Origin of the sequence: Streptomyces sp. WZ-12, from assembly GCF_028898845.1 — a bacterium.
Classification (GTDB): Bacteria; Actinomycetota; Actinomycetes; order Streptomycetales; family Streptomycetaceae; genus Streptomyces.
The window spans coordinates 4,458,331-4,512,665 of sequence record NZ_CP118574.1 but is presented as its reverse complement, the minus strand read 5'-3'; the positions used below and the strand labels follow the sequence as shown (position 1 = coordinate 4,512,665).

Annotated in this window: 58 protein-coding genes, 2 tRNA genes and 1 pseudogene (2 of these 61 only partly in view); 38 read left to right on the top strand and 23 right to left on the bottom strand. The window is 72.0% G+C overall.

Annotated features, from left to right (window positions below; genetic code table 11):
* From efeB to PV796_RS19370, 6 genes are all read right to left on the bottom strand, one after another.
* Positions 1-1,014, bottom strand: partial view of an iron uptake transporter deferrochelatase/peroxidase subunit gene (efeB, locus tag PV796_RS19395; RefSeq protein WP_274914557.1) — the 5' portion only. Its footprint begins 306 nt before the window's first position; only the first 1,014 of its 1,320 coding nucleotides appear in the window; its start codon is at positions 1,012-1,014; its stop codon lies off the left edge, out of view.
* The gene (locus PV796_RS19390; protein ID WP_274919130.1) at positions 1,014-3,014 is read right to left on the bottom strand and encodes a copper resistance CopC/CopD family protein; all 2,001 of its coding nucleotides are present in this window, start codon (positions 3,012-3,014) and stop codon (positions 1,014-1,016) included. Before PV796_RS19390 ends, efeB begins: the two co-directional genes overlap by 1 nt.
* A 100-nt stretch (positions 3,015-3,114) precedes the next feature.
* Positions 3,115-3,546, bottom strand: coding sequence for a copper chaperone PCu(A)C (locus PV796_RS19385; RefSeq protein WP_274919129.1), 432 nt, complete (start codon positions 3,544-3,546; stop codon positions 3,115-3,117).
* 44 nt (positions 3,547-3,590) lie between these two features.
* Positions 3,591-4,244 carry an SCO family protein gene (locus PV796_RS19380; protein WP_274914556.1) on the bottom strand — a complete coding sequence of 218 codons (654 nt, stop codon included), beginning with the start codon at positions 4,242-4,244 and terminating at the stop codon, positions 3,591-3,593.
* A gap of 134 nt (positions 4,245-4,378) precedes the next feature.
* Positions 4,379-5,152, bottom strand: coding sequence for a YcnI family copper-binding membrane protein (locus tag PV796_RS19375; protein ID WP_446750692.1), 774 nt, complete (start codon positions 5,150-5,152; stop codon positions 4,379-4,381).
* Between the two features lie 144 nt (positions 5,153-5,296).
* Positions 5,297-6,127 (bottom strand): hypothetical protein, encoded by an 831-nt coding sequence (locus tag PV796_RS19370; protein ID WP_274914555.1) that lies wholly within the window; start codon positions 6,125-6,127, stop codon positions 5,297-5,299.
* A 269-nt stretch (positions 6,128-6,396) separates the two neighbouring features.
* Here PV796_RS19370 and PV796_RS19365 point away from each other — a divergent pair, with 269 nt between their 5' ends.
* Complete coding sequence (locus tag PV796_RS19365; RefSeq protein ID WP_274914554.1) at positions 6,397-6,885, top strand: ATP-binding protein; 489 nt, start codon at positions 6,397-6,399, stop codon at positions 6,883-6,885.
* Between the two features lie 22 nt (positions 6,886-6,907).
* On the opposite strand, the gene PV796_RS19360 is transcribed toward PV796_RS19365, so the two are convergent.
* Together PV796_RS19360 and PV796_RS19355 are read right to left on the bottom strand one after the other, a co-directional pair.
* Complete coding sequence (locus PV796_RS19360; protein ID WP_274914553.1) at positions 6,908-8,218, bottom strand: hypothetical protein; 1,311 nt, start codon at positions 8,216-8,218, stop codon at positions 6,908-6,910.
* Positions 8,219-8,241: 23 nt separating this feature from the next.
* Positions 8,242-9,378, bottom strand: coding sequence for an SPFH domain-containing protein (locus PV796_RS19355; protein WP_274914552.1), 1,137 nt, complete (start codon positions 9,376-9,378; stop codon positions 8,242-8,244).
* Positions 9,379-9,656: 278 nt separating this feature from the next.
* On the opposite strand from PV796_RS19355, the gene PV796_RS19350 reads away from it, so the two are divergent.
* From PV796_RS19350 to PV796_RS19340, 3 genes are all read left to right on the top strand, one after another.
* Positions 9,657-11,318 (top strand): FAD-binding dehydrogenase, encoded by a 1,662-nt coding sequence (locus PV796_RS19350; protein ID WP_274914551.1) that lies wholly within the window; start codon positions 9,657-9,659, stop codon positions 11,316-11,318.
* Positions 11,315-12,136, top strand: a complete 822-nt coding sequence (locus PV796_RS19345; protein ID WP_274914550.1) for an SDR family oxidoreductase — start codon at positions 11,315-11,317, stop codon at positions 12,134-12,136. Before PV796_RS19350 ends, PV796_RS19345 begins: the two co-directional genes overlap by 4 nt.
* Positions 12,137-12,433: 297 nt before the next feature.
* Entirely contained in the window at positions 12,434-13,117 is a 684-nt protein-coding gene (locus PV796_RS19340) for a TetR/AcrR family transcriptional regulator (RefSeq protein ID WP_274914549.1), read from the top strand.
* 40 nt (positions 13,118-13,157) lie between these two features.
* Here PV796_RS19340 and PV796_RS19335 read toward each other — a convergent pair whose 3' ends face one another.
* Together PV796_RS19335 and PV796_RS19330 are read right to left on the bottom strand one after the other, a co-directional pair.
* A complete protein-coding gene (locus PV796_RS19335) occupies positions 13,158-14,627 on the bottom strand; it encodes an aminopeptidase P family protein (RefSeq protein ID WP_274919126.1) in 1,470 nt (489 codons plus the stop codon).
* A 155-nt stretch (positions 14,628-14,782) separates the two neighbouring features.
* Entirely contained in the window at positions 14,783-16,342 is a 1,560-nt protein-coding gene (locus PV796_RS19330) for a PP2C family protein-serine/threonine phosphatase (protein ID WP_446750607.1), read from the bottom strand.
* 734 nt (positions 16,343-17,076) lie between these two features.
* Between PV796_RS19330 and PV796_RS19325 the strand changes: the two genes are divergently transcribed.
* Positions 17,077-17,787, top strand: coding sequence for a bifunctional DNA primase/polymerase (locus PV796_RS19325; protein ID WP_274914547.1), 711 nt, complete (start codon positions 17,077-17,079; stop codon positions 17,785-17,787).
* A gap of 224 nt (positions 17,788-18,011) precedes the next feature.
* Positions 18,012-18,551, top strand: a complete 540-nt coding sequence (locus PV796_RS19320; RefSeq protein WP_274914546.1) for a hypothetical protein — start codon at positions 18,012-18,014, stop codon at positions 18,549-18,551.
* Positions 18,552-18,787: 236 nt separating this feature from the next.
* On the opposite strand, the gene PV796_RS19315 is transcribed toward PV796_RS19320, so the two are convergent.
* Entirely contained in the window at positions 18,788-19,756 is a 969-nt protein-coding gene (locus tag PV796_RS19315; protein WP_274914545.1) for a DUF5926 family protein, read from the bottom strand.
* Between the two features lie 153 nt (positions 19,757-19,909).
* Positions 19,910-20,602 (bottom strand): ATP-binding protein, encoded by a 693-nt coding sequence (locus PV796_RS19310; RefSeq protein ID WP_274914544.1) that lies wholly within the window; start codon positions 20,600-20,602, stop codon positions 19,910-19,912.
* Here PV796_RS19310 and PV796_RS19305 point away from each other — a divergent pair.
* Positions 20,559-20,684: a hypothetical protein gene (locus PV796_RS19305; protein WP_274919408.1), complete on the top strand. Its 126-nt coding sequence runs from the start codon at positions 20,559-20,561 to the stop codon at positions 20,682-20,684. The genes PV796_RS19310 and PV796_RS19305 overlap by 44 nt on opposite strands.
* A gap of 58 nt (positions 20,685-20,742) precedes the next feature.
* On the opposite strand, the gene PV796_RS19300 is transcribed toward PV796_RS19305, so the two are convergent.
* Positions 20,743-21,636, bottom strand: coding sequence for a glycerophosphodiester phosphodiesterase family protein (locus tag PV796_RS19300; protein ID WP_274914543.1), 894 nt, complete (start codon positions 21,634-21,636; stop codon positions 20,743-20,745).
* A 369-nt stretch (positions 21,637-22,005) separates the two neighbouring features.
* Between PV796_RS19300 and PV796_RS19295 the strand changes: the two genes are divergently transcribed.
* Together PV796_RS19295 and PV796_RS19290 are read left to right on the top strand one after the other, a co-directional pair.
* The gene (locus PV796_RS19295; protein ID WP_274914542.1) at positions 22,006-23,487 is read left to right on the top strand and encodes a S1C family serine protease; all 1,482 of its coding nucleotides are present in this window, start codon (positions 22,006-22,008) and stop codon (positions 23,485-23,487) included.
* 43 nt (positions 23,488-23,530) lie between these two features.
* Positions 23,531-23,617 (top strand) — tRNA-Ser (locus tag PV796_RS19290).
* Between the two features lie 1,047 nt (positions 23,618-24,664).
* Here PV796_RS19290 and PV796_RS19285 read toward each other — a convergent pair.
* On the bottom strand, positions 24,665-25,423 hold the full coding sequence (locus PV796_RS19285) for a GntR family transcriptional regulator (RefSeq protein ID WP_274914541.1): 759 nt from the start codon (positions 25,421-25,423) through the stop codon (positions 24,665-24,667).
* 187 nt (positions 25,424-25,610) lie between these two features.
* Between PV796_RS19285 and PV796_RS19280 the strand changes: the two genes are divergently transcribed.
* The 16 genes from PV796_RS19280 to PV796_RS19205 all read left to right on the top strand — a co-directional run bounded on the left by PV796_RS19280 (position 25,611) and on the right by PV796_RS19205 (position 33,541).
* On the top strand, positions 25,611-25,940 hold the full coding sequence (locus PV796_RS19280; protein WP_274914540.1) for an SCO3933 family regulatory protein: 330 nt from the start codon (positions 25,611-25,613) through the stop codon (positions 25,938-25,940).
* 1 nt (position 25,941) lies between these two features.
* The gene (locus PV796_RS19275; protein ID WP_274914539.1) at positions 25,942-27,285 is read left to right on the top strand and encodes an FtsK/SpoIIIE domain-containing protein; all 1,344 of its coding nucleotides are present in this window, start codon (positions 25,942-25,944) and stop codon (positions 27,283-27,285) included.
* A gap of 91 nt (positions 27,286-27,376) precedes the next feature.
* Complete coding sequence (locus PV796_RS19270) at positions 27,377-27,553, top strand: hypothetical protein (RefSeq protein ID WP_274914538.1); 177 nt, start codon at positions 27,377-27,379, stop codon at positions 27,551-27,553.
* Positions 27,554-27,624: 71 nt separating this feature from the next.
* On the top strand, positions 27,625-28,374 hold the full coding sequence (locus PV796_RS19265; RefSeq protein ID WP_274914537.1) for a DUF2637 domain-containing protein: 750 nt from the start codon (positions 27,625-27,627) through the stop codon (positions 28,372-28,374).
* 12 nt (positions 28,375-28,386) lie between these two features.
* Complete coding sequence (locus PV796_RS19260) at positions 28,387-28,566, top strand: hypothetical protein (RefSeq protein ID WP_274914536.1); 180 nt, start codon at positions 28,387-28,389, stop codon at positions 28,564-28,566.
* A gap of 2 nt (positions 28,567-28,568) precedes the next feature.
* A complete protein-coding gene (locus PV796_RS19255) occupies positions 28,569-28,748 on the top strand; it encodes a hypothetical protein (protein WP_274914535.1) in 180 nt (59 codons plus the stop codon).
* A 4-nt stretch (positions 28,749-28,752) separates the two neighbouring features.
* Positions 28,753-28,941, top strand: a complete 189-nt coding sequence (locus PV796_RS19250; protein ID WP_274914534.1) for a mobile element transfer protein — start codon at positions 28,753-28,755, stop codon at positions 28,939-28,941.
* An 18-nt stretch (positions 28,942-28,959) separates the two neighbouring features.
* On the top strand, positions 28,960-29,283 hold the full coding sequence (locus PV796_RS19245) for a SpdD protein (protein WP_274914533.1): 324 nt from the start codon (positions 28,960-28,962) through the stop codon (positions 29,281-29,283).
* Between the two features lie 13 nt (positions 29,284-29,296).
* Complete coding sequence (locus tag PV796_RS19240) at positions 29,297-29,533, top strand: hypothetical protein (protein ID WP_274914532.1); 237 nt, start codon at positions 29,297-29,299, stop codon at positions 29,531-29,533.
* 93 nt (positions 29,534-29,626) lie between these two features.
* Positions 29,627-29,824, top strand: a complete 198-nt coding sequence (locus tag PV796_RS19235) for a hypothetical protein (protein ID WP_274914531.1) — start codon at positions 29,627-29,629, stop codon at positions 29,822-29,824.
* A gap of 5 nt (positions 29,825-29,829) precedes the next feature.
* Positions 29,830-30,027, top strand: coding sequence for a hypothetical protein (locus PV796_RS19230; protein WP_274914530.1), 198 nt, complete (start codon positions 29,830-29,832; stop codon positions 30,025-30,027).
* Between the two features lie 62 nt (positions 30,028-30,089).
* A complete protein-coding gene (locus tag PV796_RS19225) occupies positions 30,090-30,662 on the top strand; it encodes a DNA cytosine methyltransferase (protein WP_446750691.1) in 573 nt (190 codons plus the stop codon).
* The gene (gene repSA / locus PV796_RS19220; RefSeq protein WP_274914528.1) at positions 30,659-32,056 is read left to right on the top strand and encodes a replication initiator protein RepSA; all 1,398 of its coding nucleotides are present in this window, start codon (positions 30,659-30,661) and stop codon (positions 32,054-32,056) included. The genes PV796_RS19225 and repSA overlap by 4 nt, the downstream gene beginning before the upstream one ends.
* Before the next feature lie 2 nt (positions 32,057-32,058).
* Positions 32,059-32,268 (top strand): excisionase family DNA-binding protein, encoded by a 210-nt coding sequence (locus tag PV796_RS19215; RefSeq protein WP_342456922.1) that lies wholly within the window; start codon positions 32,059-32,061, stop codon positions 32,266-32,268.
* Positions 32,268-33,446, top strand: a complete 1,179-nt coding sequence (locus tag PV796_RS19210) for a tyrosine-type recombinase/integrase (protein WP_274919125.1) — start codon at positions 32,268-32,270, stop codon at positions 33,444-33,446. The genes PV796_RS19215 and PV796_RS19210 overlap by 1 nt, the downstream gene beginning before the upstream one ends.
* Before the next feature lie 6 nt (positions 33,447-33,452).
* A tRNA-Ser gene (locus PV796_RS19205) sits at positions 33,453-33,541 on the top strand.
* Positions 33,542-33,611: 70 nt separating this feature from the next.
* Here the strand turns inward: PV796_RS19205 and PV796_RS19200 are convergent.
* Together PV796_RS19200 and PV796_RS19195 are read right to left on the bottom strand one after the other, a co-directional pair.
* Complete coding sequence (locus tag PV796_RS19200) at positions 33,612-34,469, bottom strand: class I SAM-dependent methyltransferase (protein ID WP_274914526.1); 858 nt, start codon at positions 34,467-34,469, stop codon at positions 33,612-33,614.
* A 66-nt stretch (positions 34,470-34,535) separates the two neighbouring features.
* On the bottom strand, positions 34,536-34,910 hold the full coding sequence (locus PV796_RS19195) for a hypothetical protein (protein ID WP_274914525.1): 375 nt from the start codon (positions 34,908-34,910) through the stop codon (positions 34,536-34,538).
* A gap of 296 nt (positions 34,911-35,206) precedes the next feature.
* Here PV796_RS19195 and PV796_RS19190 point away from each other — a divergent pair, with 296 nt between their 5' ends.
* Entirely contained in the window at positions 35,207-35,971 is a 765-nt protein-coding gene (locus tag PV796_RS19190) for a class I SAM-dependent methyltransferase (RefSeq protein ID WP_274914524.1), read from the top strand.
* A 15-nt stretch (positions 35,972-35,986) separates the two neighbouring features.
* Here the strand turns inward: PV796_RS19190 and PV796_RS19185 are convergent, their stop codons facing one another.
* On the bottom strand, positions 35,987-37,030 hold the full coding sequence (locus PV796_RS19185) for a bifunctional DNA primase/polymerase (protein ID WP_274914523.1): 1,044 nt from the start codon (positions 37,028-37,030) through the stop codon (positions 35,987-35,989).
* Positions 37,031-37,509: 479 nt separating this feature from the next.
* Between PV796_RS19185 and PV796_RS19180 the strand changes: the two genes are divergently transcribed.
* The 6 genes from PV796_RS19180 to PV796_RS19155 all read left to right on the top strand — a co-directional run bounded on the left by PV796_RS19180 (position 37,510) and on the right by PV796_RS19155 (position 42,861).
* The gene (locus PV796_RS19180) at positions 37,510-37,815 is read left to right on the top strand and encodes a hypothetical protein (protein ID WP_274914522.1); all 306 of its coding nucleotides are present in this window, start codon (positions 37,510-37,512) and stop codon (positions 37,813-37,815) included.
* A gap of 191 nt (positions 37,816-38,006) precedes the next feature.
* Positions 38,007-39,188 (top strand): acyl-CoA dehydrogenase family protein, encoded by a 1,182-nt coding sequence (locus tag PV796_RS19175; RefSeq protein ID WP_274914521.1) that lies wholly within the window; start codon positions 38,007-38,009, stop codon positions 39,186-39,188.
* Positions 39,185-40,195: a bifunctional MaoC family dehydratase N-terminal/OB-fold nucleic acid binding domain-containing protein gene (locus tag PV796_RS19170; RefSeq protein WP_274914520.1), complete on the top strand. Its 1,011-nt coding sequence runs from the start codon at positions 39,185-39,187 to the stop codon at positions 40,193-40,195. The genes PV796_RS19175 and PV796_RS19170 overlap by 4 nt, the downstream gene beginning before the upstream one ends.
* Before the next feature lies 1 nt (position 40,196).
* Positions 40,197-41,267, top strand: a complete 1,071-nt coding sequence (locus PV796_RS19165) for an acyl-CoA dehydrogenase family protein (RefSeq protein ID WP_274914519.1) — start codon at positions 40,197-40,199, stop codon at positions 41,265-41,267.
* Positions 41,264-41,698, top strand: coding sequence for a MaoC/PaaZ C-terminal domain-containing protein (locus PV796_RS19160; protein WP_274914518.1), 435 nt, complete (start codon positions 41,264-41,266; stop codon positions 41,696-41,698). Before PV796_RS19165 ends, PV796_RS19160 begins: the two co-directional genes overlap by 4 nt.
* Entirely contained in the window at positions 41,695-42,861 is a 1,167-nt protein-coding gene (locus PV796_RS19155) for a lipid-transfer protein (protein ID WP_274914517.1), read from the top strand. The genes PV796_RS19160 and PV796_RS19155 overlap by 4 nt, the downstream gene beginning before the upstream one ends.
* A 149-nt stretch (positions 42,862-43,010) precedes the next feature.
* Here PV796_RS19155 and PV796_RS19150 read toward each other — a convergent pair whose 3' ends face one another.
* Complete coding sequence (locus PV796_RS19150; RefSeq protein WP_274914516.1) at positions 43,011-43,976, bottom strand: GlxA family transcriptional regulator; 966 nt, start codon at positions 43,974-43,976, stop codon at positions 43,011-43,013.
* 71 nt (positions 43,977-44,047) lie between these two features.
* Here PV796_RS19150 and PV796_RS19145 point away from each other — a divergent pair, with 71 nt between their 5' ends.
* Entirely contained in the window at positions 44,048-44,722 is a 675-nt protein-coding gene (locus tag PV796_RS19145; protein WP_274914515.1) for an HD domain-containing protein, read from the top strand.
* A gap of 47 nt (positions 44,723-44,769) precedes the next feature.
* Entirely contained in the window at positions 44,770-45,192 is a 423-nt protein-coding gene (locus PV796_RS19140; RefSeq protein ID WP_274914514.1) for a Rid family hydrolase, read from the top strand.
* 58 nt (positions 45,193-45,250) lie between these two features.
* Here PV796_RS19140 and PV796_RS19135 read toward each other — a convergent pair.
* Positions 45,251-45,352, bottom strand: a pseudogene (locus PV796_RS19135) (IS5/IS1182 family transposase); the annotation flags it as partial.
* A 171-nt stretch (positions 45,353-45,523) separates the two neighbouring features.
* Between PV796_RS19135 and PV796_RS19130 the strand changes: the two are divergent.
* The gene (locus tag PV796_RS19130) at positions 45,524-46,075 is read left to right on the top strand and encodes a SigE family RNA polymerase sigma factor (protein WP_274914513.1); all 552 of its coding nucleotides are present in this window, start codon (positions 45,524-45,526) and stop codon (positions 46,073-46,075) included.
* 10 nt (positions 46,076-46,085) lie between these two features.
* Here the strand turns inward: PV796_RS19130 and PV796_RS19125 are convergent, their stop codons facing one another.
* Together PV796_RS19125 and PV796_RS19120 are read right to left on the bottom strand one after the other, a co-directional pair.
* Positions 46,086-46,349, bottom strand: a complete 264-nt coding sequence (locus tag PV796_RS19125; protein WP_274914512.1) for a DUF397 domain-containing protein — start codon at positions 46,347-46,349, stop codon at positions 46,086-46,088.
* A complete protein-coding gene (locus PV796_RS19120) occupies positions 46,346-47,194 on the bottom strand; it encodes a helix-turn-helix domain-containing protein (RefSeq protein WP_274914511.1) in 849 nt (282 codons plus the stop codon). The genes PV796_RS19125 and PV796_RS19120 overlap by 4 nt, the downstream gene beginning before the upstream one ends.
* A 109-nt stretch (positions 47,195-47,303) precedes the next feature.
* Here PV796_RS19120 and PV796_RS19115 point away from each other — a divergent pair, with 109 nt between their 5' ends.
* Complete coding sequence (locus PV796_RS19115; RefSeq protein ID WP_274914510.1) at positions 47,304-47,714, top strand: ATP-binding protein; 411 nt, start codon at positions 47,304-47,306, stop codon at positions 47,712-47,714.
* 355 nt (positions 47,715-48,069) lie between these two features.
* On the top strand, positions 48,070-48,900 hold the full coding sequence (locus PV796_RS19110; protein ID WP_342456921.1) for a helix-turn-helix domain-containing protein: 831 nt from the start codon (positions 48,070-48,072) through the stop codon (positions 48,898-48,900).
* A gap of 67 nt (positions 48,901-48,967) precedes the next feature.
* Here the strand turns inward: PV796_RS19110 and PV796_RS19105 are convergent, their stop codons facing one another.
* Together PV796_RS19105 and PV796_RS19100 are read right to left on the bottom strand one after the other, a co-directional pair.
* Positions 48,968-49,594, bottom strand: coding sequence for a response regulator (locus PV796_RS19105; RefSeq protein ID WP_274914508.1), 627 nt, complete (start codon positions 49,592-49,594; stop codon positions 48,968-48,970).
* Positions 49,591-53,760 carry a HAMP domain-containing protein gene (locus tag PV796_RS19100; RefSeq protein ID WP_274914507.1) on the bottom strand — a complete coding sequence of 1,390 codons (4,170 nt, stop codon included), beginning with the start codon at positions 53,758-53,760 and terminating at the stop codon, positions 49,591-49,593. Before PV796_RS19100 ends, PV796_RS19105 begins: the two co-directional genes overlap by 4 nt.
* Before the next feature lie 214 nt (positions 53,761-53,974).
* Between PV796_RS19100 and PV796_RS19095 the strand changes: the two genes are divergently transcribed.
* Positions 53,975-54,335, top strand: partial view of a SpoIIE family protein phosphatase gene (locus PV796_RS19095; RefSeq protein ID WP_274914506.1) — the start only. 1,484 nt of this gene lie beyond the right edge of the window; 361 of the gene's 1,845 nt are visible here — the first part of the coding sequence; it begins with the start codon at positions 53,975-53,977; its stop codon lies off the right edge, out of view.

Here is a 54,335-nt window from a genome sequence, read left to right as displayed (position 1 = left end):
CCCGTCGGAGCCGGTGGCGTCCAGCTTCATCGGGGTGGTCTCGGTGCCGCCGGTCAGCGGGGCGCCGTTGTCCTTGCGCCGGCCTATGACCCGCTCCTGCTCGGTGCGGGAGCGCTTCTCCCAGTCGTCCAGCAGCATCCGGATGCGGCGCACCACCGCGTACGAACCGCCACGCATCCACTCCTGTTGGGTCTCCGCGCCGACGAAGATCCGCCGGTCGAAGTCCGGTTGGGACGGCTTGGGGTTGTTGGTGCCGTCGATCTGGCCCATGAGGTTGCGGGCGGTCATCGGGTGCGCGGTGGCGCCCGGGGTGCGGTTGAAGCCGTTCATCTGCCACCGGAGCCGGGCGGTGTCCGCCGCCTCCTTCTGGAGCGCGCGCAGCGCGTGGAAGGCGACCAGCGCGTCGTCGGCGCCGATCTGGACCCACAGGTCGCCGTCGCTGCGCTTGGGGTCGAGGGCGTCGGCGGAGAAGTTCGGCAGCGGGTCGAGTTGGACCGGGCGGCGCCCGGTCAGGCCGGTCCGGTCGAAGAAACTGTGGCCCAGGCCGAAGGTGACGGTCAGCGAGGACGGGCCGGCGTCCAGCGCCACATCGGTGTCGGCGGCCGGGGTGCGCCCGGCCATCAACTCCTGCGCGGTGCGCGTCCAGCGGCGCAGCAGCGCGGCGGCCTCCTTGCGGCCGGCGCCGGGCGCCAGGTCGAAGGCGACGAGATGGCCGCGGGCCTGGAGCGGAGTGGTGATGCCCGCCTGCTGCCTGGCGCCCGAGGCCCGGAACGGCACCGCGGTCGCCCCGATCGTGGTCAGCGCCTGCGGGGCATCGCCCGCGGCCCGCGCGGCCGAGACGCCGAGGGCGCCGCCGGCCCCGCCGAGGACCAGCCCGGTCGCGCCGGCCGCGCCGACGGTCCCCAGGAGGCGGCGGCGGGACAGCTCCACGGTGGCGCCGTCCGCGGAGGATGGCCCGTCAGGGGTGCGGGCGTCGTCCTGCGGGGTGTCCTTGACGTCCTGCTGCTTGCTCATCAGTTGATTGTCACGTTTCTGGTCTCGGTCACCTGGTCGATGTCGGAGGTCCGGACGAGCAGCGAGAGCTCCCACCGCCCGGGGACCGGGAGTTGGACGCCGCTGGCGGTCCAGTGGCCGGTCCCGCTGTGCCGGAGCGCGACCGGGAGCGGCCCCAGCTTCTTGGCGGCGAGCGTGAAGGAGACCTTCACCTCGGGCACGTCCCGGACCTTCCCCGACGGGTCGGCGATCCGCAGCCGCAGCTCGTTGCCGCCGCCGCTGTGCCCGGGGTCGAGGTCGAGGCGGGCGGTGCCCTTGCCGCCCGGGCCGCCGGTGTCGAACGGGACGGTCAGCACCCGCGGTTGGTTGGCGTCGGGGGACTGCCCGGCCCGGGCGGCCTGCACGGCCTCCTCGGTGCGGGCCGGCTCGGTGGTGGTCAGGGCGGTGGTCACCCCGAGCAGTAGCACCGCGATGGTGGCCTCGGCCAGGACGGAGCGGCGCAGCCCGTGCCGCACCGGGTCGGCGTCCCGGACCCGCTTCTTGCGGGCGGTGGCCAACGCGTCCCGTTGGCGGGCCAGTTGGGCGGCGCGCACCGGGTCGAGGGCGGCGCCGTCGGAGTCTCCGGAAGCGGCGCCGCCGGCGGGGACGGTGGCGGGCTCGGGCGCCGGTTCCGCGGAGTCCGCCGCCTGCGCCGGGTCGGTCTGCCCGGCCGTGTCCGCCAGGCGCCCCGTCCACCGTCGGGACAGCCCCGCGACGGCCACCATGACCACCACCAACCCCACCTTGACCAGTAGCAACTGCCCGTAGGAGGTGTCGACCAGCGCGCGCCAGGTGCCGACCTGCCGCCAGGACTGGTAGATGCCGGTGGCGACCAGCGCCAGGACGGAGCCGAAGGCGAGCCGGGAGAACCGGCGGACGGCGGCCCGCTCGATCGCCGGGCCCCAGTAGAGGGACACCAGCAGGGCCGCCAGCCCGCCGAGCCAGGCGGCGACCGCGAGCAGGTGCAGCACGTCGACGGGCATCGCCACGAAGGGCTGGAGCCCGGTCGAGGCGTGCTCGGCGATCGCCCAGGTGGTGGCGAGGCCGACGGCGACCACCGCCCCGCCGATGCCGAGCCCCAAGGTCAGGTCCGCGCGCCGCTCGGCGCCGTCCTCGGCGCCGCCGGAGTCATCGGAACCGGCGGGCCCGTCGGAGCCGTTGGGCCGCTCCGGCCCGTCGGCGGCCGGCGCGTGCGCCTTGGCGTACGCGCCGAAGAGCACCGCCACGAACAGCGCCGCCGCGGCGAGCAGCAGCAGCCGGCAGAGCAGCGCCGCGCCCGGCTTGGTCAGCAGCGCCCCCTGGAGGCCGCCGAGATCGAGGACGTCGGCCAGCTTCCCGGACCCGGTGTACGGGGCGCGCAGCAACAGCAGCGCCAGCGTGGCGCCGGTCAGCAGCGCCCACCCCCAGGCGACCAGCCGCTGCACCGACCGCACCCGGGAGGCGGCCGGCCGGCAGGCCAGCACGAACGCCGAGCCGCCGACCAGCAGCACGAAACCGGCGTAGGAGAGGTAGCGGCCGACCTGGTAGAGCGCGCCCACCAGGCCGCCGCCGACCTGCTCTTGGGGAACGGCGGCGGCGGTCTTGGACGGCGCCCCGATGGAGAAGGTGAAGGCGCCGGAGACCGGGTGGCTGTCCGCCGAGATCGCCTGCCAGGCGACGGTGTACGTCCCGTTGGGCAGCCCCGGCGGCAGCCCGGCCCCGTACTTGACGGTGCTGCCGCTGCACAGGTCGCGCAGCTTGCCGCGGTCCACCCGCTTGCCCTGCGGATTCAGCACGCGCAGCGAGTCGTTGCCCATCGCCACGCCCTCGGAGAAGGTGAGCGCGACCTGCTCGGGGGCGTGTGCCACCACCGCTCCCGGCGCGGGGTCGCTGCCGGTCAGCGCGGCGTGCGCGCTGGCCGGGGCGACGCCCGCGACCAGTGCGCAGAACAGCGTCGCCACGACGACCAGCAGCCGCCGCGGTCGGAAGCCGGTGAGGGCCATGGTGCGCGCTCCCCTTCCCGTTGGCATGAGTGTCCGTCTCCTTCACTGGGGCCGCCGTCCGGCCCGCTGCGTCACGGCGTCCGCGGCGGTGCCGCGGCCGTCACTTCCCCGGTCGGTAGTCGGCCGGCTTCACCGGCACCTCGACCTTCACCGGGGAGGCGGTGGCGAAGTGCAGTTCGATGGTGACCTTCTGACCGGCGGTGGGCTTGTGCGTCAGGCCCATGAACATCACGTGGTTGCCGCCGGAGCTGAGCTTGAGCTCCCCGTTGGCCGGCACCGGCAGGGAGTTGACGTGCTCCATCTTGTTGCCGTCGGTCGTGTGGAGGCTGATGTCCTTGGACAGGTCGCTGGTGACCGAGGTCAGTTTGTCGGCGGTGCCGCCGTCGTTCTTGACCACGAAGTAGGCGCCGGCCATCTGGTCGGTGACCGGCTGCGGCATGTACGCGCCGCTGACCGAGAGCCTCGGGGCGCTGTCCTTGCCGCCGCAGCCCGCGAGGGCGAGGCCGGTGGTGAGGACGAGCGCGGAGGCCATGGCTATCCGGCGGCTGACGGGGGCGAGGGGGGTGGTGCGGCGGGTCACGGGTTCTGTCCCTTAATGATCTGAGGAAGTGCGGTGGTGTAGTTGTCGGCGGTGGCTTCCTGCATGCCCATCCAGTGGATCTTGTCGTCCTTGGGCGAGCTGAGCAGGACCTGGGCGCCGTGGGTGGAGACCACGTCGCCGTTCTTCTTCTTGACCGGCGCCTCGATGCCGATGTTCACGCTGCGGGCGGCCTGTTGGATCTTGTTGAACGGGCCGGTGAGCCCGATGAAGTCCTTGTTGATGCCGCCGAGCCACTTCTTGAGCTGGGCCGGGGTGTCCCGCTCGGGGTCGGAGGTCACGAAGACCACCCGCAGGTCGTTCCGCTCGGCCTGCGGCAACTGCTTCACGGCCACCGCGATGTTGGCCATCGTCGTCGGGCAGACGTCCGGGCAGTTGGTGTAGCCGAAGTAGATCAGGGTCGGGTGGCCCTTGGTCTTCTCCAGCAGGTCGTAGGACGCGCCCTCGGAGTCGGTGAGGGTGAGGTCCGGCTTCTCCATCGGGCTGTCGAGGGTGACGATCGGCTTGGCGGCCGTCCCCCCGGAGACGTCGGCGGCGGGCTTGTCGGCGTCGCCGTTGCCGCAGGCGGTCAGGGTGAGACCGAGGGCGGCGGCCGCGCCGAGCGCGGACACCAGCAGTTTTCTTCTACGCATGACGGATATGTCCCGTTGTATCGGTTGCTTGGGGCCGGTTCGTGTCAAGAGTCTTCTCGTATCGGGGTGTTCGTGCCGAAGGGTGCCGGACCGGCGCGGGGGCGCCGGTCCGGCCGCGGTGCGCGGCGTGCGGGTCAGGCGTTGCGGCGCCGGCCGGCGAGCACGCCGAAGGCGACGCCGACGATGCCCACGACGATCCCGCCGACGGCCAGCACGCGGGCCGTGGTGTCGCTGGTGGACGTCGGGGCGGCCGCGGTGTTGCCCTTGGTGCCGTTCTTGCCGTCAGCCTGGTCGCCGTCCTGGGCGTCGGCCGCGGTGAGCTTGAGCACCGGAGCCGGGTTCTCCGGTTCCGGGCCGCCCGGCTTGGTCGGCTCGATCCAGCGCACGACCTCCTTGTCGGAGTACGTCTGGAGGGCCTTGAAGGCGATCTGGTCGGCGTCGGTCGGCAGTTGGCCCACGGAGAGCGGGAACTGCTGGAACTGGCCGGGCTCGATGCCCTTGCCGTCCGCGGTCCAAGTGATCTTCGAGGGCGCCTCGTTGATCTTCTCGCCCTCCATCTCGACCGGCTTGGGCAGCTTGGACTTGGTGACCTCGACCGTCCAGCCCGGCACCGGCTGCGGCATGACGGAGGCCAGCGGGTGGTCGGTCGGCAGGGCGACCTCGACCTTCACGGTCGAGGCGTTGTCGCGCTCGTTGGGCACCTTGATGTCGACGGTGGCGAAGCCGCCCTTGGGGGCGGTGCCGGGCTGCACGGTGACGTGCGCGAAGGCCGGACCGGCCAACAGCAGCACGCTGCCGGCCGCGATCCCGCCGACGACGGGCAGCCGGCGGGCCAGCCGCCGCGCCGAGGACGCCGAAGCCGGCGCCGCGCTGCCCGAAAACGCTGACATACCGGACTTCTTGGTCATGCTGAAACGCTCCATGAAACGCTCCATGAGGAGAGGGAAAACGACGGATGACGGGTGGGCGGGGCCCGGCCCGGCGCGCGACGGCAACGCCCGCGCGCACGCGTCGATTCCCGGGAGTCCTCCGGGAGCGTGGGGTGCGGGGCGTCAGGCCGCGAGGGCCAGGTGACCGTTGGCCGGCGGCCCGCGCCGTACGACGCTGTGGTGCAGCGCAGGATCCCGCGGCACGGGCGCGTCCTCGTAGGCCGAGGGGGCGCGCCGCCCCTGCTCCCGCGCCGCGCCGAGGGCCGCGAGCAGGACGTGGACCAGCGCGAGCGACCGGCGCACCACGCCGATCAGCGCCCGCGCCGCGACCTCGTGCGCCGTCGGGGCGGACAGCCGCACCAGCCGCCACAGCGCGGCCTCGCCCCGCCGCAGCAGCCAGCCGAGGCCGAGCGCGGCGAGCAGGTGCCCGAGCACCATGGGGACCGACGGCGCCAGGCAGTGCGCCATCATCGGGACGCCGGCACCGCTCGTCGCGTGCCCACCGGCCCCGGCCAGCCCGGTCTCCTTGGCCATCGCCAGCCCGCCGGGGCCGAGCAGTTGGCGCGCCCCGCCGCTGTCGAGGTCGACGCCGCCCAGCCCGCACGTCAGGTGCCGGGCCAGCGCCACCGCCGCCTCGTCGGAGAGGCCGGCGGCCTGCCCGGAGGAGGCCGACGCCGGGTGCTGGCCCAGTGCGAACAGCGAGTGCAGCGCCATCTGTCCGAGCGCCAGCGCGGCCGCGATCCCCGGCAGCGAGCGCTCCCGGCCGGCCAACGGGGCCGCCACCGCGAACACCGCGACCGCGGCGAGCCCCAGCGTCCACAGCGGAACGGCGGCCAACGAGGCGGCCATGTGCCCGGCCGCGGACAGCGTCACACAGACCGCGGTGAACACCGCGGCCCGTAGCAGCCGCAGATCGGCGGCCGCGCGCGCTGTGGGGACGGCAGGGGCACTCATGGCGGGCGCCATCATCCCACTGACCCGATGCGTGGCCTACGGCAGGGTTTCGCCGTGTCTCGCGCGAGGGCTTCACGGGGGCGCCCGCCAGGGGCGTCCGGGATCCCTGGCCGGGCGCGCGGTGGCGCGCACCCGGCACCCCGCCTACACCCGTGCGCTCACTTTCCGCATCCGCCGAATGAGCGGTATCACGTTCCCGAGAGGCTTACGGACCTTGCGGCGAGGCAATACGTATCGGTATGTCGAGCCGTGGCCAGGAGGCAGGAGCGATGAGCATCTGGTGGTCCCTCCATCTGCGGCGTGAGCCCGCGAGCGTGCCGCTCGCCCGACGCCTGCTGCTGGGTGCGATGGAGACCGCCGGCGTCGACCCCGACATCTGTTACGACCTCTCGGTCGCCCTCTCCGAAGCCTGTGCCAACGCCGTCGAGCACGGCGGTGACGCCACCGACGACTACCGCGTCACCGCCTATCTCGACGGCGACACCTGCCGCATCGAGGTCACCGACTCCGGCCCCGGCTTCCGCCGCCCCGCCCCGCCGCATACCGCCGCGGACCGGTCGTCGTTGCCGACGCCGGCCCCCGTCCCCACCCCCGCGCAGGCCCCCGGATACGCCGAGGACGGCCGGGGGCTCTTTTTGATCGAGGCGCTCACCGACCACGTCCAGTACCGCAACCGCACCGGCCGGCGCGGTGCGGTGGTCAGCTTCGACAAGATCCTCAAGTGGCGCGAGGGCGCGCCGCTTCCGATGGCGTCCTGAGCGGAGGCCCTCGCCCCGCTCGTCAGTGGTGGCGGTTGAAGACGAGCACGAGGGTCGCGACCACGATGGCCAGGATGATGACCGCGAAGGCGATCTTCCAGGGGCTGTAGGGACGGTCGCCGGTCACCTCACCGGTCTCGGCGTTGACCATGACCTGCCACTGCTTGCCGTTGTAGACGTACGAGGCGAACCACACGGGCAGCATCAGGAGCTTGTAGGTCACCGCCGCGTAGTCGGTGTTGATCTCGTGCACCCGCTGCCGGTCGCCGCCGATGTCCCGCTTGACGTCCTTCTCGATGACCTCGGCCATCTTCTGCTGGGCGGTCTGGAAACCGGCCTCCGGCTCCACCTCGTACCGCAGGGTCCGAAAGCCCGCCAGGTACTCCTCCTGGTACGCCACCGCCTGCTTGAGCGGCCAGGGTTCCAGGGCCTGGAGGCGCTCGGCCGGGATGTTCCCGACGCCGGGGACGAGGACGTCGTCGAAGACGCGCTGGACCGAGCCGTTGACGCGGTACCAGCGGACCTTGGTCTCCTTGGTGTCCCCGCTGCCGACGGTGTACTCCTCGCCGCGCTGGCCGCGGTACGTGGAGGAGGTCTCGGCGTCGTACGTCCAGTGCGGCACGTAGGTGCCGTGCAGGGTCTCGGCCGCGCTGACCTTCTTGAGGTTGTTCGGCGCGAACCAGCGGGAGCGGGCCCACGTGCGCAGGTTGTCGTGCACCTCCCGCTTCGCCACCCGGAACGGCACCAGGCCCTCGGGCGCGATGCGGTCGCCGGCGGCCGACGCGACCAGGGGCGTGGAGCAGAACTGGCAGCGGCCGGAGAGCGCGGTGGTCTCGTTGACCGCGCCGCAGCCGGGGCACTTCAGGGCCTGCCCGCCGGGCTCCAGCGGCTTGGGCGGCAGGCCCGCCAGCTCCTCCCAGGCGTGCTCCCGCACCTCGCGGTTGACGGGGGCGATGGGCTGCTCGAAGCGGCAGTTGGGGCAGCGCAGGGCGCTGGTGCCGGGGGCGTACTCGGTGGTGGAGCCGCAGCTCGGGCAGGCGTAGGTCCGCGGCTGCTGCTGCCCGTCGGGCTGCTGGGGCTGGGGCGGCGCGGGCGGTTGCTGGTACGGCTGTTGTTGCGGCGGCGGCTGCTGTTGGTAGGGCTGCGGGGGCTGTTGTTGGTACGGCTGTTGCTGGTACGGCGGTTGGGGAGCCTGCGGCGGGTACGGCTGCTGCGGTGCCTGCTGCGGGTAGGGCTGTTGGTACGGCTGCGGCGGCTGTTGCTGCTGCTGGTACGGCGGTTGGGGTGGGTACGGCTGCTGTGGCTGCTGTGGCTGGTAGGGCTGATAGCTCATGGGTCACGGCCTCCTGGCGGTGGTCACGCCTGCGGCGGCAGCGGGGGCGGGGTGGCGCGGAAGTGCTGGGCGAGCTCCGGCACGTTCTCCACCGGCTGCCATGAGGCCATGCCCTCCCGCCAGGCGAGCATGCCCGGCCGGATCGCGCCCGAGCCGATGTGCCCGGTGAACGTCGCGTGGTCGTAGGGGCCTTGCTGCTGCCCGTCCACGGCCACGTACCACTGGTGCTGCTGACCGGGCAGCGGCGGCGGAACGGCCGCGCCACCGGGGGTCGGTGCGGCCGGCGGCTGCTGGCCCTGCGGCTGGTGCTGCTGGGGCGCGAACGCCTGCGCCATCTGCTGGCCGGCGGCCATGCCGAGCCCCAGGCCGATGCCCTCGCCGGCGCCGCCGGGGTTGTTCGCCGCGTCCCGGATCGCGTCCGCGGCCTGGAGGCGCGCGTAGTTGTCGACGTTCCCGATGATGCCCATCCGGCTGCGGGCGTCGATGGCCTGCTCGACCTCGGGCGGCAGCGAGATGTTCTCGATGATGAACTTCGGGATGGACAGGCCGTGCGTGGTGGCCAGTTCGTCGGTCAGCGCCTTGGCCAGCCGGTCGCCGAGTTCGCCCTGGCGCGCGGAGAGGTCGAGCATCGGGATGCCCGAGCTGGCCAGGAGCGTGCCCAGCCGCCCCACGATCAGCTGCCGGAGGAACTCCTCGACCTCCTCGGTGCGGAACTGCGGGTCGGTGCCGGCGAGTTCGGTGATCAGCTTGGCGGGGTCGGAGACCCGCGCCGCGTAGCCGCCGAAGGCCCGCAGCCGCACCATGCCGAACTCCGGGTCCCGGACCGTGACCGGGTTCTGGGTGCCCCACTTCAGGTCCGTGAACTGCCGGGTGGTGACGAAGTAGACCTCTGCCTTGAACGGCGAGTGGAAGCCGTACTTCCAGCCCTGGAGGGTCGCCAGGATCGGCAGGTTCCCCGTCTGGAGCTCGTACATGCCCGGTGCGAAGACGTCGGCGATCCGGCCCTGGTTGACGAAGACGGCGGCCTGCGACTCGCGCACGATGAGCTTGGCGCCCATCTTGATCTCGTTCTCGTAGCGCGGGAAGCGCCAGACGATCGTGTCCCGACTGTCGTCGGTCCACTCGATGATGTCGATGAATTCGCCGCGTACGCGGTCCATGAAGCCCACGACAGGTCCCCCAGTTCGCTCCGCCCGCCCCGGCCGGGCCGTTGCCGGCGGCGACGGGGACGGAGTCCGTCCGCTCAGATGTCCCGCTCATAGTAGAAGCCGGGCCTGGGAACGGGGGGTGGCGGCTCCTGGTGGCCGGTGCCCGGACGGTCCTTGTTGCGGCACCGGCACATCGGATACGTTCCCGTATCGGTTTGATACGGACATGGACGCGACAAGGCTGTCGGCCGGTGCGCGGGCGGCCGCCGCGGAACCGCAGAGGAGCTCTCATGAGTGAGGACGCCGACGTCATCGTCGTCGGGGCCGGACTGGCCGGACTGGTCGCCACCCACGAACTCACCCGCGCGGGACGGCGGGTGATCGTCGTCGACCAGGAGAGCGGGGCCAACCTCGGTGGCCAGGCGTTCTGGTCGCTGGGCGGGCTGTTCCTGGTGGACAGCCCCGAGCAGCGGCGGGCCGGCATCAAGGACTCGCCCGAACTGGCGCTGTCCGACTGGCTGGACTCGGCCGGCTTCGACCGCGAGCGGGAGGACCACTGGCCGCGGCAGTGGGCGCAGGCGTACGTGGACTTCGCCGCCGGTGAGAAGCGCCGCTACCTCCACGACCTGGGGCTGCGGCTGACCCCCACCGTCGGCTGGGCCGAGCGCGGCGCCGGCGCCGCGCGTGGGCACGGCAACTCCGTGCCCCGCTTCCACCTCACTTGGGGCACCGGCCCCGAGGTCGTCCGGGTCTTCGCCGAGCCGGTGCGGGCCGCGGCCGAGCGCGGGCTGGTGCAGTTCCGACACCGGCACCGGGTCGACGAGTTGATCGTGGAGGACGGGGCGGCGGTCGGGGTGCGCGGCACCACGCTGGTGCCGTCGGACCTGCCGCGCGGCGTGGCCTCCTCGCGCGAGGCCGAGGGCGAGTTCACGCTCCGCGCGCAGGCGGTGGTGGTGACCTCCGGCGGCATCGGCGGCAACCACGAACTGGTGCGCAAGAACTGGCCGGTTGACCGGGTGGGCCCGGCCCCCACGTCGATGATCACCGGCGTGCCCGCCTACGTGGACGGGCGGATGCTCCAGATCGCCGAACGGGCCGGCGGCTCGCTGGTCAACCGCGACCGGATGTGGCACTACACGGAGGGCATCAAGAACTGGGACCCGATCTGGCCCGACCACGCGATCCGGATCATCCCCGGCCCGTCCTCGCTGTGGCTGGACGCCACCGGACGGCGGCTGCCCGCGCCGCTCTTCCCCGGCCACGACACCCTCGGCACCCTGCGCCACATCGTGCACACCGGCCACGACCACACCTGGTTCCTGCTCACCCGCTCCATCGTGGAGAAGGAGTTCGCGCTCTCCGGCTCCGAGCAGAACCCGGACATCACGGGCAAGGACCTCAAACTCGCCCTGGCGCGGGTGAAGAAGGGTGCGCCCGGCCCGATCCAGGCGTTCCTGGATCGCGGGGAGGACTTCGTCGTCCGGCGCACCCTGCGCGAACTGGTCGCCGGGATGAACGCCCTGGAGCCGTCAACTCCCCTGGATTACGCGCAGGTCGAGCGGGAGGTGCTGGCCCGGGACCGGGCGGTGGCCCACCCCTACTCCAAGGACCTCCAGTTGATGGCGGTGCGCAACGCGCGGGAGTACTGGCCGGACAAGCTCACCCGGGTCGCCAAACCGCACCGGCTGCTCGACCCGGCGCACGGCCCGTTGATCGCGGTCCGGCTGCACGTGCTGACCCGTAAGACGCTGGGCGGGTTGGAGACCACCTTGGAGTCGCAGGTGGTCCGGCCGGACGGGGCGCCCTTCGACGGGCTCTACGCGGCCGGTGAGGTGGCCGGCTTCGGCGGCGGCGGGGTGCACGGCTACAACGCGCTGGAGGGCACCTTCCTGGGCGGCTGCATCTTCTCGGGCCGGGCGGCGGGCCGGGCGCTGGCCCGGAGGCTGGCGTGAGCGGCCGCGCGGCCGGCGACGGGGGCGGGCGCACCGCGCTGGTGACCGGGGCGTCCTCCGGCATCGGCGCCGCGGTGGCGGCGGCGCTGGTCGCCCGCGGCCACCGCGTCCTGGGGACCAGCCGCGACCCGGGGGCCGTCGCGGCGCCGCTGCCCGGCGTCCACTACCTCCCGCTCGACCTCGCCGACGAGGCGTCCATCGAGGCGTGCGCGGCCGCCGCGGGCCCGGTCGACGTGCTGGTCAACAACGCCGGCGAGAGCCAGAGCGGCCCCTTCGAGGAGCTCCCGATGGCCGCCGTCCGCCGCCTGTTCCAGCTCAACGTCCTCGGCGCCGTCCGCCTCACCCAACTCCTGCTGCCCGGAATGCGGGAGCGCGGCCACGGCCGGGTGGTGATGGTCGGCTCCATGCTGGCCAGCTTCCCGCTCGCCTACCGCTCCTCCTACGTCGCCTCCAAGGCCGCGCTCAAGGGCTTCGCGGACGCCGCCCGGCGCGAACTGGCGCCCCACGGCGTGGCGTTGACCACCGTCGAACCGGGCTCGATCGCCACCGGCATCAGCGCCCGGCGCACCGACTACCTCGCCGACGGCTCGCCGTTCGCGGACGGCTACCGCACGATGCGGGCCGCCCTCGACGCCAACGAGGCGCGCGGCACCGCCCCGGAGCGCGTCGCCGCCACCGTCCTCAAGGCGATCGAGGCGCCCCGCCCCCGGCCGCACTACGCGGTCGGCAGCAACGCCCCCGCGGTCTTCCTGCTGCGGCGGCTGCTGCCCGATGCGGCGGTGGAACGGATGGTGGCCCGCCGGCACGGGCTGCGCTGAGCGCGCCGCCCCGCCCGCCGTCGGGCCGGGCCGGACCGGGCGACTCCGGGGGCGGGAAACCGGGAACGAGCAAGTCGGGACACGCACAAGTCCCGGGAAAATGACGGGAATTCGCCGCTGCGGAGAGGCGGCCTGCGCGGTCTCGCGGGAGGAGGACCTCCCCCGCGGTGTCCCCTGTCCCGGCGAGACCAGCGCGGCACCAGGATTAACGCGAAGTTGCTCGCGTTAGTCCGTGTTGGACAATACTTGGCCAGAACCCGCACTGCAATCCGTACTACGACCCGCAACGGAGCCGCCGTGACGACCGCGCATCAGGCCCCGGGCGAGAGCCGCCCCGGGGGGCGTACGGCCCGCACCCGCCGCGCCGTACTGGCCGCCGTCTCCGAGGAGTTGGCCGAGGGCGGCTTCGCCCGGCTCACCATGGAGCGGTTGGCCCAGCGCTCCGGGGTCCACCTCGCGACGCTCTACCGACGCTGGCGCAGCGTGGACAAGCTGGTCTGCGAGCTGCTGGTCGAGGTGAGCCACGAGGTGCCGCTGCCGGACACCGGCGGCCTCCAAGGCGATCTGCGGGCGCTGGCCCACGCGATAGGGCGGTTCTACGGGGCGGTCCGGACCCGTTGCCTGATCGAGGCGATGGTCGCCGCGGCGGCCCGCGACCCCCAGGCGGCGGAGGCGCTGCGGAGCTTCTTCGACGAACGGCTGGGGCTGGCCGGGGCGATGGTCCGGCGCGGCGTCGAGCGCGGCGAACTGCCCGCGGACACCGACCCCAAGGCGGTGATGGCGGCGCTCGGCGCGCCCTTCTACTACCGGATCCTGATCGCCCGCGGCGCGGTGGATCCGGCCCTCGCCGAGTCGACCGCCACCGCCGTCTGGGCCGCGGCCCGCGCGGGCGCGTACGCCACCGCCGGGGGCGGCGAAGGCGCCACCGGCGAAGGGGACTTGAGCGACAACGACGACGGCGCGCCGGGGCGGACGGTCTGAGCCGCCCGCCCCGGCGCGCCGTGTTGGTCGCGCGCGGGGCTCACTTGCCGAGCAGGTCCGCCATCCACGCCTCGACCTCGTCCGACCGGCGCGGCAGCGCCGTCGACAGATTGCGGTTGCCGTCCTCGGTCACCAGGATGTCGTCCTCGATCCGGATGCCGATGCCGCGGTACTCCTCGGGCACGGTCAGGTCGTCCGCCTGGAAGTACAGGCCGGGCTCGACGGTCAGCACCATGCCGGGCTCCAGCGTGCCGTTGACGTAGCTCTCGGTGCGGGCCGCGGCGCAGTCGTGGACGTCCAGGCCGAGCATGTGGCCGGTGCCGTGCAGGGTCCAGCGGCGCTGGAGGCCCAGCTCCAGGACCCGCTCGACCGGGCCCTCCACCAGGCCCCACTCCACCAGCTTCTCGGCGAGCACCCGCTGGGCCGCGTCGTGGAAGTCGCGGAAGGAGGCGCCCGGCTTCACCGCCGCGATGCCGGCCTCCTGGGCCTCGTAGACCGCGTCGTAGATCTTGCGCTGGAGGTCGGTGTAGCGGCCGTTGATCGGCAGGGTGCGGGTGACGTCCGCGGTGTAGAGGGTGATGGTCTCCACGCCCGCGTCCAGCAGCAGCAGCTCGCCGGAGCGGACCGCGCCGTCGTTGCGGACCCAGTGCAGGGTGGTGGCGTGCGGCCCGGCGGCGCAGATGGAGCCGTAGCCGACGTCGTTGCCCTCGACCCGGGCGCGCAGGAAGAAGGTGCCCTCGATGTAGCGCTCGCTGGTCGCCTCGGCCTTGTCCAGGACCTTGACGACGTCCGCGAAGCCGCGCGCGGTTGCGTCCACGGCCTTCTGGAGCTCGCCGATCTCGAACGCGTCCTTCACCAGCCGGGCCTCGGAGAGGTACACCCGCAGCTCTTCGTCCCGCTCCGCGGTGACCTTGTCGTGCAGCGCCTGCTCCAGCGGGGCGTCGTACCCGCGGACCACCCGGACCGGGCCGGTGGCCTCCCTGAGCTGCTCGGGCAGCTCGCGGACGTCCTTGCAGGCGATGCCGAGCAGCGCCGCGGCCTCGTCGAGGCTGTGCCGGCGGCCGACCCACAGCTCGCCCATGCCGTTGAGCCAGAACTCGCCGTTCTCGCGGTTGGAGCGCGGCAGGCGGTAGAGCGTCTCCTCGTGGCCCTCGGCGCCGTCGGCGCGCGGCTCCAGGACGAGGACGCTGCCGTCGGTCTGGTCGCCGGTGAGGTAGACGTACTCGGTCGCGGCGCGGAAGGCGTACTCGGTGTCGTTGGCGCGGGTCTTGAGCAGGCCCGCGGGGATCACCAGGCGCTCGCCGGGGAAGCGCGCGGAGAGCGCGGCGCGGCGGTCGGCGGCGTGCCCGGCCTGCGCGATCGGCGCGAGGTCGTGCAGCTCGGTGTCGGCCCAGCCGCTCTTCATGTTCTCCGCGAGCTCGTCCGAGACGCCCGGGTACAGGCCGTTCTTGCGCTGCTTGATCGGCTGCTCTTCCTCGTCCGGGGTCTCCGGAGTGAGCTCGTCGGTCACCATGCCTCCTTTTAAGGCGTTTAAGACTGAACCGGATTCCATCGTAAGTGTGAGCGGAAAACGGTCCAGGGGCCGGAAGCCATGAGCTGTCGTGCGCCGCGCGCACAAGGGGCGGGCGCCGCCGCGCCCGCCCCTATGACCTGCGGTTTCTCGCTCTACTCGGCGAAATACGCCGCGAGCAGAACCACGTCCTCCTCCGCGGAGGGGTCGTTGAGACCCTGCGGCAGCACGGTCTTGACGATGTGGTCGACCACCGCCTCCGGGTCGTGCCGGCTCGCCCGGGGGACGCCGGCGGCCGCGGAGTGCAGACGGGCGAAGGCCCGGTCCATCGGCTCACCGGTGCGGTGCAGCAGCCCGTCGCTGTAGAGCAGCACGGTCTCGCCGGGGGCCGGTTCGATCTCCACGCTGGGCGCCTCCCAGCAGGCCAGCATGCCGAGCGGCGCGGAGAGCGAGGTCTCCACGAACTCCGCCCGCAGGTCGCCGAGGACCAGCGGCGGGCAGTGACCGGCCCCGGCCAGCACCATCTTGCGCGGCGCCGGGCCGTCGAGCCCCGCCGGCAGCGCGGGCACACCGGGCCCGCCCGCGGCCCCCGGTGGCGGCTCGGTGAAGGCGAACAGCGCGGTGGCGCTGCGGGCCGGCTCGGTCAGCCGCATCAGCAGCTCCAGGTCGGAGAGGACCGCGACCGGGTCCTCGCCCTCCATCACGGCGTAGGCCCGCAGCGAGGCCCGCAGCCGCCCCATGGCGGCCACCGCGCTCGGCCCGGACCCGGTGACCGAGCCCACCGCCAGCCCCAGCGCGCCGTCCGGCAACGCCAGCGCGTCGTACCAATCGCCGCCGCCGCGCGGCCCGGTGGCGTGCCGCACCGCGAGCCGGACGCCGGGGAGCCGCGGCAGCCTGCTGGGCAGCAACTCCGTCTGCAGGGTGCGGGTGGTCTGTCGGCTGCGGTGGAGTTCGAGGAGCCGGGCGAGGTGCTCGGAGGCGTGCACCCGGTAGAGGCCGACGAGGTGGCGCCGGCGGTCGCCGGGCTCGGCGGGCTCGTCGTAGAGCCAGACCGCGGCGCCGATCCGGCCGATGGGGTCGGCGGTCAGCGGCACGGCGTAGCTGGCGGCGTAGCCGAGGCGGGCGGCGACCTCGCGGAGCCGGGGGTCGAGGTCCTGCTCCCCGGGGATGTCCGGTTCGGCGATCTCGGTCCGGGCCTCGGGGTCGGCACCGTCGGCCGCGCCGGGCTCGGGCAGGCCGTCCAGTATCCGCGCGAACGACAGGGCGCGGCGCGGCACGGTCTCGATGTGACCGATCTCGGCGTGGCCGAGGCCGAGGCCCACGGTGGTGCGCGGACCGAGCCCGTCCTGCGGGTCGAGGACGACCAGTCCGCGGCGGGCGCCGACGAGGAAGGCGCCGGCCCGCAGGAGTTCGCGCAGCGCGTCCTCCAACGTCCGGGTGCGGGCGAGCCGTTCGGTGAGGTCGTGGAGGGTGCTGAGGTCGGAGATCCAGCCGGCCAACCGGTCCTGGATGGCGGCGATCTGCTCCACGGGGGAGGGTGCGGCGGGGGCGTCCGGTGCGCCGGAGCGGGCGCCGTCCTGGGGAGCGTCGGCGTCGGACGGGCCGTCAGCGGAGGCGCCGGCGGAGGCAGGCGTCACATGAGGATCGGCAGTGTGCGTGGGAGAGGGGAGAGCTGGTTCGATTCCAGCCACTTTCGGAACGTGCGGGGCGCTCATGGCCGGCGACCCACGTCGCGCCCGGCAAATCCCCAGGTCAGGCCGCGATGTGGCAGGGAGTGCGGCGTTTGTTTGAGTGATGTTGTGCGGTACTGTCGCCCGCTCAATTTCCTCAATAGCATCGCAAACCCCCATGTCATGCTGCTCCGCTATCAATGCCTCCACATGTACACGCACCGGCGATGTGATGTCCAGCACTGTCCCTATGGGGTTTGTGGTGTCAACGAGGTCTGTAGATTGGCCTGAAAACAGCCCCCCGGGCGTCAATTTGCGGTCTGCTGGCCGCGATCAGCAGCGCGTCATATCCACCGTGGCGGGTACCTACTCGGATAGGTGCGGGGGCAGTTGGGGCCGCACCGGAACTCTCCGGCGGGCACCGGCGTCCTATACGGCGACACCGCGACGCACTCCACCAGTGGCGGGATGGCACACCGGAAGCGCAAGCGCCATGCGCGCGCCACCCTCCGCCACGTTCCACGCCCGGTGTACGGCGTGATGCGCTGCCTCGTACACGCGGTGACCAGAGAGCCACGTGTGGTGATCGAGCGCCATCGACCTACGGGTCGCACAACCCGGCCGGCCGGCCGAACCGCATGACCGGGCCCGAAGCACCAGCTCGTACCGGCCCGGAGCACCACAACGGTAATTGCGAACGGCATGCACCAACGGTGTCAGCTCACCGACGTGCAGTGCGAAGGACCAGCCCTCGGCGTAACGGAAAGGAACGAGCGCTCATGCGCGAGATCCTCGGAAGGCGACGCAAGCCCCTGTTCCGGCGCGGCGGGAGGTCAGCGCTGCTCGGTGCGGCGCTCCATTGCGCCACCGAGTGGCAGTGGCCCGTCCTCCCGGGCGTCGGACTGCGGCCCGCCGGCCGCCAGCAGGCGGGCGGGCGGCTCGGCCTAGGCGAGCGGGCACCCCGCCGCTGCAATTGCCCCGACCCCGACTGCGTGGTGCCGGGCGCCCACCCCTTCGACCCGGGGCTGTTGGCGGCCACCACCGACCCGAAGATGGTGCGGTGGTGGTGGACCAACCGCCCGGACGCGCCGATCGTCCTGGCGACCGGCGGCCGGGCCCCGTGCGCGGTGAGCCTGCCCGCGGTCGCCGGGGCCCGCGCGCTGGCCGCGCTGGACCACTTCGGCGTCCGCACCGGCCCCGTGGTGGCGACCCCGACCCGTTGGTCGCTGCTCGTATCGCCGTACGGGCTCCCGGAGTTGGGCGAACTGCTGAGCTCCCGGGACCGGGTGCCGAGTTCGCTGCGGTTCCACGGCGAGGGCGGCTATCTGGTGCTGCCGCCGTCCCCGACCGGTGCCGGCAAGGTCCGTTGGGAGCGCCCGCCGGCGGCCACCCGGGTCGCGCCCCGGTTGCCGAAGGTCGCCACGATCGTCGACGCGCTGGTCACGGCGAGCACCGCCACCCCCGACGGCGGCAGCCGGCTCGCGTACTGAAGGCCCCTCCGGTGCGACGGCGGTCGCGCCGGGGAGGTGGCCGGAAAACGCGCCTCTCCGGTTCACCCGTAAGGGTGTGAGCGGTCGTTGGGGGCCGTGGGATCCCCGGGGTTGGGCATCCGGTGCCACTCCGGCGGGCCGATAGGTTCGGCGCACCGTCCGCCGGTCGCGGACGGCACTGCCCCCGCCTCCCCGCCCCGTCGTACCTCTCGCAAGTGGGTCCCATGCAGCGTGCGCGGATTCTCCGCCTGACCGGGCTCGCCGGCACCGCCGTGCTCGCCCTCACCGTCCCCCTGGCCGCCGCGACGGCGGGCCCGGCGGACCGGGCCCGCCCGCCGGGCGCCCGCAAGGCCACCGGCGCCCCCGCCGGGCCGCTCGCCGACCTCGTCGGCGCTCTCCTCACGAGCGGCCGCACCGCCCACTGCGGGCCCGAACTCCCCGCCCAGCACGGGCTCACGGCCCGGACCTGCGTCCTCACCGAGGGCGGCCGCACCTGGGCGCGCACCTCGTTCCGGAATTCCACGGGTGAACCGCTGCGGGCCGCGTTGACGCTGCTGCGGCCGGACGGCCGGAACAGTCAAGCGGATTGCGTGGTTCCGGCGGGCGGGGCGCCGGACGTCTGCGAGACCCCCGGCGGTCCGACGGCGCGCGGGACGCGCGGGCCCTACGGGGCGGTGGCGGAGTTCTCCGACGCGGCGGGGGAGCGGCTGCGGCTGCGCTCGGGCGCCAACTGGACGCCGGGCGGCGGGAGTTCACAGCGGTGAGGGCCCGACCTGGGCGGGCGGCGGTCCGGGACCGCGCGGGGCGCGGCCGGACATGGAAGCGCCCGGTCGCTGGCGACGGGGGATGCACCAGCGACCGGGCTCTTAGAACCGTAACAAGAGATCGGCGGTTCGCAAATTCGATCGTGGAATTCCGGACGCGGATTTACCGGTGGGCACCGGGGAGTTGCCGCACCGCTGTGACCGGTCTCACGTCCGCGATCGTGTCGTCGGGCCGGTCAGCTCAGCGTGACCTGACGGTTGGTGAGCCCGCCGCGGGCCCGGCGCTCCTCGGCGGTCAGCGGCGCGTCGGTGGCGAGCGCCTTGGCCAGCCGCTCCTGGAACGCGGCGGCCGGCCCGGCGACGTCGTCGGCGCTCATCGAGGACGGCAGGTCCCACACCGGGACGACCAGGCCGTGCGCCCGGAACGAGCCGACCAGCCGGGTGCCTTCGCCGAGCGCGGAGGTGCCGGCGGCGTGCAGCCGGGCGAGCGCGTCGAGCAGGTGCTCCTCGGGGTGCTCGGTGACCCAGCGCAGGTGGTTCTTCTCCGGGGCCTCGCACCAGTACGCGCCCTCCAGGCCCGGGATGCGGGCGGTGGGGATGGCCGCGGCGTTGGCCCGCTCCAGGGAGGCGGCGACCTCGCCGGTGGCGTTCTCGGCGTTCTCCACCCAGAACTCGAAGCCGGTGTGGACGGTCGGCTCAAAAGGAGCGTCCAGGTCCAACAGGTCCTGCAGCCGCGGCCCGTCGGCGAGGGCCCGGCCGGCGGCGACCGGGTGGCCGGGCTCGGTGGTCAGCGCCCGCTGGAGGGTGTCGGCGAGGTCCCGGCTGATGTCGCCGGACGAGGTGTCGTTCTGAAGGCCGAGCAGCACCGCGCCGTTGTCCCGGCGCAGCGCCGGCCAGGCCATCGGCAGCACGGTGGCCAGCGTCACCGAGGGCACGCCGTCGGGCAGCCCGCCCTTGAGCGTCAACGGGGCGGTGGCGGCGGGTACCAGCTCGCGCAGCGCGACCCAGTCGCACTCGCCGGGCAGCCCCTCGAACGGGCGCCGCACCAACTCGGTGACGGCGTGCGCGGCCTGCCGGCCGTGGCACGCCTTGTAGCGGCGGCCGGAACCGCACGGGCAGGGCTCGCGGGCGCCGACCACCGGCACCTCGCCGTCCTTGATCTGTACTGCTGCGGCCCGGGGCTGGGGGCGGCGCTTCTTGGCCATGGCGACGGTGCTCCTGATGGTTCCTGGTCGTACGGACGCGTTCCGGCGCGAGCCTAAAGGAGAGCGGTGCCCGCGGCGCCGGCAACATCGCCGGGAGCGTCGCGAACGCGTCGCCGCGCGGGGCGGCTCGTCGCTGTCCACCGGGGGCGCCCGCTAGGGGAGTTCGTCGAACTCCGCGAAGGCCAGGCCGGTCGCGCCCCGGCCGTTGCGCGGCCGGCGGGGCGTGCCCTCGCGCGGGGCCTTCCGCAGCGAGAGCGGCAGCCCGACGGCCATGTCGGTGGTCAGGTCGGCGGTGAGGTCCGCCCCCAGATCCACGCGCGTAGCGAACGCGCCCTGAAGCGAGAGGGCGGCCCAGACCGTGACCTCTCCCGGGGCGGAGTCGCGCACGCCCCAGTCCTTGGCGAGCGAACGGATGATCGCCAGCCCCCGGCCGCCGCGCGCGGTGACCGACGGCGTGGCCGGAACCGGACGGGTCGGCCCGCCGCCGTCGGTGACCGCGATGATCAGTCGCCCCTGCTCGTCGATCCGCCAGGCCGCGCGGACCGAGGCGCCGGGAGCGGAAGCGGAATCCGACACCGCGTCCGACGCGGCGCCGCAGTTGTCCGCGGATGCTCTCGCGGATGCGGAATCCGGTACTTGGGCTTCGCATATCGGACGCGCATGGCGACACGCATTGCTCAGCAGTTCCGAAAGGACCAGGACCGCGTCATCAACGACTGTGTCCTGAACTCCACTTGCCAACAGCTCTTCTCGCATGCGCCGCCTGGCCATGCCGACACCCGCTGGACCATGGGGTACGGCCATGATCGACGACGTCGGCACCTCTTGTGCCACCACCAACGCCACCCCCGAGACCTCCTTTGCCCCACGCCACGGGATGGATGCCCCAATGGACTGGACCGGAAACCGGCCAACCGACACGCAGTGACGCACTCGACACCGTCGAATACGGGCCGAGTGCGCCGGGGCACACCCCGTAAGGAGCCTTACTCCAGGCCGAGTTGCTTACGTACCTGTTTGGGGCGGTTCGTAATGATTGCGTCCACCCCCAAGTCGCGGCACAGCTCCACGTCTGACGCCTCGTTGACCGTCCAGACGTGCACCTGGTGGCCCGCCCGGTGGGCCCTGGCGACGTAGTCGGGGTGCGCGCGCAGGATCCGTACGCCGGGGCCGGCGATGCGGACGCCGGGCGGCAGCCGGCCGTCCCGGTGGCGGGGGGTGAGGAACTGCATCAGATAGACGCCCGGGATGTCCGGGGCCGCGGCCCGTACGCGGTGCAGGGAGCGCGCCGAGAAGCTCATGACGCGCACCGGCGGCGCCCAGTTGGGGGTGGCCGGTTTCGTATGGCCGAAGCGCGCCAGCAGTTCGACCAGCCGCTGCTCCACCTGTCCGGCCCAGCGGGTCGGATGCTTCGTCTCGATGGCCAGCTCGACCCGCCGGTCCGCGTCCGCGACCAGCTCCAGCAGCCGCTCCAGGGTCAGCACGGAGGTCCGCTCGGCGTCCTCGTCCTGTTGCCAGTCCGGCTCCTCGTCCGCGTTCACCGGCCGCCCGGTGGCGCGCGCCAGCCGCTCCACGAGGCCCTTGTGCTCCAGCCCCTTCCAGGACCCGAAGTCCAGCGCGGCGAGATCGGCCAGCTCCAGCGCGGAGACCGCCCCGCGCCCGTTGGACGTGCGGTTCACCCGCCGGTCGTGGACGCAGACCAGATGGCCGTCGGCGGTCAGCCGGACGTCGCACTCCAGCGCGTCCGCCCCGTCCTCGATCGCCCTCCGGTACGCGGCCAGGGTGTGCTCGGGGGCGTCCTCGGACGCCCCGCGGTGGGCCACGACGGCGATGGCGGGACGGCCCGGACGGGCGTCCTCGGCGGGGCGCGGGTAGGTCACTGCGTCATCGTGCCATCCGCCGCCGCGCCCCCGCCCGGCAGAAGATCACCGGCGCCCGGCGCCCCCACCACCACGGGCGGCGACTATGCCCACCTCTGGCCTGACTCGTCCGCATTAAGTCACAGGTTCGGCTTACGGTGCCCTGACGGACCATAGGGAAAGCTGGGGGAGGCTGGGCGGTGTCCGGGGCGGTGGGGGCCTCGTCGACGGCCGCCGGCGGATCCCCCGGGCCACCACCGGGACGGTCGGGACTCGCCCGGAGCGGCGAGATCCCGGATGCTGGAGTACCGCGGGATCCCGGATGCTGGAATACCGGGGCGGTCCCTTGGGCCGGCACCGCCGTGACGCACGCTGACTGAGGAGAGAGCTGTGAGCACCGAGAACGAGGGAGCCGGAGTCCCGTCGGAGGCCAAGCCGCCGACCGGGCCGCAGCCGGACAGCGCCCCCGCGCCCGCCTCCGGCGACCAGACTCACGACGCCCCGCCCGCGCCGGCCACGCCCCCGCCGCCGGACTACGCCCCGCGGGCCACCGGCCCGGCCGACGAGGACCGCACCCAGCAGCTCCCCCCGACCCCCGCCGCCCATCCGGAGCAGCCGCCCGGCTCGCCCGCGGGCCCCCAGGTCCCGTACGCCGCGGCCGGTCACGGTTCCGCCGGCGGTTGGGGCGCGCCCCCGCCCGGCGGCGGCAATCCCTGGGCCGCGCCCGACCACCGCCCGGCCCCCCAGCGGCGCAACGGCGGGCTGATCGCCGCGGTGCTCGTCGCCGCGCTGGTCGCCGGCGGCGTCGGCGGCGGCATCGGTTACTGGGCCGCGGGCCGCAACGACAACTCCTCGACCACGGTCTCCGCCCCCGGCGACGCCGGGGCGCTGAACCGCAAGCCCACCTCCGTCGCGGGGATAGCGCAGCGGGCGCTGCCCAGCGTCGTCACGATCGAGGCGCAGGGCGCCAGCGGCGACGGCGGCACCGGCACCGGCTTCGTCTACGACAAGCAGGGCCACATCCTCACCAACAACCACGTGGTCGCCAGCGCCGCCGACGGCGGCCGGCTCACCGCGACGTTTTCCAACGGCAAGAAGTACGACGCCGAGGTCATCGGCCACGCCCAGGGCTACGACGTCGCCGTGATCAAGCTCAAGAACGCCAGCGGTGCCACGCTCAACCCGCTCCCGCTCGGCAAGTCCGCCAACGTCCAGGTCGGCGACGCCACCATCGCCATCGGCGCCCCGTTCGGCCTGTCCGGCACGGTCACCACCGGCATCATCAGCGCCAAGGACCGCCCGGTGGCCTCCAGCGACGGCGGCGGCAGCAGCGCCTCGTACATGAGCGCCCTCCAGACGGACGCGTCGATAAACCCGGGCAACTCCGGCGGCCCGCTGCTGGACGCCGGCGGCAACGTCATCGGCATCAACTCCGCGATCCAGTCGGCCGGCAACGGCGGCGGCGGATTCGGCGGCGAGTCGGGCCAGTCCGGCAGCATCGGCCTGGGCTTCGCGATCCCGATCGACCAGGCGAAGCGGGTGGCGGAGGACCTGATCAAGACCGGGCAGCCGGTCTATCCGCAGATAGGGGTCCAGGTCGGCATGCGGGAGTCCGGCGACGGCGCGACCATCGCGCAGACCGGCAACAACGGCAGCGACCCGGTCACCCCGGGCGGCCCGGCCGACAAGGCGGGCCTGAAGCCCGGCGACACCATCACCAAGCTGGACAACACCATCATCGACAGTGGCCCGACGCTGATCAGCGAGATCTGGCAGCACAAGCCCGGCGACCGCGTCACCCTCACCTTCAAGCGCGGTGGCAAGGAGCACACCACCCAAGTCACCCTGGGGCAGCGCACGGGCGACAAGTGACGCGCTAGTCTGATCCCCGCGGCACCGCACCCCGGCGCCGCGGGGAGGCTTGCCCGAGCGGCCTAAGGGAACAGTCTTGAAAACTGTCGTGGCGGCAACGCCACCGTGGGTTCAAATCCCACAGCCTCCGCAGGTAGATGGCCCCTGACCAGTAACTTCGGTCGGGGGCTTCTGCGTTGAGTGCCATCCGTCGATGCCCGCGATTCCCCTTTGTTCCCCGGCACTTCGGGCACGGAACGGGCATGAGGGCCGCCTCTAAGCCGACCTTCCACCCTCGCCCACCACTCACCCTGGCTTCCGTCCCGTCCGCCGTCGACCCACACACCGTGGAGCGGGCGTGGTTCAGGGCGTCAAGGTGGAGCGCGCCACTGTACGAACGACCTTGACGCCCTGGGCCGCGTCCGCTCGGCTCTGCCTGGGTCGACGGCGGACGGGACGGAAGCCCCCACTTCAGCCCCTCACCAGCCGGCACTCGGCGACGGCGCCCCCTGCCCCCGGTGCCGGCCGATCCCCCGCCGGAGGCATGTTCTTCCCACCCCTCAACCTTCCCCTCCTTCTCACCTCGTCTCGTTGCCCGCGGGGACTCCCGTCCGGCCTTGCCCTGGGACGTGCGCTCTCGGGTGGCTGATTTGCTCCGGTGCCGCCGGCGGGTGGCCGTGGTCGGTCCTGGGTGTGGGTGGTGGTTCGGGTTGCGGGGTTCCCGGCTCGTTCCGGTGCCGTTGTGGGCGGACAAAGCGGCAAGGGATCACCCCGTGGCAGCTTCGGTGGCGCGGGGCCGGGGGCCGGGCGGAGCGGGCCGGAGGCAGGAGCGGCGCCCGAGCCCCCGAGCCCGGCGCCGGCCCGTGTGACGGGCCGGCGGGGTGTGATTCCCAGCGGCGGCTGTATAGCCGTTGGCCGGGCGCCGGATGCCAAAGGCAAGAGCCCCCGCAAGACCAGGACCACAAACCCACGATCCCTGCGGGACGTGCCTCGGGCTGTCCGCTCACGGCGAGGACGGGGGGTTGCCTGCCCCTTGTGACGCTGGTGGACTCGATGGCGACGGCTGAGCGATTGATCCGGGACGGCCCTGCGCGGAACGGCACCCCGAGAGACTGCTGCGGACCCTTCCCGCACCCCTTCCCCGCCCGGAAGGGCGGGGCTTGATGAGGTAGAGAAACCTGTAACAACTCGCGCTGGGTTAGGCGTCGAAGTCGTACTCCAGGATGTAGGAGGCAGCGTCGAGCGTCATCTCGTTGATCTCGACGGGGCGACCTTCGTCGGCGAACGCGGTGCGACAGATGAGAATGACGGGTGTGCCCGCGGAGATGCTCAACTGTGCCGCCTCTTCCTTCGAGGGCATGCGCGAGCGGATCTCTTCGCGGAAGTGCACGGGCTTGTAGCCGAGTTCGGCGAGTCGGGTGTAAATCCCTCCAGGGCCCGTGTCCTCCCGAGTGATCGCCGACCCTGCGACTACGGACATGGGGAGGTAGCTCGTCGCAAGCAGGACGGGTTTTCCATCCAGGACGAACCTTCGGCTCCGCGCGCACACGCTGTCGTCGTCGCCCAGATCCAGAACCGCTCTCACGTGGTTGGGCGCGGCCCCTTCCGACACCGTCACGTTGTCCACCACAAGGTTGCGGTTCTCGATGTCGGCAGACCAGATGGAGCGACCACTGCCCCACTGCTCTTGCGCCAGTCGTTGAATGCCTCGGCGCCTAAGGGGTCGGAAGGCTCGGACGAACACACCGGCGCCCTTGCGGGCCTCGGCGACTCCTTCGTCCTTGAGTACGCCCAATGCCTGGCGAGCTGTCATGCGGGCCACGCCATGCTCTGACATCAGGTCGTTTTCACCCGGAAGCCGATCACCAGGACCGTACTCCCCAGACTGGATCGCCTCACGTAGGGAGTCCGCGATCCGCTGGTACTTCGGCCGACGGTCGTCGTCGGTGTTGGTCATTCCGGAGCCCTCCTCTCTTCTCTAGACAGCCTAGGTCATGGGCAAGACACCCGCCCGGTTCGTGCAGTCGCAATCCACGTCGGCAACGTCTCTAGACAGATTCCTTGACGTCTCTAGAGAAGTGCGCTCCAATGGAGATGTCTAGAGAGGTCGCATCGGGCGGCCTCCCGAAACAAGGGAAGTAGCCATGCCGTCGTTCAAGATCGACCTCTCAACCGCTGTCGTGTTCGTGGCGACCGCGCCGGCGCCGAAGATGGCGAACAAGCAGACCGGGGAGCGGGCGGTGGATCGGGAGTCCGGTGCCGGGCTGTCGACCGTTGGCCTGCTGATCTCGGATGAGGGGGAGGGGAACCTGTACCAGGTGACCGTCCCGGAGACGGGTCTGCCGGAGAATCTGGCGCCGGGGATGCCGGTGCGGGTGGTGGGTCTCAAGGCTCGGGACTGGGAGAACGAGTTCAACGGGCAGAAGCGGCACGGGATCGCGTTCCGCGCGGTTGCGCTCACGGCTGGGGCCTGACATGGCAGACCTGGGTACGGCGCTCGAAGTGACGGGTGCCTTAGCGGGGGCCGGTGGCCTGGGCTACGCCAAGGTGCGTGCGCCGCGGGTGTACTGGTCGCTGGTGGGTCTGCCGGTGACGTGGGGCCGGTTCACGGTCACCTACCGGTCGACGATGGATGTGTGCGGGTTGACGGTGCAGCCGTCTCGCCTGCGGGCGTTCATGGCTCGCAATATCGCTCGCCGTGAGGTTCAGCCGGTACCGCCCAAGGTCCGTCGGGTGCGGGGCACTTCGACTGGCCTGCGGGTCTCGCTTCGGCTCCCGGCCGGTTTGGAGCCGGCGGATGTGGCGGCCTCGTCCGAGCGGCTGCGGCATGCCTGGGGCGTTCACTCGGTGACCGTGGTGGAGGCTAAGCCTGGTGTGGTGGAGCTGCGGATGACCGGCTACGACGTGTTGCGTCGGGTGCGGATGCCGCGCCGGATCAAGGTCGGGTCGATGGCGGTGCCGGTGGCGTTACGTGAGGACGGGTCCCCGTTCTTGCGGGACTACCGCCAGGTGCCGCACTCCCTGACGCTGGGTGCGAACTTCTCGGGGAAGTCGATGTATCAGCGCAACCTGATCAAGGGGCTGGCGAAGCTGCCGGTGGGCTTGATCGGCATTGACTGCAAACGCGGCGTCGAACAGGGCTCCTACGCCGCGCGGTTGTCCGCTTTGGCGACCACGCCTGATGAAGCTGATCGGGTCTTGGACGTGGTGGAGACGCTGATGGAAGACCGCTTCGACCTCCTGGCTCAGCATCGGGTCTCGGACCTGTGGGCCTTGCCGGAGAGGGTGCGGCCGGTGCCGTTGGTGGTCCTGGTCGATGAGGTGGCGGAGCTGTTCCTCGTCGCGGTGAAGAAGGATGAGGAGCGTCGGGACCGGATGGTGATGCGGATGGTGCGTATCGCGCAGATGGCCCGGGCGGTCGGCATCTACTTGGAGATCTGTGGCCAGCGGTTCGGCTCCGAACTGGGCCGTGGTGCCACGATGCTCCGTGCCCAGCTCACCGGCCGTGTGGTGCATCGGGTCAACGACAAGCAGACGGCCGAGATGGGGCTTGGCGACATCGCCCCCGACGCGGTGTTCGCCGCAACGGCCATCCCCGCGGACCGGCCCGGCGTCGCTGTCGCTGGTGACACCTCCGGCGGTTGGTCCCGCATCCGCACTCCGCAGGTCACCGCGGAAGAAGTTGCCCGCGACTGCCGTGAGCACGCTCATCTCGTTCCGAACATTCCGGCCTTGGCGCCGTTCCGTCCGGCCGTTCCCGTCGAGCTGACGCCGGCTGGTGGTCCGTCGCTGGTCAAGCCGCGACCGGTCACCGAGTAACACCCCTTCCCCGCATCACGGTTGGCGTGACCGTCTCACGCCGGGTCCCTAGCACCGCCATGCCTGAAACCGCAGTGAAAGGACCACGGCCATGGCTGCAACCAAGCGCACTACGCCTCCCAAGCCCCCGGTCAAGGGTTGCCTGGTCTGCAAGGGCACCGGAGAAGTCGCCCGCACGGTCCGGGTCGGCCGCAGGCATCGCGTGGTCGGCGAACAGACGGGCTTGTGCCTGAACTGCCTCGGCTCCGGCGAAGCCCCCGCTCACTAGCCCTCTGCCGGGTCGGGCGGCTGCACACAGACCGCCCGCACTGGCCCAACTCCCTGAAGGATGTGAAGACCATGGTCCGCTCGATCCGCCCGGATGCCGTCCTGATCCAGGCCGTGATCGCTGGTGCCCTGTCCTTCGCCCATCTCCACGACATTGCCCAGGCTGCCGGCCAGGAAGGGTGGAAAGCCTGGGCCTACCCGGTCAGCGTGGACCTGCTGTTCGTCGCCGCCTGGCGACGCCTGCGAACCCTGCGTGCCGACCACCGCGCAACCCGGCCGGCTTGGACCTGGTTCGTGATCGCACTCGCCGCGTCCCTGGGCGCGAACATCGCCACTGCCGGTCTGCTCGACTTGACCCACGTGCCGGCGTGGCTGCGCATCCTCGTCGCCGGATGGCCGGCCCTGGCCTTCTTCGGCGGCACGCTCCTCGCCCACACACCCACCCCGGCCCCGGCCCCGGTCGCGGAATCCGCGGTCCAGCCGGAGGCGGCAACCGAGCAAGAACTCGACCCGATCACCGTTGAACGGGCACCACAACCGACGCCCGCCGAACTGCCCACTCCCGCAGCGGAGTCGGAAGCTCCCGCGGTGATTGAGGCGCCTGAACCAACTCGCGCCCCTGCGCCGGCACCGGTCCCGGTGTCTGAGCCAAAGCCTGTGTCTTCTGGGCCGGTTGTCCCGCCCGCGCTGTTGCAGCACGCCCGCAAGGTCGCTGAGACCCACCGCACCACCACCGGTACCCCGATCGACATCGAAACCCTGCGCGCCCGCCTCGGCCTCTCGCCGGCGCTGGCCGAAGCCATCACCGCCCAACTCGCCTGAAAGGAACCGATCATGCGTCCTGCCATCGAAAGCGCCTTGAAGCGCTCCGCCGAACTCACCCGAAACAACCGCCTCGTTGACGGCATGCGCGCCGGCGAAGCCGCGATCAACCAGGCCACCGAGGACGAACAGCTTGAGATCGCCCAGTGGCTCACCGACCACGCCGACGACTTCACCGGACAGGAGAGCTGATCATGCGGTCTCACATCCGCTTCACCCTGGAACTCGCCGCCGCACTCGCCGCCCGGGGCCGGGTCGTCGAAGCGATGCAGATCGGGATCACCGCGATCGACGCCGCGACCCGCGACGAGTTGCCCGCCGTCCGCCACTGGCTCAACACCCACCCGGACGCCTTCGCCCGCCAGGAGGGCTGAGCTGATGTCGCGTCCGAACCGCTTCTACGACGTGATCCGCATCGGCCCCGTCCAGGTCGGTAGCCACTACGACGGCCGCGGACGCACCAAGCACACCGCCGCGTGCACCGCGCCCGGCTGCGGCTTCTCCGCCGACTACCGCGACCGCGCCGGCGCCGAACTCGCCGCCCGCACCCACCGCTGCAACCCCTGACCAGAAGGGACACCCGCCATGTTCACCCCGAAGATCCCGCCCCCGGACACCGCGCAGCCGTTCACCATCCCGACCGCGGCTCCGCTCGTCCCCACCGCGGACACCACGACCCCGGTCCAGCCCGCCACCCCGACCCCGACCCCGGCGGTCGGTAAGCGGTCCGCGGTTCAGCTCACGCCCGGTGGCGTGGTCGCCGTCGCCGCCGGTGGCACCGCGGCCGTGCTGATCGTCGGCGCGGTCCTGGTCTCCATGCTCCTCGCAACGGCCATCACCGCGGCCTCCGTCGCCATCTGCGCCCTCGTCGTCCGCTCGATCCTCACCAACCAGCACACCAACCACTGAAAGGAGCCCCGACATGGGCCTGTTCAACCGCAAGAGCAACGACTCCGCCCCCGCCGACCCTGCGATGACGGAGAAGGGCCGCGAGTACGCCATCGCCAAGCGGCACGGCGACCGCAAGACCGCCAACCGCCTCATCCGCGAGATCGGTGACGGCTCCAGCACCAGCGAGGAGCGGACCGCGTTCTGGCAGGGCGCCGACTCCTACGACAACCTCCCGCCCGCCTACTCCAAGCGCCGCAACCGCCGCTAGACGGCCCCCGGGGCGGCCTCGGTCGCCAAACTTCCGCCGCCCCGGGCGCCTGCACCCCTTCCAGACCCAACGACCCGAAAGGGACTGCTCATCATGCCCGAAAACACCCGGACCCCGCGCACCCAGACCTCGCGCTACTGCCCCGACTGCGACGGCTTCCCCTGCGTCGCCATCACCACCGGCCTGCGCACCACCGCCGGCACCCGCCACACGATCAAGGTCGTCTGCCGCACCTGCCGCGGCACCGGCCACACCACCCGCGCCGCCGACCTGATCCACATCGGGAAGTGAGCGCCGTGGCTGACCTCACTCCGACCCCGGACCGTCCCGGCCTGCACGTCAGCAAACCCTCGCCCTCCGCCCCAGCCCAAGCCTCTGCCGTGTGCCACTGCGGCGCCCGCGCCACCGCCCACGGCGACGACCAGGTGCGCCGCCTGGTCCAGGGCTGGGAAGCCAACCACGGTCCCGCCCACTCCAAGGGGGGCCACCAGTGATCACAACCGCCCGCAACGGCCTACGAGTCCTGGACCTGTGCTGCGGCGCCGGAGGTGTGTCGATGGGCTACCACCAAGCCGGGTTCGACGTCACCGGCGTCGATATCGCCCCACAACCCCACTATCCCTTCGAGTTCCACCAGGCCGACGCGATCAGCTTCGTCCGCGACCACGGCCACGAGTACGACCTCATCCACGGCTCCTGGCCCTGCGAACGCTACGCCCGTGTGACCAGGTGGCGGGGCAACCCCGACGACCACCCCGACCTCCTGGCGCCTGGTCGAGAGGCCATGCAGGCCACCGGCCGGCCCTGGGTCATCGAGAACGTGCCCGAGACGGCATCGGCCGGTCTGTTGAGGCCGGACTACCTGCTGTGCGGCACACAACTGGGGCTTCAGGTTCGTCGTCACCGGGTCTTCGAGACCTCTTGGAGCGGCGGCGGAGACCTGGTCGCGCCCTGCTGGCATCACCGGGGCCTGCACCCCTTCGACCACAAGGGCGAGCGCGCCTACGCCGACGCCATGGGCTGCACCTGGATGACCAACAGGGAGGCCCGCAAGGCCGTACCGCCTGCCTACTCTCACTGGATCGCCACCCAGTACCTCAACTTCACGGACGCGGAGGCAGCCGCGTGATCGACTCCGCCACCGCGGCGGGCCTGGACCCGACCACCCTGGGCGATCTGCTCAAGGTGGCCGGGTCTCCCGGCTTCGACCGCCTCACCGACCAGATCCGCCGCACCGGCGGCTGCTCCGACCCGATCCACCTGACCGGCGCCACCGTGACCCGCGACGCCAAGACCGGGCAGGTCCTCCACTCCTATTCGACGGACGGCGAACCCGGCGGCCGGCTCCGGGTGGCCTGCGGCAACCGTCGTGCCTCCCGCTGCCCGTCCTGCGCCTGGACCTACGCCGGCGACACCTACCACCTCATCCGCGCCGGCCTCGTCGGCGACCCCACCAAGGGCACGCCCCACAGGGTCCGCGAACACCCTCGCGTCTTCGCGACGTTGACGGCCCCCTCCTTCGGGTCCGTCCACAACCGCCCTGGCAACCGGCCCTGCCGCTGCGGCACCCACCACCCCGACAACGACCCCGCCCTTGGCACTCCGTTGGACCTGGCCGCCTACGACTACGCGGGCGCGGTGCTGTGGAACAACCACGCTTCCGACCTGTGGCGCTACTTCACGATCTACCTCCGCCGCGAAATCGCTCGCCGCGCCGGCCTGACCCAGAAGGAAGCCCACGCCCAATCACGGGTCTCCTTCGGCAAGGTCGCTGAGTACCAAAAGCGTGGTGCGGTCCACTTCCATGCCGTCATCCGCTTCGACGGACCCGGCGGTCCCCACACCCCGCCCCCGGCCTGGGCCACCCACGACCTACTCACCGACGCCATCCACGCCGCCGCAGCCCGCGTCCAGCTCGACGTTCCCGCCGCCGGCGACCAACCCGTCCGAACTCTGCGCTGGGGCACGCAGTTAGACATCCAAGCCATCGGCGCCTTCGGCGACGGCGAAGACATCACCGAACAGGCCGTCGCCTCCTACGTCGCCAAGTACGCCACCAAAGCCGCCGAGACCACCGGCACCGTCGACCACCGCATCGGCAACAAGGAAGCCCTGGTGCTGCTCGGTGTCCCCGAGCACCCCGCCCAACTCATCGCGGCCTGCCTCGACCTCCACCCCCTCTACCCCGACCGCAAACTCCGCGACTGGGCGCACATGCTCGGCTTCCGCGGCCACTTCTCCACCAAATCCCGCGCCTACTCCACCACCCTCGGCGCCCTCCGCCAGGTCCGCGCCGACTACCGCGCCGCCCAACAACGCACCGCCCTGGGCCTACCCGACCCCGACCAACACCCCGAAGCAACCACCCTCGTCCTGGCCCACTGGTCCTACGCCGGCCACGGCCACACCCCCGGCGAATCCTGGCTCGCCGCCAACATCCGCCGCGACATCCAACACAACCGCGACATCGCCCGCGAACTCCGCACCCAACTCAACACCGACGACACCAACGGGGAGTGGTGACCATGAACGATCGGCTGCTGAACGTAGAACAGGTAGCGGAACGACTCGGCACCACCGTCCGCTTCTCCCGCCGGCTCGTCGAGGAGCGCCGCATCACGTTCGTGAAGGTGGGCCGGCACGTTCGTATCCGTGAAAGCGTGGTGGAGGCGTACATCGCTGCCAACACGGTGGAGTCCGTCACCCTGGTCCGTCGGCTGAAGGCGGTGGCGTGATGGCGGGTAGGCGGAAGAGCCGTCGTCAGTTCGGTCGGGTGCGCAAGTTGCCGTCCGGCCGGTTCCAAGCGCGCTACCTCGGCCCGGATGGCGTCGACCATCCCGCGGACTGGACGTTCGCGACGATTACGGATGCAGACCTCTGGTTGGCGAAGAAGCGGATCGAGATCGAAGAAGGGCGTTGGCTGAACCCTGACGACGGTAGGACGACCGTCAAGGACTGGGCGGCTCGCTGGTTGGCGTCGGTGGGGCCCCAGCTCAAGCACAAGACGCGGGCCACGTACCGCTCGATCATCGCGTCACGGATCAACCCGGTGCTTGGCGACCGTGAACTATCCAGCCTGCGGCCGATCACCATCGCTGAGTGGGTCGCCAAGATGAAGACGGACGGTGTCGGCGCCTCGTGGATCCGCCAGTGCTACCGCGTGCTCGCACAGATCATGAACTCGGCCGTGGACAACGGGCTGATCGCCGTGACGCCTTGTCGGAGGGTTCGGTTGCCGAGGATGCCGCAGACGGAGCCGCACATCCTGACCCAGCTCGAAGCCTCCCGTATTGTGCGTGCGGCTTCTGCACCGCATGATCTGCTGATCGCGCTGCTCGCTTTCGGCGGCCTGCGGATCGGTGAGGCGTTCGCCATGCGGCGCGGCGACATCGACGTGGAGCGGTGTCTCGTGCACGTGGACGAGAACCTTGCTGAGGCAAACGGGACCTTAGTCTTCGACCTGCCGAAGTCGCACCAGAAGCGCACGTTGACGCTGGCGCCCTCGCTGGTGCAGCGGTTGTCTGCCTACCTTGACCAGTTGCCCGGTGGTGATGACGCCTTGCTGTTCACCAACGGGGTCGGTGACCCGCTTCGGTACAACCAGTGGCGCAAGGCGCACTTCGACCCCGCGGTGACGGCGGCCGGGCTGACCGACGTGACTCCGCACGACCTTCGGGCGTCGCACGCCACCTGGGTTGCTGATCAGTACGGCGTGATGACCGCGGCGCACCGGCTCGGCCACTCCAACGCGAGTGTGACCACCCGGCACTACGCCCGGCCGGCTGCGGGCCGGGATGCTCAGGTCGCTAAGGCTTCGGAGTCATGGATCGAGGGGCACGACAACGCCCAACGGGCACGCAGCGGGCACGATGACGATGACGACGGCTCTGCCGGGGTTCTCGTACCGGCCTGACCTGCCGGAACGGCTCCCCTGCTGATCTTCGGGGAGACATCTTGAAAACTGTCGTGGCGGCAACGCCACCGTGGGTTCAAATCCCACAGCCTCCGCAGGTGGAGCAGTGAGAGCGGGCCCCGTCCGGGAGTTATCGGGCGGGGGCCGTTTTTTGTGTGGGTGGGGTCAGGTGGTGGCGAGGAGGAAGTCCTCGCCGGGGGTGGGGCGGAGGGGGTCGGGGCGGTGGGAGAAGTAGCGGTCGGCGAGGGCGGTGGCGGGGAGGTGGCGGGCGTCGGCGAAGCCGGCCCGGCGGGCGAGGGTGAGCATTTCCTGCGGGGTGTAGAAGCTGAGGAACGGGGTGCCGCTGGCTCGGGCGCCCTTGGTGGCCCGGTCCAGGGCGAGGCGGTCGGCGGGGGCGAGGAGTTCGGCGGGGAGGGGGAAGGACAGGGCGAGCGTGGAGCCCGGGGCGAGGCGGGCGATGTGGCGCAGGGTGGCCGCGGTGGTGTCCTTGGAGAGGTAGAGGGTGACGCCGGTGGAGACGATGAGGGTGGGGCGGTCGGCGGCGAAGCCGGCGGCCGAAAGCCGGTCCGGCCAGGACTCGTTGGCCTCGAAGTCGACCGGCACGAGGTGGAGCCAGTCGGGGATGCCGTAGCCGAGCTCGATCAGGCGGCGGCGTTTCCAGGACTGGGTGGCGGGTTGGTCGATCTCGAAGACCCTTAGCCGGCCGGCGACTTCGGGGTGGCGTTGGGCGAAGGTGTCCAGGCCGGCGCCGAGGATGACGTACTGGGTGATGCCGTGGGCGGCCTGTTCGAGGGCCAGGTCCTCGATGAAGCGGGCGCGGGCCACGATGGCCGCCCGGAAGCCGGCGGTGGCCTGCGGGTCCATGTCGGGGCGGGCGCGCCAGTCCTCGTCGGGGGCGGCCAGGCGCAAGCCGATCTCGTCGTCGAGGACGTGGGGCGGCGGGTCGCATTGGACGTGCAGGGCCCGCCACAGGGCGACCCGTACCGCGCTGCTGTCGGGCACTGGAGAGCGTTCGTCCGTCATGGGGTCCCTTCCCTCGCTGCCTGTCGTCGTGCGGTCGGCCCTCGGGGCGGCGTGACGCCGGGCGGGCTACTCGCCGAGGGCCTGTTCTTCCTCCGCCTGCTCTTCCCGCTCGTGGAGGTGCTTCAGGGCCGAGCGGGCGGCGGGGGCGTCGTCGCAGGTGGACCAGAAGTCGTGGGTCACGACGCGCTCGGCGAGGGCGAGTTGGCGGGTGCGCAGCTCGGTGACGCGGGACTGCTCCTCGTCGGTCCAGCCGGGGGAGTCGGCGCGCTCGGTCTCGAAGAAGTGACCGTTCTCCTTGGTGTGGGTCCAGCCGGGGAGCGGTTCGATCGACCACGTCAGGCGTCGGTAGAGGTCCGCGAGGGCGGACTGGACCTGGTGCAGCTCCAGCTGTGCTTCCCGCAGGTCCTGGGGGAAGTCGTAGGTCTTCTGCTTGTCAGCCACGGCGCAAGGATACCGCTCACTCGTTCGATTCTGACGGGGTGGCGCGGCGGCTGTGGACGTTTCACCCGGTTGGCCCGGTGGGTGGGGGTGCTGCGGGGCGCCCGGCGGGGGTTCGACGCGGGCCGGCCGGGAGGTGAGGAGGGGGCGGCGAAGGCGCGGTCGGGCCGGTCGGTCCGTGCTGCCATCGGGCCGGTGGTGACCGGGGTGTGCGGGGCTGGCGCGTCGAACGCGCCCGCGGTGCGGGGTGGGGAGGAAAGGGCTGGCAGGGAGCGGCGGTGAGCGGTGAGGCTGGGGGCATGGAGCGATCTTTCGAGGAACTGGTGGCGGAGGCCGCCGAGGTGTCGGTGGCGGGCTGGGACTTCTCCTGGCTCGACGGTCGGGCCACCGAGCAGCGGCCCTCCTGGGGGTACCAGCGGCTGCTGGGCGAGCGGCTGGGGCGGGCGACGGCGGCCCTGGACATCCAGACCGGGGGCGGCGAGGTGCTGGCCGGCGCGGGGGCGTTCCCGCCGGTCATGGTGGCCACCGAGTCCTGGCCGCCGAACGTGGCCAAGGCGACCGCGCTGCTGCACCCGCGGGGCGCGGTGGTGGTGGCGGACGAGGACGAGCCGCCGCTGCCGTTCGGGGACGGGGCGTTCGACCTGGTGGCCAGCCGTCATCCGGTGACGGTGTGGTGGGCGGAGATCGCCCGGGTGTTGCGGCCGGGCGGCACCTACCTCTCCCAACAGGTCGGGCCGGCCAGCGTGTTCGAGCTGGTGGAGTTCTTCCTGGGGTCGCAGCCCGCGGAGGTGCGGCGCGCCCGGCACCCCGAGGACGCGCGGCGGGACGCGGAGGCGGCCGGGCTGGAGGTGGTCGCGCTGCGGCAGGAGAGGCTGCGGACGGAGTTCTACGACATCGGGGCGGTCGTCTACTTCCTGCGGAAGGTGGTGTGGATGGTGCCGGGGTTCACCGTGGAGCAATACCGGGAGCGGCTAAGGGAGTTGGACGGGCTGATCCGGCGCGAGGGGGCGTTCGTGGCGCACACCACGCGGTTCCTGATCGAGGCGCGGAAGACGGGCGGGTAGGGCCGCCCGGGAGCGTCAGCGGCGGGCCGCCGAGGCGAGGGTGGCGCGGGCCTCGGCCTCCGGCAGGCCCGTCCGGCGGGCCGCGGCGAGCAGGCGCTCGGCCAGCTCCGGGCCGAGGCCGGCCTCGTGGGCGCGGCAAGCGGCCCAGAAGAGGCGGGAGTTGCGCTGCCCGCGGGGGGAGTCGCGGACGAAGTCGAGGAGGGCGACGGCCGGCGGCTGGTGGCCGTGGGCGGCGGTGGCCGGGTGCGGGCGGCGGGGCGGGGCGCCGAGCGGGGGCAGCAGGAGCGTCAGCAGGGCGGGCGGGACCGGGGCGGGGTGGCGCGGGGAGTCCGGGGCGAGGACGTACCGGCCCTGGGTGGTGAGCGAGCCGGGGCCGACCAGGTAGCCGCCCGCGCCGCGGACGTCGACGCCCGGGGCGAGCCGGCCGGCGGAGTTGGGGACCGGCGGCGCGGGCGGGCCGGTGAACCACAGGTGGCGGCCGCCCGAGGGGGTCAGGACGGTGACCGTCGGCGGGAGCGCGAGGCCGTGGGCCCGGGCGATCAGCCGGAGGGCGGTGGGGCCGTCGGCGCCGTGCTTGGTGTCGAGGTCGAGGCCGATGAGGTGGTGCGGGGGCCGGCCGCAGGCGATGCCGTAGCCGGTGGCCCAGGGGGCGGTGGCGAACATCCGGCGGATCGCGAGCGGGTCGGTGGCGGCGTCGTGGACGCCGTGGCCGAGGCGGCCGCACCTGCCGTGGCAGGGCGGGGCGTTGGGGTCGTCGGGGCCCGCGGGGTCGTGGTGCGGGGAGCGCAGGGCGGGGAGTTTGGTGCGGGTCAGGGGGATGACGGGGTGGCCGCGCTCGGCGGCGGCGAGGGCGTGCGCGAGGGCGGCGTGGTGGGCGTCGGCGGGGGAGAGGGGTGGCCCGTAGGCGGGGAGGGCGGGCGCGGGCTCCCGGGACGCGCGGGGCGTCGGGCCGGAGACCGGGCGCAGGGTCGGGCGGGGGGCGGCCGGGGCCTCGGGCGGGAGGGCGGCGGCCGACGGGTGGGCGGTGCGCGGTGCGGCATGGCGGCGGGGCATGGCCATGGCTTTATTTTCGTACGAGCGTTCGAAAAAGGGAAGAGGGGGAGGGGTGGCGCGCGACGAAGAACACCTGTGCGCCGGGGTGGTCGGGGTGGTGGGCGACCCGCCCGATCCTTGGGGCGAACGGGTTGTGGTGGATCGCCGTGGAGCACGAGGGGTGGCGCGGGGGCGCGGGTGGGGGCATCGGGGTTTGTCGGCGGTTTCTCCCCCTTGCGGGGGAACCGGTCTCCGCCGGTGGATCTGGCGGGGTCCGGTTGGGCAATCCTGAGGTCGCGACGTCGAGGCAGGCACCGCGGTGGTCGGCCAACTACCCGGTGAACAGCGGGAGTTAGCGCTGTACGGACCGTCCGGGACCGGTCGTTCGGAGCGGGTTTCGAGAGGTCGGATGCCCGGTTCGGGGGCGGGTTCGCAAGGCCGGATCCGCTTGCTGAATCCCCGAAGTTCATAAGTCACAAGTTTGCGTTTCGTAGGAGGAAAGAGACATGGCAAGCACTCGTACCGCCCGCGTCATCGCCGTCGGCCTCGCGCTGCCCTTCGCGGTGGCGCTCTGCACCGGCGTGGCACAGGCCGACAACGGCGGGCTCGCGAACAACGGGTCGAGCTCCGCCGCCACCAGCCAGACCGGCACCGGCGTCCGCGGCAGCAATCACGGCAACTCCACCACCGGTCAGCAGGTGGCCAACGGTCCCGGCGCGTCGAACCAGAACAACACCGCCAGCGTGAACGGTGACGGCTTCAGCGTGATCGACCAGGGCAACGCCAACGTCGACTTCGAGCAGAACTGGTGAGCCGGTCCGCCGCGCGGCCGCGCGGCGGATGATCGGCGGGTGAGGTGAGGTGAGGTGAGGTGCCGCGCGGCGGACATGTGGGCCGCTCTGGGGTTCATCGCGCGGGCCTTGACAGCGAGCGGGTTTCTGACGGACAGTCAGAAACCCGCTCGCTCGTTCGTACGGCCGTCACCGAAGGAAGGCCCGCCGACGTGCACCTCGCCCCCACCCAAGCCCAGCAGCGGCTGCGCGCCGAACTCCGCGCCTATTTCCGGGAACTGCTGCCCGACGGACCGGTCGACGACCCGGTGGCGCAGCGCGCGGCGCTCCGCCGGATCGGCGCCGACGGGCTGCTGGGCCTGGGATGGCCGACCGCCTACGGGGGTCAAGGGCGCGGCCCCGACGAGCAGTTCGTCTTCTTCGACGAGGCGTACCGCGCGGGCGCCCCGGTCTCGATGGTCACCCTGAACACCGTCGGGCCGACCCTGATGAAGTACGGGACGCCGGCGCAGAAGGACTTCTTCCTGCCCCGCATCCTCAGGGGCGAGGTGGTCTTCGCGATCGGCTACACGGAGCCGGGGGCGGGCACCGACCTGGCGTCGCTGCGGACCCGGGCGGTGCGGGCGGCGGAGGGCTCCGGGGGTGACGGTCCCGACTGGGTGATCCACGGCGGCAAGAGCTTCACCAGCAACGCCCAGCAGGCCGACTGGATCTGGCTCGCCTGCCGCACCGACCCGGACGCCCCCAAGCACCGGGGCATCTCGATCATCCTGGTGCCGACCGACGCCCCCGGCTTCTCCTGGACGCCCATCGAGACCGTCGGCGGGCTGACCACCACCGCCACCTCCTACGACGGGGTGCGCGTCCCCTACGGGAACCTCGTCGGGGCGGAGCACGCCGGCTGGGACCTGATGGTCAATCAACTCAACCACGAGCGGGTCGCGTTGGCCGCGATCGGCATGCAGGCCGAGGACGCCTACGAGGCCGCGCTGGCCCATGCCCGTACGCCGGACCCGCAGACCGGGGAGCGGCCAGCGGACCGGGCCTGGGTGCGGGCCCGGCTCGCCGAGGCGCACGCCAGGCTGGCCGCCACCCGGCTGCTCAACTGGCGGCTGGTCGGCGACGTGGGGGCCGGGACGCTGAGTCCGGGCGACGCCAGCGGGGTCAAGTTCGCCGGGACGGAGAGCGCGGTCGAGGTCTACCGGATGTGCCAGGAGGTGGTCGGCGACGCCGCGCTCGTCCGGGCCGGCTCGCCGGGCGCCTACGGGGACGGGGAGTTGGAGCGGATGAACCGCGCCGCGCAGATCAACACCTTCGGGGGCGGGGTCAGCGAGGTGCAGCGGGAGATCGTGGCCACGGTGCGACTGGGGATGCGGAAGGGGCGGCGCGGGTGAGCGGGGACGGAAACGAAGGGGTGCGGGAGGGCGCGGACGGGTACGAGGAGGCGCTCGGGGCGTTCGAGGGGCGCCGGGCGTCGGCCGGGGGCGTGGCGAAGGACCCGGTCAACGAGGCGATGATCCGGCACTGGTGCGAGGCGATGGGCGACGCACACCCCGCCTACCGGGGGCCGGACGGCGTCGCCCCGCCGACCATGCTCCAGGCGTGGACGATGGGCGGACTCTCCGGTCACCGCGGTCGGAGCGGCGCCTACGAGGAGCTCTCGGCGCTGCTCGACGGCGCGGGCTACACCGCGATCGTCGCCACCGACTGCGAGCAGGAGTACCTGCGGCCGTTGCGCCCCGGCGACGTGCTCACCTTCGACTCGGTGATCGAGTCGGTGTCGCGGCGCAAGACCACCAAGCTGGGCGCCGGCCACTTCATCACGACCCGGATGGACGTCCGGGCGAACGGGGAGCCGGCCGGAACGCACCGCTTCCGGGTGCTCAAGTACGCGCCGGCGGGCCGGCGTTCCCCCAACGGGGCGTCTGATGAGGGGACTTCGAGGGGGAAGCGCCCCCGGCCGGTCGTCAATCGGGACAACGCCGGCTTCTGGGCGGGCGTGGCCGCCCACAGGCTGCTCATCCAGCGCTGCGGCGGCTGCGGGACGCTGCGGTTCCCCTGGCTGCCCGGGTGCAACCGGTGCGGTGCGACGCGGTGGGACACCGTCGAGGCCGGCGGCGCGGGGACGGTCTATTCGTATGTGGTGATGCACCACCCGCCGTTCCCGGCGTTCGCCGCGCCCGACGGCGACGGGGCCGCGGGGCCGTACGCGGTCGGGCTGATCGAGCTGGCGGAGGGGGTGCGGATGGTCAGCAACGTGATCGGGGTGGAGCCCGACCGGGTGCGGATCGGGATGCCGGTGCGGCTGGAATTCCGGCGGGTGGACGAGGAGTTGGTGCTGCCCCTCTTCCGGGCCGAGGCGCCCGGCGGGTCCACCGGCGCGGAAGGCGGCGAGGGCTGAGATGGACTTCACGCCAACCCAGGGGCAGCGGGCGGCGGCCGCCCTGGCGGCGGAGATCTTCGGCGACCGGTCCACGCCCCAGCGCCTGGCCGGCCTGGGCGGCGCCGTCGACGCGGAGCTGTGGAAGACGCTGTGCGCCGCCGGGCTCCCGGGTGCGGTGGCGGAGACCGGGCTGCTGGGCCTGGTGCTGATGCTGGAGGAACAGGGCCGGACCACAGCCCAGGTGCCGTTCGCGGCGAGCTGCGCGTACGGCTTGCTGGCCGTCGAGGCGCACGGCAACGCGGAGCAACGGGCCCGGCTGCTCCCGGGGTTGGAAGACGGGACGGAGGTGGCGACCGGCGCCCTCGCGGGGGTGTCGGGCCGGCCGCGGGTGGTCGCCGCGGGACCGCCCGACGCCGCCCGGCTGACCGGCACCGTGCCCGTGGTCCCCTGGCTGTGCGGGGCCACCCTGCTACTCGTCCCGGACGCCGGGCGCCGGCTGTGGCTGGTCCGCGCCGACGCCCCGGGCGTCGGCGTCGAGCCGGTGGCGACGACCGCGCCCTGGTCCGCGGGGCGGCTGACCCTACGGGACGCCCCGGCCGAGCCGTTGGGCGGCGCCGCGGACGCCCCGCCGCCCGCCGCCCACGACGAGGTGCTCGGCACCGCCCGCACCGCCTTCGCCGGCCTCCAGGCGGGCGTCTGCGCGGGCGCGCTGGCCCGTACGGTGGCGCACACCACCACCCGCGAGCAGTTCGGCCGCCCGCTCGCGGCCAACCAGGGGGTCCAACTGCGGGCCGCCGAGGCGTACATGGACACCGAGGCGATCCGGGTCACCGCCTACGAGGCGGCCTGGCGCCGGGACGCGGGCCTGGACGCCGCCGCGCACGCGCTGACCGCCGCCTGGTGGGCCTCGGAGGCCGGCAAGCGGGTGGTGCACACCGGCCAGCACCTGCACGGCGGCCTCGGCGCCGACCTCGACCACCCCGTGCACCGGCACTTCCTCTGGGGCCGGCAGCTCGACGCGTACCTGGGCGCGGGCGCCGAACTCCTGGAAGAACTGGGCGCGTTGCTGACGAAGGAGCCGCAAGGATGACCCCCGACGCCGCCCGGGACGCCGGCCCGACGCCCGCGCCCCACGTGGGCCTGGAGCTCCCGCCGCTCACCCTGCCCCTGACCCGCACCCTGATCGTCGCCGGGGCGATCGCCTCCCGCGACTACCAGGACGTGCACCACGACGCCGAGGCCGCCAGGGAGAAGGGCTCCCCGGACATCTTCATGAACATCCTGACCACCAACGGCCTCGTCGGCCGCTACGTCACCGACCACTTCGGCCCCCGGTCCGTGTTGCGGAAGGTCGCCATCCGGCTCGGCGCCCCCAACCACCCCGGGGACACCATGGTGTTGCGCGGTACCGTCACCGCCGTCGACGGCGACACCAGCGAGGTGCGGATCGTCGGGACCAACGGCCTGGGCCACCACGTCACCGGCACGGTCACCGTCAGCGTCCCGGGGGAGGGCCGATGAGCCGCCACCGCCCCGACGCCCTCGGCGGCCGGGCCGCCGTCGTCGGCATCGGCGCCACCGAGTTCTCCAAGGACTCCGGGCGCAGCGAACTCACCCTCGCCGTCGAGGCCGTGCAGGCCGCGCTGGCCGACGCCGGGCTGACCCCGGCCGACGTCGACGGGCTGGTCACCTTCACCATGGACACCAACCCCGAGGTCACCGTCGCCCAGGCGGCCGGCATCGGCGAGCTGACCTTCTTCTCCCGGGTCCACTACGGGGGCGGCGCGGCCTGCGCCACCGTCCAACAGGCGGCCCTCGCGGTCGCCACCGGCCTGGCGGACGTGGTGGTCTGCTACCGCGCCTTCAACGAGCGCTCCGGCCGCCGCTTCGGCGCCGGCGTCCAGCGGCGCGAACCGTCCGCCGAGGGCGCCGCGCTGGGCTGGAACCTCCCCTTCGGTCTGCTCACCCCCGCGTCCTGGGTCGCCATGGCCGCCCAGCGCTATCTGCACGCCCACGGCCTGACCCCGGACGCCTTCGGCCATGTCGCGGTCACCGATCGCCGGCACGCCGCCCGCAACCCGGCCGCGTACTTCCACGGCAAGCCGATCACCCTCGCCGACCACGCCGCCTCCCGTTGGATCGTCGAGCCGCTGCGGCTGTTGGACTGCTGCCAGGAGACCGACGGCGCCCAGGCGTTGGTGGTGACCTCCGTCGAGCGCGCCCGCGAGCTGCCGCACCCGCCCGCGGTGATCACCGCCGCGGCCCAGGGCGCCGGCCGCGCCCAGGAGCAGATGACCAGCTTCTACCGCGACGACCTCACCGGCCTGCCGGAGATGACCGTCGTCGCCGACCAGCTCTGGCGCACCTCCGGCCTGACCCCCGCCGACATCGACGTCGCCGTCCTCTACGACCACTTCACCCCCTTCGTCCTCATGCAGTTGGAGGAGTTCGGCTTCTGCGGGCGGGGCGAGGCCGCGGACTTCGTGGCCGCCGACGCCCTTCCCCTGAACACCCACGGCGGCCAGCTCGGCGAGGCGTATCTGCACGGCATGAACGGGATCGCCGAGGCGGTCCGCCAACTCCGGGGCACCAGCCCGAATCAGGCCCCCGACGCGGCCCACGTCCTGGTCACGGCCGGCACCGGAGTGCCCACGTCGGGGCTGGTGTTGGGGCGGGCGGGGTAGCCGCGGTCGGGGGCGACTAGGGCCTGCCCCACCGGACCGGCCCTAGGCCGCGGCACCTCCGCTCACCCCCTGGAAGACGCCCACCCTCAGCAGCGTCGGAGGGGCTCCACCAACCCTTCGGCGTCGTGGTGGCCGCTCTCAGTCCGCTCTCAGTCCGAGCGCGGGACCGCTGGCGACGTCGAGCGGGTGAAGGTGCGGCGGTAGGCAGTGGGGGTGGTGTCCAGCGCGCGCCGGAAGTGCAGCCGCAGGTTGGCTGCCGTGCCCAACCCGCAGTCCCGCGCCACCTGTTCCACCGAGCGGTCCGTGGTTTCCAGCAGTTCCCGCGCCCTGCCGATCCGGGCGTTGAGCAGCCACTGCAACGGGGTCGTGCCCGTCTCCTCGCTGAACCGGCGCATGAAGGTGCGCTGCGAGACGCCCGCGTGCCGGGCGAGCACGCGCAGCGTGAGCGGCTCGCCGAGCCGGTGCAGGGCCCATCCACGGGTACCGGACAGCGACGCCTGACCGGCCACCGCGACGGGAGCCGGCACGTACTGGGCCTGCCCACCGTCTCGGTGGGGGGCGGCGACCAGACCGCGGGCGATCTGGTTGGCCACCTCCGCTCCCAGGTCGCGGCGCACGATGTGCAGGCACAGGTCGATGCCGCAGCACACCCCGGCCGAGGTGAGCACCTCGCCCTCGTCGACGTAGAGCACGTCGCGGTCGACCGTGACGGCCGGGAAGTCCCGCTCGAAGTCGTCGATGTGCTTCCAGTGGGTCGTGGCGTGCAGCCCGTCCAGCACGCCCGCCGCGGCCAGCGCGAACGCGCCCGTGCAGATCGACACCACACGCCTGCCCCGGTCGCGCGCTTCGGCCAGTGCATCGAGCACGGCGTCCGGCAACGGGAGGTGGTTCGGTTCGAATCCCGGCACGATCACGGTGTCGGCGGCGCGCACCTGTTCCAGGCCCCCGTCGGCGACCAGTGTGAAGCCCGCAGTGGTGGCCACCTTCGCCTCCAGCGCGCACAGGGTCATCTCGTAGGGGGTTTCCGGCCGCGCGGTGAAGATCTGCGTCGGGATCGCCAGGTCGAGTGGGGTGACTCCGTCCAGCGCCAGGACCGCGACTCGATGCACTGTCATGGCGAGATTCTAACGAAGTAAGGAAATTTTGCCTCTCACCAGGTCAGGGCGGTCACGGCCAGGCTGAAGACATGACCGAATCTCCTCACGAGACGACCACCGACCCGATCACGCTGCCCGGCACGCCGCTTGCCGACGCCGTCGTGAACCTCATCCGACCGGTGGAAACGCCGTCCGTCTTCAACCACAGCATCCGCAGCTACCTGTTCGCCCGGCTGGCTGCCGGCCGCCTCGGACTGACCGTCGGCCACGACTACCACGACGACCTGTTGTTCGCCGCGTGCGCGCTGCACGACCTCGGCGTGGCCTCGGACGGCCCGCACAGCCAGCGGTTCGAGGTCGAAGGCGCCGACCGGGCCGCCGCATTCCTGATGGACCACGGAGTAGCCGCAGCCGACGCCGACCAGGTCTGGCAAGCCATCGCCCTGCACACCTCCCCGGGCATCGCGGAACGCCGCGGCACGCTGTGCGTACTCGTCCGCGCAGGCGTCGGCCTCGACTTCGGCGGCCCGATGGGTACCGACCACGCCGACGCCGTCAGCGACGAGCAGGCCGACGCCGTGCACGCCGCCTATCCACGGCTGGAGATGGTCCGTTCACTCACCGACGCGATCGTCGCGCAGGCCGCGAAGAACCCGAAGAACGCACCCCGGTACGCGATCCCCGGCGAATTCCTCCGCGAACGCGAGACCTACGGCCGGACCCGGATGGAGCACGCCGCCCGCTCGTCCCGCTGGGGCAACTGACTCCACGGACTCCACGACCCCGTCAACAAGGAAGAGGAAGCACCACAATGACCGTCCACACCGTTCAGGTCCCCGAGGACAACCCGGTCTTCGGGCAAACCACCAGCGCCTTCGAGAGCTTCGGCTATTCCGCCGCGGTCCGCGCGCACGGCCTGTTGTTCATCGCCGGAACGATCGGTCGCCGCGCCGACGGAACCATCCCGGACACCATCGAAGAGCAGACCGAGATCGCCCTCTTGAAGATCGAAGAGATCCTTCGGCTGGAGAACCTCGACGCCTCCGCCCTCGTCGACGTCACCAGCTACCACGTCGACATCCGCCAGCACCTGCCCGGCTTCATCGAGGCCAAGCAGCGCCTGGTCAAAGCGCCCTACCCGACCTGGACGATCATCGGGGTCAGCGGCCTCGCCAGCCCCGGACTCCTCGTCGAAATCCGCGCGACCGCCGCGTATCCCGACGCACCTCGGTAGACCGCCGCTCCCGGGCCCAGGAGCCCGCCCGTACGCCGCAGAACTCCCAGCCGAAGACTCCCGCGGCGTGCTGGTGGGCCCGGCAGGCGGTGGAACCCACGCCCACCATCGACCAGTTGATGCGGCCCTCGGCATCCGCATCGGTCAGGACGGCCGCCAACGGGCCAGAGGGCGAGAAGTCACCTGGTCCGCCGGGCAGTCCCTAGGGGAGTATCCCTCGCGCTCCGCCTTGAGGAGGTGAGAGGGAGGCCGCCCGTACAACTTGAGGCGGACGACGCTTCGGCACCCTGGGCCGACGCCCTCGCCCTTCCCCACTCCTAGCGTGGAACACATGACCACGTCAGTGTGCACAAGCGCCTCGACGCCCGCGACGTTCCCGTCGTTCGCGTCCTATGTACGGGCCCGGGGGCCGGTTCTGCTGCGCGCCGCGCGGTCCCTGTCCTCCAACCCGAACGACGCCGAAGACCTCCTCCAGACCGCGCTCACCAAGACCTTTGTGGCCTGGGAGCGCATCGAGGACCACCGCGCGCTGGACGGCTATGTGCGCCGCGCGCTGATCAACACCCGCACCTCGCAGTGGCGCAAGCGCAAGGTCGAGGAGTTCGCCTGCGACGAGCTGCCCGAGCCGGACCCGATACCGGCGCCGGACCCGGCCGAACTCCAGGGCCTGCGCGACGCGATGTGGCGCGCGATCATGCGCCTGCCGGCGCGGCAGCGCGCGATGGTCGTCCTGCGCTACTACGAGGACCTCAGCGAGGCCCAGACCGCCGAGGTCATGGAGGTCTCGGTCGGCACGGTCAAGAGCGCGGTCTCCCGCGCCCTGGCCAAGCTCCGCGAGGACCCTGAGCTGGCGATGCTGGGCCTGAGCCGGGTCGCCGTCTAACGGCTTGCGCCTAGCTCCTGGCGAACGCGACGAAGCCGACCCAGGCGCCCGGGGGGACGTGAAGGTGGGGGCCGTCGACGTTCTTTGAGTCGCGGATGTGGATGGTGGAGGGGGTTGCGGCTACCTCAACGCAGTCGTTGATGTCGCTGCTGTCGCTGTAGCTGCTCTTGGTCCAGGCCACTTCGACGCAGTCGTCACGCTCATTGCCGCTGCTGTAGCTGCTCTTGAACCACTCCAGCGTGGATGCAGTCCGGGCAGAAGGCTTGAGGGTCATGTTTCTCCCACCACTTTTTGGATGAAGGCGAGCGATTCCCGGGGCGTGAGGGCCTGAGATCGGATGATTCCATAGCGCAGTTCGAGGATTCGGATCAGCTTTGGGTCAGAGACGGGTCGGGTGCCGAACTGGTTCAGCGAGTGGCCGACGGCACTGCCGTCAGCAAACTTCATCACCTCGATCTGACCACCCATGCCTGCGTGGTCCTCGCGGTCCGTCGGCATCACCTGGATCTCAACGTTCCGCAACTGGCCTACCTCCAACAGGTGTTCGAGCTGTCGCCGGTGCACCATTCTCCCCCCGAGGGGGCGCCTGATGGTCACCTCTTCCTGGACGAATGTGAGCGCGGGAGCCGGAGTGCGTTCGAAAATCGACCACCGTGCCATACGAGCCGCCACCAGGCGATTCACTTCGTCCGGTGACCAGGCCGGGCGCCGCATCTCGTACAGCGCTCGCATGTACTCCTCCGTCTGCAAGAGCCCGTACAGGTTGTGGTTCTCGTACGCCCCCAGTTCGACCGCCTCGTCCTCCCAACGCTTCAAGTCCCGGACCTTCTTGGGGTATCGGGCCCTCTCCACGTCGTCCCGCATCCCGGCGAGCTTTCCGCCCGCGTTGAGGATCTGGTCCGCCTTGGCCAGGTACTCCGGCCGCGGGATGCGCGTTCCCCGCTCGATCTTGTAGATCAAGCCCTCGCTGTAGCCCATCAACTTCGCGAAGTCGGCGGCACGTAGACCGGCAGCCGTCCGCCACAGCTTGAGCTGCCGTCCGACCATCTCGACGGACGGCTGGGCGTCATCGTCCGGATCGAGTGCCCAGCTTGAGTCGTCCGTGACATCGCCGTGCATGCGCCTCACCTCCAGGACAGCCGAGACGTCCTGTCCAGCTCCTGGACATCACCGAACGTGTCGACGTCGTTACTGGTCAGGGTAGGTGCGCGCAGCCACGCTAAGTGACGTGACGCAACAAATCGCCGAGCCCAAGCTCCATTTCAGGGTCCAACTCTCCGCCACGCGCCGGGGCGCACGCCTGGCGCGTCTCCTCGGCACCGAGCAACTCCGTTCCTGGGGACTGCCGTTCGAGGTGCCGGCTCAGGTGATCGCCGAGCTGGCCGCGAACGCCGTCTCGCACGGACGCGTCCCGGGACGGGACTTCCGCCTCGCGTTGGCCGCCGATGCCGACACGCTCAGTATCGGCGTCACGGACGCGCGCGGCGACCGGATCCCGTTCCAACGGGCGCCGGCGGAGGGCGAGTCGGGGCACGGATTGATCATCGTCGGCCTGCTCGCGGACCGCTGGGGCACGGTCCGCGGCCCGTTCCCGTGCAAGACCGTGTGGGCGGAGTTCGACCTGCCGATGTGGGGCTGACCGGAGGCCGGCGGAGCGGGCTCCGGCGAGACGGGACGCTCCAAGAACCCATAACCGGTAGGGAAAAAACCAACCAACCAAACCGAACCGCACAGGCTCGCACGCCTGTGTCACCCGGTGGGGTGATCCAGGGGCTCTCGGCTGGCTTTCCGGTGGCGTCGCGGTGCAGGCTCGTCAACAACCAAGCCGGGCAACAGTCAAGCCCGGCAAAGCAATTGGCCCCCGACGGGCTGGCATCCCGGTCGAGGGCCTAACCACCTAGGAAGCCGAAACCTTCCCGATGGATGAGAAGAAGACTAGCGCGCGAACGGGCGCTTCGTACATCGAACACCGGTCCTCCGCAGGACTGCACAAGGTGACCGAGTTCCAGGAGCCCGGGTACACCATCATCGGCGATCACCTCGCCCAGCACCACGAGTTGTCGCTCGGCGCGATCGGCCTCGCGGTGTACATCCTCTCGCTGCCCGAGGGCTCGCAGGTCGACATCCGCTCGTTGGCCCAGCGGTTTCCCGAGGGGCGCGAGCGGATTGCCACCGGCCTGCGGGAGTTGGAGCGGCACGGGTACCTGAAGCGGGTGACGAAGCGCTTAGACGATGGCCGTCTGGTGACGGTCACGACCTCGTACAACAACCCGAGGCCGACGCCGACGCGGACGCGGAGGGTGCGGCTAGCCAAGCCCAAGCCCGAGCCCGTGCCCGAGTCCGTGCCCGTACGGCCCTCGGCCCCTGCGCGGAGCGAGGCTGCGGCCCCACCGAAGCGGGCCGCGCCTACGCCCAAGGCGAGGCCGTCGTTGCCCCGCCCCCGCACCCCGCGGCACCTCGCCACCGCCACGGCCCTGCTCGCCAACCTGCGGCGGGACGACCCCCGACTCCTCCTCCCCGTACGGGACATCGAGCGTCTCGCGCCGGGCGTGGCCGCCTGGTTGGAGCGCGAGGTGCCCCCGGAGGCGGTCCGAAAAGCCTTGAGCGCCGACCTCCCGGCGCCCCTCCGCAACCCGGCGGGCCTTCTCGCCCACCGCCTGACGGCGCTGCTACCGCCACCCCTCCCCGAGACCCCACCGCCTCCTGAACCCGCCCGTCCCGCGCCCGTTCCCTTCCACAACTGCGAGGGCTGCGAGCGCGCCATCCGCTCCCCTGGCCCAGCACGCTGCCGCGACTGCCGGCCCGAGCACGGAGAGGACGCCTAGCATGAACGCGGGACCCGCCGCGGTACGCCTAGGCGGGCGTCCCGGTGGAGGTTTTGCGTTGCGCCCTTCACCCCGCCAACAGGCGTTCCACCTCCCCTTCCAGGGCCGCGATGCGGTCGGCGAGGCCGGTGGACTCGGCGTCGCGGGCGTCGCGGAGCAGGAGTTCGATCTGGGCCAGGCGGCTGGCGATATCGGCGAGGGCGGCGGTGTCGGTGGGGGGTGGCGGCGGCGGTGGGCTTCCGGACGGGCCGGTCAGCAGGCGTTTCAACTGGGTGGTCTGGGCGGCCAGTTGGTGGTTCTTGCGGTAGAGGTCGAGGAAGACGTTGACCTTGGTGCGCAGCAGCCAGGGGTCGAAGGGCTTGATGAGGAAGTCGGCGGCGCCGACGGTGTAGCCGCGGTAGGCGTAGTCGGGGTCCACGGCGGCGCCGGTGAGCAGGATGACCGGGACGTCCTTCGTCTGGTCCAGGCCCTTGATGTTGGCGGCGGTCTCGAAACCGCTCATGCCGGGCATCAGGACGTCGATGAGGACGACCGCGAACTCCTCGCGGAGCATGGCCTTGAGGGCCTCCTCACCGGAGCGGGCGCGGACGACCTTGGTGGCGAGGGAGCCCAGGACCGCTTCGAGGGCGATGAGGTTCTCCTCCATGTCGTCGACGATGAGGATGGGTGCGGTGTCGGGTGGGGGCGGTGTCATGACGGTGGCGCCTCCGTTCCCTCGTCGGTGGTGTCGGGCGGGTCGGCGGCCGGTGGCGGGTCCTCGGGGGTCGGCCGTGTCCGGTGGGGGTCCAGGAGCCGGGAGATGACCGACAACAGGCGGTCCACGTCGACCGGTTTGGGGATGTAGTCGTCGGCGCCGCTCTCGATGGCCTTCTCGCGGTCGCCGGGCATCGCCTTGGCGGTGAGCGCGATGATCGGGAGGGCGGCGAAGCGGGGGGTGCGGCGGATGGCCCGGATCATCTCGTAGCCGTCCATCTCCGGCATCATGATGTCCATCAGGACCAGCGAGACGTCGGGCGCGCGGTCCAGGACCTCCAGGCCCTCGCGGCCGTTCTCGGCGTACTTGACGTGGATGCCGATCCGGCCGAGGACGTGGGTCAACGCGAAGACGTTGCGGATGTCGTCGTCGACGATCAGGATGCGGCGGCCGGCCAGGACGCGGCCGGCGGGGCCGCTCAGCCAGTCCTTGAGCCGGGTGGCCTCGGGCCAGGTGACGTCGCCGCCCTCGGTGGGACCCACCGGGGTGGCGGGTGCGGCCTCGGCGGGGCCGGCGCTGTGCGGGGTGGGGACGGGGGCGGCCGAGGGGCCGGTGTAGCGGGCGGGGACGTAGAGGGTGAAGGTGGAGCCGACGTTCACCTGGCTCTCGGCCTTGATGCGGCCGCCGAGCAGCGCGGCCATGTCGCGGCTGATCGACAGGCCCAGCCCGGTGCCGCCGTATTTGCGGTTGGTGGTGCCGTCGGACTGCTGGAACGCCTCGAAGATGCCGTCGAGTTTCTCCGGGGAAATGCCTATTCCGGTGTCCTTGACGGAGAGCGCGAGGACGGTGTCGGCGGTGCGCAGGGACGCCTCCTCGAATTGGCCGCACCGGCTCTCCGGGACGCGTTCGACGCGGAGTTCCACGCCGCCGGTGGAGGTGAACTTCACCGCGTTGGAGAGCAGGTTGCGCAGGATCTGCTGGAGGCGCTGTTCGTCGGAGTAGAGCTCCTCGGGGACGCCCTCGCCGACGTGGACGTCGAAGCCGAGGCCGCGGTCGACGGTCAGTGGGCGGAAGGTGGCCCGCACGTAGTCCAGGAGCTTCTTCAGCGGCAGGGCCTTGGGGTGCACGTCCATCCGGCCGGCCTCGATCTTCGACAGGTCGAGGATGTCGTTGATGAGCTGGAGCAGGTCGGAGCCGGCGCGGTGGATGGTGACCGCGAACTCCACTTCCTGCGGGCCGAGATGGCCGTCGGGATTGTCGGCGAGCAGTCGCGAGAGCACCAGCAGGGAGTTGAGCGGGGTGCGCAGCTCGTGCGACATGTTGGCGAGGAATTCGGATTTGTACTGCGAGGAGGTGGCCAGGAGCGCGGCCTTCTCCTCCAGTTCGGCGTTGGTGAGTTGGAGCTCGTCGGAGCGTTGGCGGAGTGCGGCGGTCAGCCGCTGGGATTCCGAGAGCAGCGATTCGGTGCGGGAGTTGGCGATGATGGTGTTGATGGAGACGCCGATGGTGTTGACGAACTGGTCGATGAAGGCCAGGTGCACCTCGCTGAAGCGGCTGAAGGAGGCCAGCTCGATCACGCCGAGGACCTGGTCCTCGAAGAGGATCGGGAAGATGACGACGCTGGCCGGGGCGGCGGCGCCGAGGCCGGAGCTGATGGTGAGGTAGTCGCCGGGCACCGCCTCGACGAGGATGCGCCGCTGTTCCGTGGCGGCCTGGGTGATCAGGCCCCAGGCGGGGGCGCCCCGCCGCATCCGGTTCAGGGCGCCCTGGCCGTCGGGGCGGCCGGTGCCGTAGCCGGCGATCAGTTCCAGGCCCTCGCCCGGTTCGGCGCCCGCCTCGGCCAGGAAGAACGCGCCGAACTGGGCGTTCACCAGCGGGGTGAGCTCGCGCAGGATCAGGTCGGCGACCTCGACCAGGTCGCGGTGGCCCTGCATCAGGCCGGCGATCCGGGTGAGGTTGGACTCCAGCCAGTCCTTGGCGCGGGTGGTCTCGCGGAGGTTGGCGACCATGAGGTTGATGTTGTTCTTCAGGGTGGCGACCTCGCCGCGGGCGTCCACGGTGATCGAGCCGGACATGTCGCCCTGGGTGACCGCGCTGGTCACCTCGGCGATCGCGCGCACCTGGGTGGTGAGGTTGAGGGCCAGCTCGTTGACGCTGGTGGTGAGCTGCTTCCAGGTGCCGTAGACGCCCTCGACCCGGGCCTGGCCGCCGAGTTGGCCCTCGCTGCCGACCTCGCGGGCCACCCGGGTCACCTCGGAGGCGAACGAGGAGAGGGTGTCGACCATGGTGTTGATGGTGGTCTTGAGCTCCAGGATCTCGCCGCGGGCATCGACGTCGATCTTCTTGGAGAGGTCGCCGCGCGCCACCGACGTCGCCACCTCGGCGATGTTGCGGACCTGCGAGGTGAGGTTGTCCGCCATGGAGTTGACGTTGTCGGTGAGGTTCTTCCAGACGCCCAGGACGCCGTGCACCTGGGCGCGGCCGCCGAGCCGGCCCTCGGTGCCGACCTCGCGGGCGACCCGGGTGACCTCGTCGGCGAACGCCCGCAGCTGCTTGACCATGGTGTTGACGGTGTCCTTGAGCTCCAGGATCTCGCCGCGGGCGTCCACGTCGATCTTCTTGGTGAGGTCGCCGTTGGCGACCGCGGTGGTGACCTGGGCGATGTTGCGGACCTGCGAAGTGAGGTTCAGCGCCATGGAGTTGACGTTGTCGGTGAGCTCCTTCCAGACCCCCGAGACGCCCCGGACCTGCGCCTGACCGCCGAGGTTGCCCTCGGTGCCGACTTCGCGGGCGACGCGGGTGACCTCGTCGGCGAAGGCGGAGAGCTGGTCGACCATGGTGTTGATGGTCGACTTGAGTTCGAGGATCTCGCCCTTGGCCTCGACGGTGATCTTCTTGCCGAGGTCGCCCTCGGCGACGGCGCTGGACACCTGGGCGATGTTGCGGACCTGCGTGGTGAGGTTGTCCGCCATGAAGTTGACGCTCTCGGTGAGGTCCTTCCAGACGCCGGAGACGCCGCGTACTTGGGCGCGGCCGCCGAGCTGCCCCTCGGTGCCGACTTCGCGGGCGACGCGGGTGACCTCGTCGGCGAAGGCGGAGAGCTGGTCGACCATGGTGTTGATGGTCGACTTGAGTTCGAGGATCTCGCCGCGGGCGTCGACGGTGATCTTCTGGCTGAGGTCGCCGTTGGCGACGGCGGTGGTGACCTGGGCGATGTTGCGGACCTGCCAGGTCAGGTTGGACGCCATGAAGTTGACGTTGTCGGTGAGGTCCTTCCAGACGCCGGAGACGCCGCGTACTTGGGCGCGGCCGCCGAGCCGGCCCTCGGTGCCGACCTCGCGGGCGACGCGGGTGACCTCGTCGGCGAAGGCGGAGAGCTGGTCGACCATGGTGTTCACGGTGAGCTTCAGCTCCAGCAGCTCGCCGGTGGCCTCGACCGTCACCTGTTGGGTGAGGTCGCCGCGGGCCACCGCCGTGGTCACCACCGCGATGTCCCGGACCTGCGCGGTCAGCCGGGACGCCATGGTGTTGACCGCCTCGGTCACGTGCAGCCAGTCGCCGGAGAGGCCCTGGACCTTGGCGCGGCCGCCGAGCCGGCCCTCGATGCCGACCTCGCGGGAGACCCGGGTGAGCTCGCCGGTGAAGAGCGAGAGCCGGTCGACCACGCGGTTGACGCAGCTTCCCAGCCGGCGCAGGTCGCCGCGGAGCTGACGGCTGCCGTCGTGCAGATCGACGTGCCGGGTCAGATCGCCGTCGGCGATCGAGTCCAGCACCCGGGTGGCCTTGGCGACCGGGGTGACCAGCGCTTCCAGGACGGCGTTGGCGGCCTCGACGTTGGTGGTCCAGCCGCCCTGCCCGGGGCTGGCGCGCAGCCGCTCGTCCAGCCGGCCCTCGCGGACGACCTCGCGGCGCAGGCGCTGGAGTTCGGTGGCGAGATGGGCGTTGCGGGCGACGATCTGGGCGAAGACGTCGGTCATGTCGGCCAGTACGCCGTCGACCGGGGCGCCGTCTTCGGGGCGGCCGACGCGGGCGGTGAAGTCGCCGTCGCGCAGGGCGTTCAGGGCGGCCAGGAGGGGGCGCAGCTCGCTGGTGCGCACCCACTGGCCGTCGTGGCGGGGGTCCGGGGGTGACGCCGCGGACTCGGGCCGGGTCGGGTCGGGCGCCATGGCACACCATCCCCCCAGTGATCGAGACCGAACTCGAACCGAACGTGTGCGGGGCCGTCCAGCCGCTGCGGCGCCGTCGGGCTCGTCCCGGAGCGCGTCCGGAGGCGGTCCGGAGGAGTCCCGGAGTCGGTCCGGAACTGATCCAATTGGGCAGGTATGTCATAGTATAAAGCGGCCGTAATGAGTTGCTTTTCCGGGCGCATCAGGGGGCGCCGTGACCTCGCTATCGCCGCGGACGACGGCCCCGCAGGAGACCGAAACGGTGTCCCGCACCGGGCTGCCGGCGAACCAGCTTGCCGCCTCCGCGGCCCGCCGCTTCGTGCGCACCCTGCTGACCGGGCGGGCGGTCGCACCCGGCGCCGCCGCGATCAGTTCGGACCTCATCGACCAGGCCGTCCTCCTCGTCAGCGAACTGGTCACCAACGCCCTGATGTACGCGGGCACCGACATCGACGTGACCTGCCGGCTGACCCACGAGCGCGGGCCGGCCGCGGCCGGTGGCGCGGAGTCGGGCCCGGCCACCGTCGCGGTCGTCGTGGAGGTCGCCGACCGGCACCCGTCGCGGACCGTGCGCG

What these genes read in the sequence shown, in the direction of transcription:
- PV796_RS19390 (WP_274919130.1), bottom strand. Translation starts at nt 3,014, where the DNA reads ATGGCCCTCACCGGCTTCCGACCGCGGCGGCTGCTGGTCGTCGTGGCG.
- PV796_RS19385 (WP_274919129.1), bottom strand. Translation starts at nt 3,546, where the DNA reads ATGGCCTCCGCGCTCGTCCTCACCACCGGCCTCGCCCTCGCGGGCTGC.
- PV796_RS19380 (WP_274914556.1), bottom strand. Translation starts at nt 4,244, where the DNA reads ATGCGTAGAAGAAAACTGCTGGTGTCCGCGCTCGGCGCGGCCGCCGCC.
- PV796_RS19375 (WP_446750692.1), bottom strand. Translation starts at nt 5,152, where the DNA reads ATGACCAAGAAGTCCGGTATGTCAGCGTTTTCGGGCAGCGCGGCGCCG.
- PV796_RS19370 (WP_274914555.1), bottom strand. Translation starts at nt 6,127, where the DNA reads ATGAGTGCCCCTGCCGTCCCCACAGCGCGCGCGGCCGCCGATCTGCGG.
- PV796_RS19365 (WP_274914554.1), top strand. Translation starts at nt 6,397, where the DNA reads ATGAGCATCTGGTGGTCCCTCCATCTGCGGCGTGAGCCCGCGAGCGTG.
- PV796_RS19360 (WP_274914553.1), bottom strand. Translation starts at nt 8,218, where the DNA reads ATGAGCTATCAGCCCTACCAGCCACAGCAGCCACAGCAGCCGTACCCA.
- PV796_RS19355 (WP_274914552.1), bottom strand. Translation starts at nt 9,378, where the DNA reads ATGGACCGCGTACGCGGCGAATTCATCGACATCATCGAGTGGACCGAC.
- PV796_RS19350 (WP_274914551.1), top strand. Translation starts at nt 9,657, where the DNA reads ATGAGTGAGGACGCCGACGTCATCGTCGTCGGGGCCGGACTGGCCGGA.
- PV796_RS19330 (WP_446750607.1), bottom strand. Translation starts at nt 16,342, where the DNA reads ATGAGCGCCCCGCACGTTCCGAAAGTGGCTGGAATCGAACCAGCTCTC.
- PV796_RS19325 (WP_274914547.1), top strand. Translation starts at nt 17,077, where the DNA reads ATGCGCGAGATCCTCGGAAGGCGACGCAAGCCCCTGTTCCGGCGCGGC.
- PV796_RS19320 (WP_274914546.1), top strand. Translation starts at nt 18,012, where the DNA reads ATGCAGCGTGCGCGGATTCTCCGCCTGACCGGGCTCGCCGGCACCGCC.
- PV796_RS19315 (WP_274914545.1), bottom strand. Translation starts at nt 19,756, where the DNA reads ATGGCCAAGAAGCGCCGCCCCCAGCCCCGGGCCGCAGCAGTACAGATC.
- PV796_RS19305 (WP_274919408.1), top strand. Translation starts at nt 20,559, where the DNA reads ATGATCGACGACGTCGGCACCTCTTGTGCCACCACCAACGCCACCCCC.
- PV796_RS19285 (WP_274914541.1), bottom strand. Translation starts at nt 25,423, where the DNA reads ATGACCAACACCGACGACGACCGTCGGCCGAAGTACCAGCGGATCGCG.
- PV796_RS19280 (WP_274914540.1), top strand. Translation starts at nt 25,611, where the DNA reads ATGCCGTCGTTCAAGATCGACCTCTCAACCGCTGTCGTGTTCGTGGCG.
- PV796_RS19275 (WP_274914539.1), top strand. Translation starts at nt 25,942, where the DNA reads ATGGCAGACCTGGGTACGGCGCTCGAAGTGACGGGTGCCTTAGCGGGG.
- PV796_RS19270 (WP_274914538.1), top strand. Translation starts at nt 27,377, where the DNA reads ATGGCTGCAACCAAGCGCACTACGCCTCCCAAGCCCCCGGTCAAGGGT.
- PV796_RS19265 (WP_274914537.1), top strand. Translation starts at nt 27,625, where the DNA reads ATGGTCCGCTCGATCCGCCCGGATGCCGTCCTGATCCAGGCCGTGATC.
- PV796_RS19260 (WP_274914536.1), top strand. Translation starts at nt 28,387, where the DNA reads ATGCGTCCTGCCATCGAAAGCGCCTTGAAGCGCTCCGCCGAACTCACC.
- PV796_RS19255 (WP_274914535.1), top strand. Translation starts at nt 28,569, where the DNA reads ATGCGGTCTCACATCCGCTTCACCCTGGAACTCGCCGCCGCACTCGCC.
- PV796_RS19250 (WP_274914534.1), top strand. Translation starts at nt 28,753, where the DNA reads ATGTCGCGTCCGAACCGCTTCTACGACGTGATCCGCATCGGCCCCGTC.
- PV796_RS19245 (WP_274914533.1), top strand. Translation starts at nt 28,960, where the DNA reads ATGTTCACCCCGAAGATCCCGCCCCCGGACACCGCGCAGCCGTTCACC.
- PV796_RS19240 (WP_274914532.1), top strand. Translation starts at nt 29,297, where the DNA reads ATGGGCCTGTTCAACCGCAAGAGCAACGACTCCGCCCCCGCCGACCCT.
- PV796_RS19235 (WP_274914531.1), top strand. Translation starts at nt 29,627, where the DNA reads ATGCCCGAAAACACCCGGACCCCGCGCACCCAGACCTCGCGCTACTGC.
- PV796_RS19225 (WP_446750691.1), top strand. Translation starts at nt 30,090, where the DNA reads ATGGGCTACCACCAAGCCGGGTTCGACGTCACCGGCGTCGATATCGCC.
- PV796_RS19215 (WP_342456922.1), top strand. Translation starts at nt 32,059, where the DNA reads ATGAACGATCGGCTGCTGAACGTAGAACAGGTAGCGGAACGACTCGGC.
- PV796_RS19210 (WP_274919125.1), top strand. Translation starts at nt 32,268, where the DNA reads ATGGCGGGTAGGCGGAAGAGCCGTCGTCAGTTCGGTCGGGTGCGCAAG.
- PV796_RS19200 (WP_274914526.1), bottom strand. Translation starts at nt 34,469, where the DNA reads ATGACGGACGAACGCTCTCCAGTGCCCGACAGCAGCGCGGTACGGGTC.
- PV796_RS19190 (WP_274914524.1), top strand. Translation starts at nt 35,207, where the DNA reads ATGGAGCGATCTTTCGAGGAACTGGTGGCGGAGGCCGCCGAGGTGTCG.
- PV796_RS19185 (WP_274914523.1), bottom strand. Translation starts at nt 37,030, where the DNA reads ATGGCCATGCCCCGCCGCCATGCCGCACCGCGCACCGCCCACCCGTCG.
- PV796_RS19180 (WP_274914522.1), top strand. Translation starts at nt 37,510, where the DNA reads ATGGCAAGCACTCGTACCGCCCGCGTCATCGCCGTCGGCCTCGCGCTG.
- PV796_RS19165 (WP_274914519.1), top strand. Translation starts at nt 40,197, where the DNA reads ATGGACTTCACGCCAACCCAGGGGCAGCGGGCGGCGGCCGCCCTGGCG.
- PV796_RS19160 (WP_274914518.1), top strand. Translation starts at nt 41,264, where the DNA reads ATGACCCCCGACGCCGCCCGGGACGCCGGCCCGACGCCCGCGCCCCAC.
- PV796_RS19155 (WP_274914517.1), top strand. Translation starts at nt 41,695, where the DNA reads ATGAGCCGCCACCGCCCCGACGCCCTCGGCGGCCGGGCCGCCGTCGTC.
- PV796_RS19150 (WP_274914516.1), bottom strand. Translation starts at nt 43,976, where the DNA reads ATGACAGTGCATCGAGTCGCGGTCCTGGCGCTGGACGGAGTCACCCCA.
- PV796_RS19145 (WP_274914515.1), top strand. Translation starts at nt 44,048, where the DNA reads ATGACCGAATCTCCTCACGAGACGACCACCGACCCGATCACGCTGCCC.
- PV796_RS19140 (WP_274914514.1), top strand. Translation starts at nt 44,770, where the DNA reads ATGACCGTCCACACCGTTCAGGTCCCCGAGGACAACCCGGTCTTCGGG.
- PV796_RS19130 (WP_274914513.1), top strand. Translation starts at nt 45,524, where the DNA reads ATGACCACGTCAGTGTGCACAAGCGCCTCGACGCCCGCGACGTTCCCG.
- PV796_RS19125 (WP_274914512.1), bottom strand. Translation starts at nt 46,349, where the DNA reads ATGACCCTCAAGCCTTCTGCCCGGACTGCATCCACGCTGGAGTGGTTC.
- PV796_RS19120 (WP_274914511.1), bottom strand. Translation starts at nt 47,194, where the DNA reads ATGCACGGCGATGTCACGGACGACTCAAGCTGGGCACTCGATCCGGAC.
- PV796_RS19105 (WP_274914508.1), bottom strand. Translation starts at nt 49,594, where the DNA reads ATGACACCGCCCCCACCCGACACCGCACCCATCCTCATCGTCGACGAC.
- PV796_RS19100 (WP_274914507.1), bottom strand. Translation starts at nt 53,760, where the DNA reads ATGGCGCCCGACCCGACCCGGCCCGAGTCCGCGGCGTCACCCCCGGAC.